Origin of the sequence: Azoarcus indigens (assembly GCF_004361735.1) — a bacterium.
Lineage (GTDB): Bacteria > Pseudomonadota > Gammaproteobacteria > Burkholderiales > Rhodocyclaceae > Azoarcus > Azoarcus indigens.
In genome coordinates this window covers 1-55,501 of the sequence record NZ_SNVV01000023.1, presented here as the reverse complement: position 1 = coordinate 55,501, position 55,501 = coordinate 1, and the positions used below count along the sequence as shown (strand labels likewise).

Below are 55,501 nucleotides of genomic sequence, written 5' to 3'. Positions count from 1 at the left end.
GCTGCTTACGGAGGCTGGTCGTTTTGAAGACCCGGAGGATGCGGAGGAATCGGGTCAATACCTCTTTGAGCAGGACGCGGTTGTTGTTCCGCTGTGGGAGTTGGATTGATTTGCACGGTAATTGGGTCCGCGCCTTGCCAGCGTGGGTAGCCCTTAATTGGCAAAGGAGATGTGAGATGCAAATGACGCGAAACGTGGTGCGTAAGTACGGCGCGAAGCTCGCCGCTGTGCCGGCATTGGTAACCCTGGGTATCGGCAATGCTTTGGCCGAAGTTCCGACCGAAGTGACGGAGGGCATCGCGACTGCGAAGGCGGATGCAATGACGATCGGTGGGGCGGTGATCGGCGTGATCATCGCGATCGTGGCGTTCTTCTGGCTGCGTAGGGTACTCAAGTAATGGGTGCGCTGTATTCGGGCCGGTGCTTTAGCACTAGCGCGGATGCAGCGACTGCTTACTACTCGGGGGTGGGTCCGTCTGTTTTGGCGGGGTCGCCCCCAATTTTGTCGACCGTTGAGTGGGATGGTGTTGGTTGGTATCTCGTCAGTCGGCAGGGTGGGGCGGTCGTATCTTCCGTGGGCGCTCCAGCTATTAGTTTTGCTGAGTGCAACGCAGGTCAATCCTTTGCTGAGGGCGCTGGGCTTGGGATGCTGGTTGTCTCGGTTTGGCTTGTCGCGTGGAAATTCTCAGTGCTTAAACGGGTGATCAGGTAATGGATATCTATTTCGTTACAGGATTGGTTTGTGTGTTGGGTGCTGGCTGGATTTTGATGCGATGAGACATATCAAGCTCTTGATTTGGGCCATGCTAGGTTTTTGCCTGGGCGGTTATTCGGTATGGGCGTCGGCATCGAACGTTATTTGGTCGTCTCGGGACTCTGTCGTTGTGCGTACCGCGACGGGTGAAGTTAAGGCGGTGCCGGGCGTTCGAGTCCTGTTAGATAACATGGCAGATGGGGCCGGCGGGGTCACTGCTCGCGCGTCCCAGCCGGTTGCTGTCAATGGCGTTAAGGCAGAGCTTGCGCTTTCTAAATCTGTGCCGAAGGCATCTGTTGCGACTGCTGGTCGTGTTGCGGCTCGAGCGTTGGGTGTTGTGGGCGTTGCCATGTTGGCTTATGACGCTTATGGCCTGCTGTGGGGTGAGGATGGTTGGTTGGTTCCCGCAGAATCGGATGGCGCTCCTGAGTCAAATCGCTATTGGTGGCGCGGTAGTGGTACGAGTTGCGTGACTGCTGCCGATAAGTGCAGTTATGGGTATGTAGAGGCAATAGTAGAGAGTCAGATTCAGGCCGCCTACGGATCGACGGGATGGAGTTGGACGGGGAATTGGGTCAAGGGGGCCTATGCATCTCAGTATGGTGGGTATCGTTGGACCCGTAATTTCACAACAACTATTGGTGGGTTTAACTACGCCACGATTTATTCGAGTGCTAATCCAGATGCGCCCACTCAAACGCGTGCTGCTACTGACGCTGAGATTGAAGCTGCTTTGGCGGCTGCGCTTGCCGCAAATCCTCAGGCAGCGACAAGCGTGCTTGATAAAGGAATTTCGGTTGGATATGTCCCGGTCACTGATCCGTTGCAGGTAACGGGTCCTTCGAGCTTACAGGGGCCTAAAACAACGTCAACGACGTCTAGTCCTGCGGGTGTTACGACTACTATCAGCAATACAACTTACAACATGCATTACGACGGCGATACGGTGAGTATTACGCCGACGACTGTTACGACGACGACTTCGCCGGATGGGACTCAAGAAACGACGACGACTACAAGTGATCCGGACGGCGAATCATCCAGCGATGGTGATGATCCTCCGACACTGTGTGAAGAGCATCCGGATGCATCTGCTTGTCAAGAGTTGGGCGACCCTGAAGATGAGGATGAGTTGGAAGAGGATGAGCGGGACATTGATTTCGATCAGGAATTGTCCGCTGCGGGGTCATGTCCGTCTGATGTTGCGTTAGCGCTCCATTTTGATAATCCCGGTTTGTCGTGGAAGCCGGTGTGTGATTTCGCGTCGGGGATGCGATATGTCGTGCTTACTGCAGCGTGGCTGAGTGCTGCGGTGTTTGTCTTCTTCGTTGGGGGGAGGGCGGTCGCATGAGCTGGGCGTCATTTATCAGTGCGGGGGTCGGGGCCTGGGCGAAGAAAGCGGCGGGCTCGCTTGGTCTTGGGCTTGTTACCTATGTTGGCTTTACCGCCCTGAAGAATCAGTTTGCTGCAGCTATCCAGGGGAGCATGGGGGCGCTTTCTGGCGACGTTTATAGCGTATTGGCGCTTGGTGGCTTTGTTGATGCCGTAGGTATCTGGCTGGGAGCGCTGACTACGGTTGTTTCCTTGCTGACGATTAAGCGTTTAGGGGTTATCCAGCAATGATTACTTTGATTACGGGCACTCCGGGGGCGGGGAAGACTGCTTACGCTGTGAAGCTGTTGATGGAGTTGCAGGAGCGGGAAGCAAAGGAGGGCAAGCCGCCTCGTCCTGTGATCATCATGGGCATTCCGGAGTTGATGCTGCCTCATGATGTTGCGCCGCCGGTGGAAGAATGGACGGAGCGTGTTCCGACTGCTGAGGATGCGTCGATAGAAGAGGCGGTTTTCACATTTCCGGACGGCGCGCTTGTAATTGTCGATGAGTGCCAGAAGGTATGGCGTAATCGCGCGCGCACGTCGAAAGTGCCGGATACTGTGGCGGCTTTTGAGAAGCATCGGCACAAGGGTTTGGACTTCTGGTTGATTACCCAGTCTTACACGCTCATTGATCCGAATGTGTCGGAGCTGGTTGGCAAGCATATTCATCTGCGCGCGACGTGGGCTGGTCGTAGGCTTTATGAGTGGCCTGAAGTTACGAATCCGGACTCCCCGACGAATCGCGGCATGGCTGCTGCTGTCCGCTACACGCTGCCAAAAAATGTGTTCGGCGTTTATCGGTCGGCGAGTATGCATGTCAAACAGTCTCGTCGGATTCCAATCGCGGTGTGGGTGTTTCTGGCTGCGATTGGGATTGCGCTGTATTTCGGTAGTAAGTTCTACGGGATGATGGGGAAGTGGACAAGCGGACAAACTACGTCTGAGGCTGAGCGTAGGGTTCCTGAGCCGTCGCGTGTTCCTTTCTCTCAGTCGGGGCAGGGCCAAGCAGTGGATCGTCAAGCGCAAGCCCAGGTGCGGTCTGTGGGTGCTGGCGTTGAGGATTACGTGCCTCGCATTTCGACTCGGCCTGAAACTGCGCCGATGTATGACAGTGTGCGCCAGGTTAAAGTTATGCCGATTGTCGCGGGGTGTGTGTCGATGGGTGATCGTTGCTCTTGCTACACGCAGCAGGGTACTGATGCGTTCCTTGAGGAGGCGCAGTGTCGGGAGTTGTTGCGCAAGCCACCGTTTAATCCGTGGCAGGACCAGCAGCAGGTTGTTGCCGCCACTGCAAAGTCCTCCTTGCCGGTGCAAGGTATGTAATCGATATAATCTCCGCGTCATTGTCGGGGGTTATATGGGGCGCTTTGTTAATTTCTTAGTATTTTTCGCGATGGTTGCGGGGGTTGTAGTGATCCTTCGTACTTATACGGAAGGTTGGGTTAGGTTCCTTCTGTTTATCGTCGCGATGTTTTTGACTTTAATTGGTTTTGCTTTTTCTCATAGGTCTCCTAGATCAAGTTCGGGTTTTGCGCGTAAGCCTCCATCTTTGCAGCGCATTCCGGATTCGTTGCTTTTGGCTTGCTTGCATGATGTAGATAAGGCAAATCGTCTTGCTGCGTATGAGATGGAGCGAGCGCCGGGGATTAGTGGTGCGGAAGCTCGTAAGCGGGCTTATGAAAGATTAGTTAGGGATTTGAATGCTTAGTTTTTGTGTCAGTCACAAAAAATTCGCTTTGTATCTTGTCGTCCGAAAAATGGTTCTGCAACTTCGTGCAGGATCTTGCTGGCTGTTCCAGCGCCATCACTGCTCGCGCGGTCAATTAATCGCAGTGCTTGTTTTAACAGGCGACGGGCTTCGCGTATTCGGGCTGCAGCAGGCAGGGTGATTGGCTTTGCTTTCTGGTCGTACATGTCGCGTAGGGGCAGTGCCATCTGCCGTGCTAGGAATTCCGCGCTTTTCATGAAACTGCGTGCAATTTTCATTTCCGCTTCTCCGCTTTGAAAACTGACCGGGGCTCCTGAGCCTGAGCCCGGCGTTATCTTCCTGCCTTTGCTCGGTATGGCTTATCAGCTACCGCCGTACGCCCCATCACCATCGCCCATGCCGTTGTGGATTGCGCCGACAAAGGAAAGTCAATGGCGCGTAGCGGCGTAGCGAACCATTTACTTTCCGACTCGGTGCGATACACATCGGCGCTTATGGGCGTTGGTGATGGGGCTGTGGTAGCGCAGTGCCTGGAGCAAAGGCAGGCTCACGCAAGCGTGCTTGCGTCTGGATAGGTAGTTGGTAAGCGGAGCGCGCAGGTGAAAGGGATGTGTAAGGTGCCGTAGGCAATCCCGCAGGGATCGAAGCGAAGCGTAGCCTGTAGCAGCCCGGTCTGCGAAGCAGATTCACACAAGGCTGAAACCCGCGTGGATGCGTGGTTTCAGGACAATTTGATGGCAAAATTCGTCTATGACGTTTGACGAAGTTGTTTCTGCATATTTATCTGCTAGATCGCATCAGAATAAGAGTTCTGAGCGGGATAACTACAGCCTTAGACATTTGCATCCGCACTTTTCTGGCAAACCTATTAGAGATTTAAAGCGCGCGCATATAAGGAATTACGTCGCCCATAGGCTGAGCTCAGGAGTTAAGAGCGCTACGATTCGCCGTGAATTGCGCTTGTTTTGTGCGGCTATAAATTTTGCGCGTCTTGAATATGACTTGCATGAATTGCCTAACCCTGTTTCTAGAATTGGCGTTGAAGATTCGGAGCCTCGCGTGCGTTGGATAACGCGTGAGGATGCGGCAAGGCTTGTGCGTGAAGCGAGGGTTGGTGCTGTTCGGCCGCATTTATCGTTATTTATTCGGCTAGCGTTGAATACAGGCTGTAGGCGTGGGGAGCTGTTGAAGTTGGAGTGGTCTAGAGTTGATTTGCAGCGTCGTATGTTTTTGCTTGAGGGCAGACATACGAAACAGAGAAAAAGGCGAGTTGTGCCGTTGAATGACGATGCAATTAGAGCGTTGCAGGAAATGGCGGAATGGCAATCGGAGAATGTTCCGGGGTCGCCGTGGGTGTTTGGTTGGGAGCGTGGCTGTATTACAACGTTTAAGACTTCTTGGAGTGCGGCTTTAAAACGAGCGCAAATTACGAATTTTCGAATTCACGATTTGCGTCATACGTTCGCTAGCTGGCTTGTTATGCAAGGTGAGTCAATTTACGTCGTTAAAGAATTGCTCGGGCATTCGAGTATCACGCAAACAGAGATTTATGCACATTTGGCGCCAGATCAGGCAGCCGTTGCAGTGCAGCGACTATTGCCCTTCTGATGCGGCTGCCCTCCGAAGGCAGGGGTCGTGCGTTCGAATCGCGCCGGGCGCGCCAAACATGGAACGGCCTGCCAGCTTTGCTGGCAGGCCGTTTGTCTTTCCTGGCGGTGAAGAAGCCGATCGCCGGCAACGGTGCGACACGCCGATCAAACTCATCTGCGCCGCCCCACCTCCGAAGGAGGCCGGCCTTGTCCTGGCCCGGCTGGCTGGTCTGCTGGTGTGCGACATACGGGCCGGGCCGTATCGAACAGGCCAAGCGCCAGACCCTCGCTGTGTCCGCTTGCCGCCGCGGCTCCCCTTCTCAGGTACGGCTGGGGCGGTGGCGGGTATCCACGCGGTCCGCAATCGCGCTTGCCTTGGTTGCCGGTGGAGAGCGTGGCTGCCCGTCCCCGCCGACGCCGCCTGATGCGGCGGGGCTCGTGGTTCAGCCCGCCGCGTCCATCGGGCGGTTCGCCAGCCAGTCCAGCACCTGCTGTGCGGCGCTGGCGGCGTTCAGCGTGGAGGTGTCCAACCGCAGTTCCGGCGCCAGAGGAGCTTCGTAGGGCGAGTCTATGCCGGTGAAGTCGTGCAGTTCGCCGCTGCGGGCGCGGCGGTACAAGCCTTTGGGGTCGCGTGCTTCGGCCACCGCCAGCGGCGCATCCACATGGATTTCCACGAATTCGCCAGCCGCGAACAGCGCGCGCACCTTGTCCCGCTCGGCGCGGAAGGGCGAGATCAGCGCCACCAGCACGATCAGGCCGGCATCCACCATCAGGCGGGCGACTTCGCCCACACGGCGGATGTTCTCGCTGCGGGCCGCGGCGCTGAAGCCCAGGTCGCGGCTGAGGCCGGCGCGCAGTTGGTCGCCATCGAGCAGATAGGTGTGCCGCCCGGCGTGGTGCAGCCCTTGTTCGACCAGATCGGCGACGGTGGATTTTCCCGCTGCTGAGAGGCCGGTGAACCACAGTACGCAGGGTTGCTGCCCCTTGGCGGCAGCGCGCTGGGCCGGTACCACGGAAGGGCGGTGGGGAAAGAGGGCCTTGTTCACGAAAAATCCCGCGGACATGCTGTGACGACCGCGGGATTCTAGTGCATAGGCCCTGCCGGCGGCGGCCAGGCTGCCGCCGGCAGGGCGTGCCTTACTGGTGGTACTTCACCTTGGCTTCAGCCACGCACTGGTCCTTGGCGCTGCCGGAAAGGGCGTCGCAGCGGGCTTTTGCGATCTTGTACTCCGCCTCGGCACGGTCCTCGACGGTTTTGGCGCGGGCCTTGTCGCCCTTGTAGGTGGCCTTGGCGTCACCCTTGGCGGTGGTGTAGTCGGCCTCCGCCTTCTTCATGCACACGTCGCGGGCGTTGCCTTCCATGCCGCGGCATTGTTCCTTGGCCATCTTGTAATCGGCCTCCGCCTTTTCCATGGCAGCGTCGTGATGGGCCTCGGCCCGCTTTTCCGCCGCGTCCTGCAGATCGGCCGCGTGGGAAACGAAGGGAAGGGCGAACAGGCTGGCGCCCAGCAGGGTGGCTTGGATGAGTTTCATCGTCTTCTCCTTCTTGATGGGGATGGCTCGTCGTCCGGCCGGCGCCTACGGGGTGGCGGGTCCGGCTGACTGCGCGTAGCCATTGTTGCCCGCGGGTCAAGGGTAGGCTGTCGGGCGTCGCCGATGCTGCTGTCGGCGGCGTCCGACATCGGTATTGCGTGGCGGTGAACGCAGAACGGCCCGGGGTGACCGGGCCGTTCTGCGTCATGACGGGTAGGACGGGTGTTCAGCCGCTGCGCGCCATCGCCGCGCCCGGCGTCATCCGGGCCATCTGGCGGCGGGCGCCGGCCACCTTGGCCAGGGCGTCACCGTAGAGGGCGATGCCCTCTCCATATACCGCCAGGATCGCCCCGCGCCGTTCCAGCGTGGCGAGGCGGGTGAGGCGTCCGAGGGTGGCGAGCAGGCGCCCGCCTACGCTGTACAGCCGGCCTGCGAACTGGGTGCGATGCATTGTTCTCTCCTTGCTGCTGGGGGGCGTTGGAAGGGGGGTGGCACCGGCGGGGTGCGTCTGCGTGCGCCGGTCCAATGCCTGATCGCAGACTACGCGCCGGGTTGCTTCAAAATTGTGACAGTCGGTGACCTTGTCCTCGCCGGCCGGCGCTTCTGCAACTCCGGCGCCAGCCAGCCGTGGCTGTCGGATGAAGGGGATGATGACGGCCGTCCTGTCCCGGCGGTTCGCTTGCATGGCGTTCTCCCTGTTACATCGTCTGTGGTCCGCATCCGTCCGCAAGGCGGTGCGCGGCCCCGGGGGCGCACGGCTGGGACGACGGGCATAAAGAGGCCGGCCATCGGTGATGGCCGGCGCTGAAACGAAGTCGGAAACTTCGCGAAGAGGAGATACGGTGCCGTCGCGCGGTCCGTAGTCGCACTCTAGCCTTTGGCCGGCGGCGCGCTCGTCGGCGGCAGGCGCGTCGCTGCGTGGGATTCGTCCGACACGGCGCGTGTACTCGCCGTGTTAGGCGAGGGCGCCTCCGAGGGCTGACAGAATCGGCTTACACGCGTTTCGGACTGGGGGAAGCAACCCTTTTCCGCCTGCCGGTTTCCAACTTGTGTCTGCCACCGATCCGGTTCATCTGCCCAGGGTCGCCGGCAGAGTCGAAACGAGTCGATACGACAAGGAGACCGACATGAGCACGATGAGCCTCTTCGGAGAGAGATCCCTGACCCTCGTTGCCGCGACCTTCCGCGACCCCGATTCCGCCAGCCGCGCAGCTTCCACCTTGCGTGATCGCCGGCCGCTGCGGCCCGCCCAGGTGCAACTGGTCAGCCCCCACGATCCCGACCTCAGCCGCAAGCTCGAGCCCGAGCAGGCCGGTATCTGGCACACCCTGCTGCGTTCCCACCTGAAGCTGGGTATTGCCGGCCTCATCGCCGGTCTGCTGGTCGGGGGCGGTCTGGCCGCCGCCGGCATGCCGGCCTTCCTCTCTTCCCCCGGCATGGCGCTGGTGGCCATAGGCATGTTCGGTATGTTCGGCGGGATGTTGATCGCCGGCTTGCTGAGCGCCCGGCCGGATCACGACCTGGTGATCAATACCGTTCGTGACAGCACCGATGTCGGCTACTGGGCAGTGGTTGCCCACCCGGCCGATTCGGCGCAGGCCAAGCTGGCCGAGGAGACGCTGGAGCGCGCCGGCGGAGAAGTGGTGCGCTCGATCTGAATACGCCGGCAGCCCTTGCCGCTGCTGTGTCGGACGATGCCGACAGCGCTTTAGGACGCGGCCGATGGGCCGGGCGAGGGTGGTTTTCTAGACTGGAATCGTGCATCGGCGGCCGCTGCTACAAGGGCGGATCCAGCGTCCGGCAGCCCCGGCCGTACGGCGTACTTCAACCAACCCCGGGATCGCGTCCCGGCAACGGAAGCAGAAGGAGACCGACCATGAACCGCGACATCATTGAAGGGAACTGGAAGCAGCTGAAGGGCAAGGTTCGCCAGCAATGGGGCAAGCTCACCGACGACGACGTCGATGTGATCGCCGGCAAGCGTACTGAGTTGGCCGGCCGTATCCAGGAACGCTACGGTGTTTCCAAGGATGAAGCGGAGCGGCGGGTGAAGGAGTGGGAAGACACCCTTCCTCACTGAACGCCGCTGAGCGACGGGCCCTGCGGGGCCCGTGCCAGTCCCTCGCTCCCCCAACCCGCAAGGAGAACCGCATGACGCCCTCTCCCAAGGCCACCGATTTCAAGGCCAACCAACAAATGCCGGCCGGCGCCGCCCAGCAGGCCGAAGAGAGCACCTTCCTGACCGATGTTGTTGCACTGCGTGATCGTGCGCGCCAGCACATCGAGGATGGAGTGCTTACCTCAGGCTACGGCCTGGACCCGGAAGTCGCGGTGAACATCCTGAATGCCGCGCTCGCAACCGAACTTGTGTGCGTGTTGCGTTACCGCCAGCATGCCTTCGTCGCCACCGGGATCAACTCCGAGCCTATTGCCGCCGAGTTCCTGGTGCACTCCAACGAGGAACTGGGCCATGCGGACCAGATCGCCAAGCGCATCGTGCAACTGGGCGGCTCGCCGGAAATGGATCCGGCGCGCCTCACCGGACGCAGCCATGCGGAGTACGTCACCTGTGACACGCTGAAGGACATGATCCGCGAGAACCTGATCGCCGAGCGTATTGCCATCGAGAGCTATCGCGAAATGATCCGCTTCTTCGGCGACCGCGACCCGACCACCCGCCACATGCTGGTTGGCATCCTCGCCACCGAGGAAGAGCATGCCGACGAGCTCGCCGACCTGCTGAGCTGACCCGTCGGCGCGCTGCCGGCCTCGGCCGCGCGGCCTTCGCCCTGCAATCCCCTCCGGCTCGCCGAGCGCGCAAGGGGCTGCAGGGCGAAGCGCTTTTCGCGCACCATTTCGTGCTCCAATCAGCAGTTCGACAGCTCAAGGCCACCCGGGAACGAAGCCCCGGGGGCCTGCCTCAAAGGCCGCGTGGATACTCTGACTCATGCCCTCTCGGGCGCCCTCGTTGGCCGCCTGCTTGCCCCCTCCGCCTCGCTCTCCGGCCTGCGTCCGCCGCGGGTGCGGACCTGGCAGATGGTCAGCGCCGGCTTTCTCGCCGCCGCCTTCCCGGACATGGATTTCGTGCTCGGCTATGTGTCCGAACTCACCTACCTGCGCGGCCACCGCGGGCTCACCCACTCCATTTTGCTGCTGCCTGTGTGGGGCTTGCTGCTGGCCTGGCTGTTTTCCCGCCTGCTACGCCCGCCGGGCCAGGTGCCCCGGCCGGACTGGAAGGCCTTCTACGCGGTGAGTTGCGCCGCGCTCGCCATCCACATCGCCGGCGACCTCATCACCCAGTTCGGCACCATGATCCTGGCGCCGCTGTCAGACCGCCGCTTCGGCATCGGTACCACCTTCATCATCGACCTGGTATTCACCGGCCTCATCATCGCCGGCCTCATCGCCAGCGCCTGCTGGCGCGGCAGCAAGCTGCCGGCGGCGCTATCGCTGGTGCTGCTCGCGGGCTGGGTGGGCATCGGCTGGATCGGTCGCGGCGAGGCGGTGGAGGCCGCCCGCGCCTATGCCGCGCGCCAGGGCATCCCGGTGGTGGCGGTGGACGCGGCGCCGCGGCCGGCCTCGCCTTTCAACTGGACCGCCATCGTCTTCGACGGCGAGCGCTACCACTACGCCCACATCAACACCCGCCGCAGCGAGCCCTTGCGGCTTACCGGCGACGACAACTTCATCCGCCGCTTTTCCGCGCCTTACCTGCCGGTGGCGATGGCGCAGTGGGAGAGCGCACCCATGTTCGGCGGCGAACCGGCCACCGCTGCGGTGGCGCGTGCGGTGTGGGAAAGCCCGCAGTTCGCCTTCTACCGCTGGTTTGCCATGTTCCCGGTGCTGGACCAGGCCAGCGCCGGCAGCCGGCCCGGCAGCGGCTGCGCTGGCTTTCGCGACCTGCGCTTCGATACCCCCGGCCGCGTCTTTTTCGGTTTCCGCTACGGCCTGTGCCGCGAAGCGGCGGACGCGCCTTGGCGCTTGTACGCCGAGGCGGAGAACGGCCGGCGCTGGGTCGAGGATGCCACCCTGGCCGCGGGCGATGGACCACCCCCGGCGCAGGCCGGCACCGCGGCTCCCTCCGCCCGCGCGGCGGCGCGCTGAGCAAGGCGCCCGTCGCGCGGCCGCAGGTGCCGCGTCGCCCGGCTGCAAGGCGTTCCGTTGAGCGGACGGGCCCCCGGCCCGGTCAGCCGCTCATCCGTTCGGCTTCCTGGCCCTTCCATAATCACAGAGAGGACAAGCGATGAAACCCCAACTGCTCCGGCTCGGCGACTTTCCCCCCAAGGTACTGGCCCGGATCGAAGCCCGCTTCAGTTGTCACGACCCGGCTGCGCTGGAGGGGAGCCCGGCGCTGCGCGAGTCCATCACCGGCATCATCACCCGCAGCGACCATGTGATCCCGCCGGAGGCGCTGGACGATCTGCCGGCGCTGCGCATCATCGCCACCACCGGCGTCGGCTACGACGGCATTCCATTGGCTGCGGCGCGCGACCGCGGCGTGGTCGTCACCAACACCCCGGGCGTGCTCAATGCTGCGGTGGCGGAATTCGCCGTCGCCATGCTGCTGGGCCTGCTGCGCAAGCTGCCGGAGTCCGACCGCTACGTACGCTCCGGCGCATGGAAGAAGGACGACTTCCCGCTTGCCATCGGCTTGTCCGGCAAGCGCGTGGGCATCGTCGGCATGGGCCGCATCGGCAAGGCCATCGCCGAACGGCTGGCGCCCTTCCAGGTGGAACTGGCCTACTACGGCCGCCACGACCAGGGCCTGGACTACCGCTACGAGGCCGACCTGATCAAGCTCGCCACCGCTTCCGACGTGCTGGTGGTGGTGGTGCCCGGCGGCGCGGCAACCGCCGGCCTGATAGACGACAGGGTGCTGGCCGCGCTCGGCGCCGACGGCTACCTGGTGAACATCGCCCGCGGCACGGTGGTGGACGAGGAGGCGCTGATCAATGCCCTGCAGAACCGCCGCATCGCGGGTGCCGCGCTGGATGTGTTCCGCAACGAGCCTGACGTCGACCCGCGCTTCTTCACTCTGGAGAACGCCCTGCTGGCGCCGCACATGGGCAGCGGCACGGTGGAAACCCGCGGTGCGATGCTGCGGCTGGCGCTGGACAACCTGGAGAGCTTCTTCAGCACCGGCACGGCGCTGACGCCGGTGCCGCTGCCTAAGGACTGAGCCGCGGAATGGCTGGAGCCGGGGGTGACTTGCGGTGCGGCGTGGCGTGAACGGCGGAGAGGGCCGGAGGGCCGGCGGTACTGGCCCAGCCCTTCGCGCCGACTCGTGAAGCAGTGGCAGAGCGGCCGGGCAGGTCAGCCCGGCGGGCGCTGCGTTTCGCATCCTCGGCTTCTCCCGAGGCTTCTCCCGAGGCCATCCACCCAGGCGCGGGTTCGCTCCCTCCCCGTCGCGGGGGAGGGCGGGGGAGAGGGGGCGCCCGCAAGGGCGCCAAGCGGTCGTTCAAGCGCCGCAGCCCCTTCTCCCCGGCCTTCTTCGCCGAGGGGCCCCTGCCTTGCATCACGCTGGACGGGTATCGGACTGCCGCCTCGCACCTCATGCAGGCGGCGCCCCCGTCCATCCAGCCTCATTTGCCGCCCGGCACCGTGCCCTGCACGCCTTCCACGTAGTAGTTCATCGCCAGCTTGTCCTTGTCGGCCAGCGCCTGGCCGGCGGCCACCACTTCCTTGCCGGCCTGGTCGCGCAGCGGGCCCTGGAATACCGGGCGGCTGCCGTCCAGCACGCCCTTGCGGCGCTCGGCCAGCAGCTTCTTCGCGTCCTCCGGCAGACTGGCGGCGAGGTGGCCGAGGTCGATGGCACCTTCCTTCAGGCCGTACCACACCTGCTGCTTGGGTTCGAACTTGCCGGCCAGCACCTCGCCCACCACCTTCTTGTACCAGACGCTCCAGTCGATCTCGCTGGCCGCCAACTGGGCCTTGGGGCCGAAGCTGGTCATGTCCGAATCCCAGCCGAAGGCGAACACGCCCTTCTCCTGCGCCGCCTGCAGCACCGCCGGCGAGTCGGTGTTCTGCATCAGCACGTCGGCGCCCTGGGCGATCAGCGTCAGCGCCGCCTGGCGTTCCTTGCCCGGGTCGAACCAGGAATTCACCCAGATCACCCGGGTGCTGGCCTTGGGATTGACGCTGCGGGCGCCGATGGTGAAAGCGTTGATGTTGCGGATCACCTCCGGGATGGGGTGGGAGCCGACCACGCCCAGGTTGCCGCTCTTGCTCGTCTTGCCCGCCAGCACGCCGGCCAGGTAGGCGCCCTCGTAGGTGCGCACGTCATAGGTGCCCATGTTGGCGGCGGTCTTGAAGCCGGTGGCGTGCTGGAACACCACCTTGGGGTATTGGCGCGCCACCTTCAACGTCGCGTCCATGTAGCCGAAGGAGGTGGTGAAGATCACCCGGTGGCCGTCCTGGGCGAGGTTGCGGATCACCCGCTCGGCGTCGGCGCCCTCGGGCACGCTCTCGATGAAAGTGGTCTTCACCTGGCCGGGGAAGGCGGCCTCCAGCGCGCGGCGGCCGAGGTCGTGGGCGAAGGTCCAGCCGGCCTCGCCCACCGGGCCGACATAGACGAAGCCGACCTTGAGCGGTTCGGCGGCGCGCAGGGCGGCGCCGGGCAGCAGCGAGGCGGCGGCGAGGCCGGCGGTCCATTTGAGGGCGGTGCGGCGAGAAGTCATGGCAAATCTCCGGTGGCAGGCGGGAAAGGGGGGAACGGGCGCGGGCTCAGTCGGGCAGTGCGTCCAGGCGGGCCAGCCAGGGGGCGCGCAGGGATTCCGGCACGAAGCTGGCTTCCAGGCTGTTGCGGGCGATGCGCTTCAGCTCGGCACGGCTCAGCTGCAGCGCCTGCGCCGTCTCCAGGTAGTTCTGGCCGATGTAGCCGCCGAAGTAGGCGGGGTCGTCGGAGTTGATGGTGATCTTCAGGCCGGCGTCCAGCAGCTGCTTGAGGTTGTGCGCCTCCAGCCTGGGGAACACGCACAGCTTGACGTTGGACAGCGGGCAGACGGTGAGCGGCACCTGCTCGCGCGCCAGACGCTCCAGCAGCGCCGCGTCCTCGGCCGCGCGCACGCCGTGGTCGATGCGCTCCACCCGTAGCAGGTCCAGGGCCTCGACGATGTAGGCCGGCGGCCCTTCTTCGCCGGCGTGGGCCACCACATGCAGGCCCAGCTCGCGGCAGCGGGCGAACAGGCGCTCGAACTTGGCCGGCGGATGGCCCTGCTCCGAGGAGTCCAGGCCGACGCCGTGGATGCGGGCGATGTGCGGCAGCGCCTGCTCCAGCGTGGCGAAGCCGTCTTCCTCGCTGAGATGGCGCAGGAAACAGAGGATGAGGCGCGAGCTGATGCCCCAGCGCTCGCGCGCCTCCTCGCAGGCGCGCTCCAGGCCGTCCAGCACGGTTTCGAAGGCGACGCCGCGCGCGGTGTGCGTCTGCGGGTCGAAGAAGAGCTCGGCATGTACCACGCCGTCGTCGTGGGCGCGGGCGAAGTAGGCCATCGCCAGCTCGTGGAAATCCCGTTCGTGGATCAGCGCTGCAGCGCCGGCGTAATACAGGTCGAGGAAGCTCTGCAGATCGCTGAAGTCGTAGGCGGCGCGGGTGGCTTCCACGCTGCCCCAGGGCAGGGCGACGCCATTGCGCTGCGCCAGCGCGAACATCATCTCCGGCTCCAGCGAACCTTCGATGTGCAGATGCAGCTCGGCCTTGGGCAGGGCGCGGACGAATTGGGCGAGATCCATGGGCGAACTCCGTTTGGCGGCGGCCGCCGCGTCAGCCACGCAACGCCGGCCATGGTAGTGGCACGGCCGCGGCCGTCGCGCCGGCGCGGTGAATAAACTTCATAAGGCGGCGAGGATAACCCTCCGGAGGACGGAGGGCATCGAGGCGTTCGACCGCGTGGGGCGCGAGGGTTCGGCGGGGCGCCTGCGTCGGGCTGTTGTGCCGGTTACGGGCTATGAATGGCGCGGGGAGGAAGTCCTTGCCCGTGATCTGGTGGTCAGTGGGGCGAGAGGTGGGCAGTTTGCTTAGGGATGCAGTACCGCATCTTCCAGCCGTGCCCGCACGCCGGCAATGGCGTCCTGCACCCGGCGGGTGAAGCTGGAGTGCTCGCGATAGGTCATCACCAGGCGTTCGGTGGCGCGGGTCATCGCCACGTAAAGCAGACGCGCTTCGTCGGCTTCGTCCTCGCCATTCTTTGGCATTTCGTCCAATTCGGGGATCAGCACTAGGCCGAACTCCAGCCCTTTGCTGGAGTGCATGCTGACGATCTTCACTGTTGCCTCCTCGCCGTAAAGGGCGCTACGGCCGCGGCCAGACGTGCCGGAGGTGTAGGCGATCCCCGCCTTGCTGAGTGCCTGCTCAATGCGCTTGCCTTGCGCGGTGCTGCGATAGATGACGGCGATGTCGTCCAATGTCCGCCCCTCCGCTTGTTCCTCGTGGATGCGCGCGGCGAGGCACTCCCACTGCTGCCACTCGGATTCGCAGCGCAGAAGTTCGGGATAGGGGCCGCGCCGACCCGCGCTCTCCGGTACCACCATCGGCACTCCATCCTCGGCGGCCTCGCGAGCGGTCAACAGTTCGATGGCGAAGGCACGGGCAACCGACAGCACTTCGACGGTGTTGCGGTAGTTGAGCCGCAAGATGGTGGTGCGGCCCTTGGCCTGGATGCCGACACTGGAGAAGCTGAAATCCAGCCCATGCTTGCGGCCCTTGCTGCGGTAGATGGACTGGGCGTCGTCGTAGAGCACCAGCAGCGCATTGGTGTCGGGATCCACCATTTGCACCACCAGCTTGAACCAGTCGGGTTCGAAGTCGTGGCCCTCGTCGATTAGTACCGCGGCGTACTGGGCGCGTGGGATCTGCTTGCGGTCCACCGCTGCGATGGTGTTCTCCACCATCTGCTTCATCTTCTCGTTTACCGACAGGGCGTTATCGGGTAGCGGAGCTTGGTAGCTCACCAGCATGTCGCGGCACCAGGCGTGGAAGTTGCGCACGGTGACCTTGTCTTCCAGGCCGCGCTCGCCCATGAGTTGTTCCAGCCGCCCGGCCAGGGACTTGTTGTAGCACAGCACCAGGATGGGCTTGTTTGCCTGCTGGGCGAGCTGGATGCAGCGGTAGCCCAGGATCATGGTCTTGCCGCTGCCGGCAACGCCGTGGATCACCCGGTGGCCGTCGCCCAGGGAGCGCGCGAGCTGTTCCTGCTGCAGGTCCATCACCTTGATCAGCGAGGGCAGCGCGGCTTCGGCTTCGGCGAACAGCCCGAACTGGCCGGGTTGTGCGGCAACCCGTACTTCGGGGTAAAGGTGATACCGCACCCGGTCCAGTTGCGGCAGCGTCAGGTGGCAGGGGAAGACATGGTGGAACATGTCCCACAGCCGCTGCTGGAAATCGGCCTCATCCACCGTTTCGGTCATCTCGTCCTGGCAGATCACACGCTGGGGATCCAGCACCTCGGAGAGGTCGACGCTGTTGAACTGCTGGCGGGTGATGCGGGTGAGCACCACGCCCGAGCCGTAGGGCATGATGAACTTGCCGGCGTAGCGGCTGCCTTCGGGCTGACGCAGCGCCGGATCACGTTCCAGTGTCACCGCGACTTCCAGCGCGTAAAGCCGGGCTTGTGCGAGTGGGTTGGCGACTTTCTTGAGCTTGCCGCCGTCGTTGATCTGCGCTTGGTTCTTGTCCATGGCCAGGATGGTTTCAAGCTTCCAGTCCTTGACCTCCAGTACCAGCACGCCACGGCGCGGGTGAAGAACTACAAAGTCAGGCTGCAACCCTTTGGTGCCGACCGGGACATTGGCCCAGCACAGGTAATCATCCTCGAGTTTCTTCTCCAACCGTTCCGCCAGGCGACGCTCGCCAGAGGTATCGAAACGGCATGCGCTACGGGAAGGAAAGAAACGGGCCATGGGAAGTCTGCCGGAGACATTGGGAGCTACCGGCGCTTGCGATGGCGTTCATGCGTAAAGGCCGGGGTGGGCCGATTCTACGCAAACGGGCTATGTGATGCGGATGAATGCGTCACGCCGGCGGAGCCGGCGTTGCAGTGAGATACCGATATAGAGAGCGCTGTTCAGCTTCCCAGCTGCCGTTCCGCCACCGCCACCAGCCAGCGCACGCCCAGCGGCAGGGCGTCGTCGTTGAAGTCGTAGGCGGGGTGGTGCAGCGGGCGTTCGTCGGCGCCGCGGCCCTGGCCCAGCCACAGGTAGGCGCCGGGGCGCGCCTGCAGCATGAAGGCGAAGTCTTCGGAGGTGAAGGCGGGTGCGGGGGCGAGGGCGGCGTCCAGGCCGGCGTCGCGGGCGGCGGCGAGCGCGGTTCCGGCTTCGGCGGCGTGGTTGATCGTGGCGGGATAGTAGCGGTCGTAGCGCACTTCGATGTCGGTGCCGCTGCCCAGGGCGATGCCGGCGGCGGTCTGGCGCAGGGCGGCTTCGAGGATGTCCTGCGCGGCGGGGTCGAAGCTGCGCACGGTGCCGGTGAGCCGGACTTCCGCCGGCAGCACGTTGTGCGACTGGCCGCCTTCGATGCGGGTGATGGACAGCACCGCCGATTCCGCCGGGTCGATGCGGCGCGACACCAGGGTGTGCAGCTGGCTCACCAGCTGGCCGGCGGCGAGGATGGCATCCGGCGTGGTGTGCGGTTGGGCGGCGTGGCCGCCGCGGCCGCGGATGGCGATGTCGAAGCGGTCGGCGGCGGCCATGATGGCGCCGGGGCGGGTGCGGGCCTGGCCCAGCGGCAGCGTCGGCCAGTTGTGCAGGGCGTACACCGCGTCGCAGGGGAAGCGCTCGAACAGGCCGTCCTGCACCATGGCGCGGGCGCCGCCCAGGCCTTCCTCGGCGGGCTGGAAGATGAAGTTCACCGTGCCGTCGAAGTCCTGGCCGGCCAGTAGCCGCGCCGCGCCCAGCAGCATCGCGGTGTGGCCGTCGTGGCCGCAGCCGTGGTGGGCGCCGGCATGGGTGCTGGCATGGGGCAGGCCGCTGCAGTCGTCCATCGGCAGCGCGTCCATGTCGGCACGCAGGCCGACGCTGCGCTTGCCCTCGCCCTTGCGCAGCACGCCGACCACGCCGGTGCCGCCCACGCCGGTGTGCACCTCCAGGTCGAGGTCGCGTAGTGCCTGGGCGACGATGCCGGCGGTGCGGTGTTCGGCGAAGCCGAGTTCCGGATGGGAGTGGAGGTCGCGGCGCAGTTGCACCAGCGCCGGCAGGGCCTCGGCCAGGGTGGCGTTCGATTCAGTCGCCATGGTGTCGTCCCCGTCCGGCTTCATTGCCCGGCCAGCGCCTGCGGAACGGAGTAGCGGCCGGCGGCGGCGCGGGCGGCGTACAGCACATGGCCTTCCGGCAGCGGTCCCGCTTCCTGCAGGTACTGCCGCGGCGTCATGCCGCAGACGTTCTTGAAATGGCGCGACAGGTGACTCTGGTCGTAGAAGCCGGCTTCGCTGGCGACGTTGGCCGCCGGCATGCCGCTGCGCAGCAGGGCCTGGGCGTGGCGCACGCGCAGGATGCAGATGTAGCGGTGCGGCGGTATGCCCATGCGCTGGCGGAACACGGTGGCGAAGCGGCAGACGCTGAGGCCGGCGATCTGCGCCAGCGCTTCCAGCGACAGCTGCTCGCCGAAGTGGCGATGGATGTAGGCGAGCGCGTTGTCGATGCCGCGAGCGGGGCGGCGGGCGCCGGGGCAGGGGGGCGGGGGCTTGATTTCCATGGGAAAAAGCTTAGGAGCCTTCCTGCGCACGATGGCGCCGCAATCCCGCCGCGCGGCGACGGAAAATTGCGTATTACGCGGTGGCGCAGCATCTCGTTTCGCCGCGCCGGCCATGCAACATAAACGTGCAAGCCTGCGCCCGGATGCACTGTTATGGTCCGCGCCGTTTTCCTTCAGGAGCGGACCATGGGCATCAGGATCATCAAGCAGAGTGCGGGGGCGGAAGGGCTGGCGGCGCAGGGGCCGGTGGGCCGGCCGCTGGGCGAAGCGGTGGCGCAGATGAGCGGCATCGACGTCGCCCTGGCCGGCGCCGGCGGCAACGACAGCGGCATCTGGGAATGCACCCCCGGCCGCTTCCGCCGCCAGATCGACAACGCCGAGGTGATGCACATCCTCGCCGGCGCCTGCACCTTCACCCCGGAAGGCGGCGAGCCGCTGCGGATCGCCGCCGGCGACACCCTGTTCTTCCCCTCGCACACCGTGGGCGTGTGGGAGATCACCGAAACGTTGCGCAAGGTTTACGTGGTGTTCGCGCTGGACTGAGATGGGCTGCATCGCTGCTCCTGCTGGCGCGCGAGCGATGCGGCAGCAGGAGCAGCGCGGGGCGAGGCCGTCTTCAGGCGGCGGTAGCGGCCTGTTCCTGGCAGGCGGCGAAGCGCCCGATGTGGCTGTCCGGGTAGGGCGTGGCCGTCTGGCCGGTGGCGATCAGCTCGGCCATCGAATCGCCGATGCCGGGGCCGATGGCGAAGCCTTCGCCGCAGAAGCCGAAGGCGTAGTAGAGGCCATCCACTTTGGCGCTGGGGCCGAGCACCGGCTTGCTGTCCTGCACATAGCCTTCGATGCCGCTCCAGGTGCGGATGAGCTGCAGGCCGCCCAGCGCCGGGGCGAGGCGGCGCAGCTGCTGCAGCTGGTTGAGGGTATTGGCCGGTTCGACGTAGGCGCGCAGGCGGTCGGCGTAGGCGGGGCCCTTGGGGCCGCCGCCGAAGACGATGTTGCCGCGCTTCACTTGGCGGAAGTACATGCCCTCGGCGACGTTCTTCGTGGTGACGCCGATGGCCGGGCCGATGGCGTAGGGCAGCGGCTCGGTGACACCCATCTGCGGGCCGTGGGCGACGATGGGCACCGGCTCGCCGAAGGCGCTGGCGATGCGGTTGCCCCAGGCGCCGGTGGCAACCAGCAGCTGCGGCGCGCGGCAGCGCGGGCCTTCGCCGCCTGTGACATGCGCTTTGGTATGGACCAGGAAGTCGCCGCCTTCACGCTCCACCCGCAGCACCTCGGTGTGCTCCAGCACGGTGGCGCCGGCGCGGCGGGCGCCGCGGCCGAAGGCGGGACCGGCCAGGCGCGGGTTGGCGTGGCCATCCACCGCCGCCAGCGAGCCGGCCAGCACTTCCGGGCCGAACAGGCCGTAGCGGCGGCGCAGTTCGGCGGCGCCCATCACCTCCAGCGCCAGGCCGTAGGGTCTGGCGTCGACGGCATAGCGGGCGAAGTCCTCCGCCTGCTCCTCGCTGTAGCACACCCGCAGGTGGCCGCTGTCGAGGAACTCGGCGTCCTCGTCCAGCAGCGCCGGCAGCTGGCCCCAGATGTCGCGGGCGCGGGCGGCCAGCGGCAGCTGCGCCAGCGCGCGGCCCTGGCGGCGCACGTTGCCGAAGTTGGTGCCGCTGGCCTGCTGGCCGACCAGCCCGCGCTCCAGCAGGATCACCGACAGTCCGCGGCGGCGCAGGAAGAAGGCGGCGGAGGCGCCGACCAGGCCGCCGCCGACGACGATGACATCGGCACGCAGGGTTTCCGGCGTGGCGGCGATGGGCATGGGGCCCGGCGGTGCGCTCATTGCACCACCTCCACATCCAGCGGCAGCGGCTTCACCGGCGCCTGGCCGCGCAGGCGGCCGACCTGCTGCACCGGCGCATTGCAGGCGGCGGCGACGATCTCGGCGCCGGCATGGCCGCAGTAGCGACCCTGGCAGCGGCCCATGCCGACGCGGCTGAAGGCCTTGGCGCGGTTGAGTTCGCTGCCGCCCAGCTCGGTGGCGCAGCGGCGCAGCTCGCCGGCGGTGATGGTCTCGCAGCGGCACACCACCGCCTCGTCCGGCAGCGTGGCGGCCTGGGCTTGCGGCCAGGGGAAGGCGAGGGCGAGGCCGCGGCGGAAGCGCTCCATCTTCGCCAGCCGGGCGCGCAGCGCCTTGTGCTCGGCGGCGTACTGGCCGGCGCCGGGTTGCAGGCCGAGGTCGTGCAGGGCGGCGAGGGCGGCCAGGCGGCCAGCGGCTTCGGCGCCGTCGGCGCCGAGGATGCGGGCGCCGTCGCCGGCCAGGTAGACGCCGCTGGCGCTGGCGCGGCCGTCCGCGTCGATGGCGGGCAGCCACTGGCGGCTGGCGTCGTCGAAGCGGAAATCGCAGCGGGCGAGGTCGGCGAGCTGGGTTTCGGCGCGCAGGTGGTAGCCCATGGCGACGGCGTCGCAGCTGAAGCGGCGTTCGCGGCCGCCGGCCTCGCGCACCACCAGGGCGTCGGCGCCGTTGTCGGCGTCGCCTTCCACCCGCAGCGGGGTGGCGCCGCGCAGCAGCGGCACGCCGGCGCGGCGCAGGCGGGCGATGAGGCCCAGCCCGCGCAGCAGCAGCGCCGGGCGGGCGAGCAGGCCGGGCAGGGCGGCGGCGGGCGCGGCCGGCGAGGTGTCGATGACGGCGGCCAGGCTGGCGCCGGCCTTGAGGTACTGGCTGGCGACGAGGTAGAGCAGCGGCCCGGTGCCGACGAAGGCGACGCGGCGGCCGATTGCGCAGGCCTGGGCCTTGAGCGCGATCTGCGCCGCGCCCAGGCTGTAGCAGCCGGCGCGGTGCCAGCCCGGCAGCGGCAGCAGGCGGTCGGTGGCGCCGCTGCAGATCAGCAGCGCGTCATAGGGCAGGGCTTGGGCGCGGCCGTCGCGGATCACATGCAGGGCGCCGCCGGAGATGTTCCAGGCCAGGGTTTCCGGGCGGTAGTCCAGCCGCGGCTTGAGGGTGTCGAAGGCGTGGTGCAGGGCCTGGGCCTTGGCCGCCTCGCTGCCGTACAGCTGGGCGTAGGGGCGCTTGAAGTTGTCCGGCTGGCGGCGGTAGATCTGGCCGCCGTCGCGCCGGCCTTCGTCGATCACGATGGGGCGCAGGCCGGCCTGCACCAGGGCTTCGGCGGCGCGCACGCCGGCCGGGCCGGCGCCGACCACGATCAGTCGCGGCGCGGCCATGTCGCCTCCGGCAGTTGGGTGAGCACCGCCATGCCTTCGGCCACCGGGGTGGAGCAGGCGCGCCAGCGTTCGCCGCCGGCGCCGCGCACCCAGCAATCCTGGCAGGCGCCCATCAGGCAGAAGCCGGAACGTACGCCGTCGCCGAACTCGGAGTGGCGCAAGTGGCCGCCGTTGGCGAGCACCGCGACCAGCAGGGTGTCGCCCTCCAGGGCGGTGACGGGGCGGCCATCCACGGTGAGGTGGACGGCGCGACGGGCGGTTTCGCCGAGACGGACGAAGCGCCCGCCGGGAATGGCGGTGGCGGATGGCATTCGACGGGTTTGGCGGCTGCCCTACTTGCTGGAGTCGACCAGCCGCTCTATCGGGTAGTAGGTCTTGATGAAAGGCGACTTGATGACGATGTAGCTGAAATACTTTTCGATGCCGATGCTGCGTTCCAGCAGGCCCTCGATGATGCTCTGGTAGTGGTTCACGCCGTGGGTCATGAACTTCAGCAGGTAGTCGTAGCCGCCGCTGACGAGATGGCATTCGAGGATCTCGTCGATGTCGCGGATGGCGGTTTCGAAGCGCACGAAGTCTTCGCGGCGGTGGTCGGCCAGCGTCACCTCGGTGAAGACGGTCAGCATCTCGCCCAGCTTGTCCAGCTTCACCTGGGCGCCGTAGCCGCTGATGTAGCCGGCCTGCTCCAGGCGCTTCACCCGGATCAGGCAGGGGCTGGGCGAGAGGCCGACGGCGTCGGCCAGGTCCACATTGGTGATGCGGCCGTTGCGTTGCAGCTGGCAGAGTATGCGCAGGTCCAGGCGGTCGAGTTTGGGCAGCGGAGTCATGGGCGGGGCTCTTGCTCTTGCGGGAGTAGGGCTGGCGGGCCGGCGTGGGGCCGGCCGGCGCGCAGCAGAAAATTGCAAGAGGAAATAGCAAGAGGCATGCCGCTTATCCTCAGGCCAGGGCGCGGCGCACGTCGGCGGCGTCCAGCACCTCGTCCAGCGTGCGTTTGAGGCGGGCGAAGAGCTGCTCGAAGTGGTCCGGGCCGAAGCACAAGGCTGGTGCGAAGCCGAGGATGTGATCGCCGAAGGAGCGGAAGATGAGGCCGTTGCGGTAGCCGGTCCGGAACAGGCGGTCGGCCAGGCCCAGCGCCGGGTCGAAGGCGCGCTTGGCGGCCTTGTCGCTCACCAGTTCGATGGCGCCCAGCAAGCCGCGGTGGCGCACGTCGCCCACCAGCGGGTGGTCCAGCATGGCCTGCAGGCCGGCGGCGAATACCGGCTCCATCGCCTGGCCATTGGCGAGGATGCCTTCTTCCTCGTACAGGCGGATCACCTCCAGCGCCACCGCGGCGGCCACCGGGTGGCCGGAGTAGGTGGCGCCGTGGCCGACGGTGACGCCGGCCGGCGTGCCGTCGGCGATGGCGGCATACACCGCGTCGGACATCATCAGCGCGCCCATGGGCACGTAGCCGGAGGTGAGGCCCTTGGCCAGCGTCATCAGGTCCGGCGCCACGCCTTCGGCCTCGCAGGCGAACATCGGGCCGGTGCGGCCGAAGCCGGTGATGACCTCGTCGGCGACGAACAGGATGTCCAGCTCGCGGCAGGCTTCGCGCATCGCCTTCAGCCAGCCCTTGGGCGGCACCACCACGCCACCGGAACCCTGCACCGGCTCGCAGAAGAAGGCGGCCACCTGGTCGGCGCCGATCTCCGCCACCTTGGCGCGCAGCGCCGCGACCGACTCGGCGATGATGGCGGCATCGTCGCCGCCCAGCGGGTTGCGGTAGGGATAGGTGGAAGGAATGTAGTGCTGGTTGGGCAGCGGCACGTCGAAGCCGCGGTGGAAGGCCGGCAGCGCGGTGAGGCCGGAGCCCACCGAGGAGGAGCCGTGGTAGCCGCGTTCGACGGCGATGAAATGCTTCTTCTGCGGCCGGCCGGTGGCGTTGTAGTACTGGACGATGAGGCGGATGGCGGCATCCACCGCCTCCGAGCCACCCAGCGTGAGGTAGCTGTGGTTGAGCGTGCCGGGGGCGAGCTCGGCCAGCTTGGCGGCGAGGCGGATGGCCGGCTCGCTGCCGAAGCTGAAGTAGCCGGTGGCATAGGGCAGCTTGCGCATCTGCGCCGCCGCCGCCTCCACCACGCTGTCGCGGCCGTAGCCGACGTTCACGCACCACAGGCCGGCGAAGGCATCCAGCAGTTCGTGGCCGGTGTTGTCGCGCAGCCAGACGCCGTCATGGCCGGTTTCCAGCACGGTCACGCCGCGCTGTTCATGGCCGCGCCAGGCGGCCACGGGGTGGATGAGATGGTTGCGGTCCAGGGCGAGCAGGGATTCGGCTGACATGATTTCGGGGCGGCTGGTCTTGTTGTCCGGGGCGGGTGCTGCAATCGATGACGACCAGTCTAGGCGCGAGCCCGCAGCGGGTGCTGCGGCTTTGCCCCTGCCTCGCGCATGGCTGTGCCGTTGTGCGGCGGAGGGCGGCATATCCTGCGGTGGCGGGGCTGGAAGGCCTGTGGGGCTTGGGAGTCAGGCGGGTGGCGGCAAGCGGGCGATGCCCGGCGGGCAGCACGCCGGACTGCGGCGGGGCGGGGAAAAGCGCGTTCCGGACGCAGCTCCTGGCAGCTGGCTCGCTTGCGAATGTCATCGCACGGCACAAGCTGCCCGTGGCCGCGGCGGCTCAATAACCCTTGCTGCGATCCACCAGCCCCACCAGCGCCTCGCCGCGCGCATGCCGCCGCAGGTTCTCCAGCACCGCCTCCACCGCGCTGGCCGGCTGGGTGGCGCTGGCGATGTGGGGGGTGAGCCAGATGCGCGGATGGCGCCAGAAGGCGTGCCCGGCGGGCAGCGGTTCCGGCTCGCAGACGTCCAGGATGGCGGCGGAGAGATGGCCATCGTCCAAGGCCTGCAGCAGATCCTTCTCCACCAGGTGGCCGCCGCGGCCGACGTTCACCAGCGCGGCGCCGGCTGGCAGCGCGGCGAACAGCTGCGCGTCCAGCATGCCGCGGGTGGCGGCGGTGAGCGGCAGCAGGCAGACCAGGATGTCGCAACCGGCGAGGAAGGCCGGCAGTTCGTCCGCGCCGGCATGGCAGCGCACGCCCGGCAGTTCGTGGCGGGAGCGGCTCCAGCCGGCGCAGTCGAAGCCGAAGGTGGCGAGCCGGGTCAGCACGGCGCGACCCAGTTCGCCCAGGCCGAGCACGCCGACGCGGCGCTGCGCCGCCGTCTTCACCGGCAGCGGCCGCCATTCGCGGGCGCTCAGGTAGTGCGGCATGTCGCGGTGCAGGCCCAGCACCGCGAAGCAGACGTACTCCACCATGCCGTCGATGAGGCCCGGCTCCACCATGCGCACCAGCGGCAGCGTGGGCGGCAGTTTGGCGAGGTCGAACTGGTCCACGCCGGCACCGACCGAGAACAGGATTTCCAGCTTGGGAAAGCGGGCGGGAATGTCCGCCGGCGGCTGCCAGATGGCGAGAAAGCGCACCGCGGCGGGATCGAAGTCCGCCGCCTCGCCGGCCGCCGGCCACAGGTGGAAGGGGATTTCGGGCGCCCTGGCGGCGAACTCCTGCGCCCAGGCGGCGGCGTTGTCGCCCTTGTAGAGAAAGGCCATGTCGGTGGCTCCGGGGGAAGCGTTGCGGTGGGGCGCAAGGCGCCAGAAGGCTTAAGCGCCGGTATTGCGATCCGGGGTGGCCTGCCACGATTTTCCGCTGCGGGGGGCGGTCCTGCGGGTGCGCCGGGCCGGATTCCGGCGCTGGCTGCGCTCAGGGCCCGGCATCCCTTCCCCGCACCGGCCTTCGACACCCTCGGGGCGAGGGCCCCTCCGCCGGATCAGTCGCCTGACGCTTGCCGCGCTGTCTGCTTCTTCGGGCGTTGCTCAGCCCAGCGCCTGGTTGAGCAGCGCGTACTGGCCGGCTTCCGGGCCGCGTACCGGCATTTCGCCGCGCGCCATGATGGCCACCATGCCGACGCGGCGCAGGCCCAGCCCTTCCAGCCATTCGATCAGGCCGCTGCCGGCTTCGACGTCGATGCGCAGGAACTTGCGGGTATACAGATTGCACCAGTGGGCGATCAGCGCCTGCGCGCCGCGCAGGCTGGGCGCCACCACCGGGCCGATGGCGCGGCCGCGGCCGAAGCGGCGCAGGATGGAGAAGCCCACCGCTTCGCCATCGCGGTCCAGCACCACCGTCTCGGCGTTGTCCAGCAGCGCCAGGATGGCCTCGCGGCGCGGCATGCCGGCGGAAGCTGCGTCCAGCTCGATCAGGCGTTCGGTGTCGCCGCGGCCGAAGGGGCGCAGGCGTTCGCCGGCGTCCGGCATCACCAGCGGCGCCTGGCGCGCCAGGCCCTGGTGCTGGCGGATCTCGCCGACGGTGGCGAAGCCCAGGCGCTCGTACAGGCCGCGGCCCTCGGCGGTGGCGTGCAGCAGCACCGCGCGCTCGCCGGCGGCGGCGAGCAGGCCCTGCATCAGGCGCTGGCCGATGCGCCTGCCTTGCACCTGCGGGGCGACGATGACCATGCCCAGCGTGGCGTGGCGCTCGCTCCAGTTCCAGCCCAGCGCGGTGCCCACCACTTGGCCGTCGCGCTCGGCCACCAGCCCGGCGCCCAGGCCGGCGACATAGCGCCAGTCTTCCAGCCGGTGCGGCCAGCGCACTTTCACCGACAGGCCGTGGGCGGCTTCCAGGTCGGCCGTCGCCATTGGCCGCAGGCTGACGCCATCGGCGCTCACGCCCAGGCTGCACTCCTCTCCAGTCAAGGTTCTCTCCAGCATATTTCTTCGAGGTCGGCCCCGATCATCGCAACCGTGCCGCGCCGTCGCTAGGACAATCTTGCCGTTGCGGCCCGGGGGCGTGGATTAAGCATCATCGTTCGCCGCGCCGCCCGCGCATGCAGCAAGCTGCCGCCAGCGCCGGGACTACCGCAGCAAATGCCGCAGCACCGCCGCTAGCATCCCCGTCATCAGACAGCGAGGTGGCGCGATGCCGATTTTCGATCCCGAACAGATACAGGTTGCCAACGGCCATTTCATTGGCGGCACGCTGCAATCCCAGGCCGGCGCCGGGATTGCGGTGGCGCGTCCGTCCGACGGCAAGGTCTATGCGGAACTGCCGCTGGCCGGCGAGGCGCTGGTGGATGCCGCAGCAGAAAATGCCTGGCGCACCTGGAAGAACAGCGACTGGGCGCGCTGCGCGCCGCGCGACCGCGCCCGCGTGCTGCGGCGCTGGGCCGACCTGGTGGAAGCGGACGCGCCGCGCCTGGGCGTGCTCGAAGCGCTGGGTTCCACCCGGCCGGTGCGCGACGCCATCGCCTGGGACGTGCCCTTCACCGCCGAGGGCCTGCGCTTCTTCGCCGAATATGCCGACAAGCTGGGCGGCGAGGTGGCCGCCACCCGGCATGACAACTTCGGCATGGTGGTGGCCGAGCCCTACGGCCTCATCGGCGCCATCACGCCGTGGAATTTCCCGCTGGTGATGGTCTCCTGGAAGGTGGGCGCGGCGCTGGCCGCCGGCAACGCGGTGCTGCTCAAGCCCTCGGAGCTGACGCCCTTCAGCTGCCTGCGGCTGGCCGAGCTGGCGGTGCAGGCCGGCGTGCCGGCGGGCATCTTCAACATCGTGCAGGGCGACGGGCGCACGACCGGCGACGCCATCACCCGCCATCCGCTGATCTCCAAGATGACCTTCACCGGCTCCACCCGCACCGGCGCCGCCATCATGTCCGCCTGCGCGCTGCACGGCCCCAAGCCGGTGACGCTGGAGCTGGGCGGCAAGAGCCCGCAGCTGGTGTTCGATGACGCCCGCGACCTGGACAAGGTGGCCGCCACCATCGCCGGCGCCATCACCGGCAACGCCGGCCAGGTCTGCGTCGCCGGCTCGCGCCTCATCGTGCAGCGCCGGGTGGCCGGCGTGCTGGTGGAGCGCATCCAGGCCCTGTTCGCCGCCCACCGCCCCGGCGCCACCTGGGACGAGGATGCCACCCTGCCGCCCATCATCTCCCGCCCGCAGGCGGACCGCATCGACGGCATCGTCGAGCGCGCCGAGGCCGCCGGCGGCAGCGTGCGCTGCGGCGGCCGCATCGTCGATGGCGGCTGCGGCGGCGCCTACTACCTGCCGACGCTGATCGAAGGCGTAGATGGCGCCAACCCGGCGGTGCGCGAGGAAATCTTCGGCCCGGTGCTCACCGTGCAGACCTTCGACGACGAGGAAGAGGGCCTGGCGCTGGCTGCGCACGAGAGCTACGGCCTCGCCGCCGGCGTCCATACCGCCGACATCGGCCGCGCCATGCGCGCGGTGCGCAAGCTGGAGGCCGGCACCGTGTGGGTGAACCGCTACGGCCGCTCCGCCGACTTCGTCATCCCCACCGGCGGCTATCACCAATCGGGTATCGGCAAGGACCTCGGCCGCCAGGCGGTGGAGGCCAATCTGCGCTTCAAAAGCGTGCTCATGGACATCGCCCTGCCCTGATTCGGTGCGCCGGAAAGCGGGCCGCACAGCATTTCGTGCCGCCCCGGCAAAAGAACGGTTTGCGCCTTGCCACCCGCTCCATACGCGACATTCAGCGCTGACCCACATGCTCTAATGGATTTGCCATGACAACCCCTGCCGGCTACCGCACAAGCTGCTGCCGGCCTCTGCAGCCCACAGGAAATCCCGCCATGACCTTCCGCCCCAAGTACATCACTTTCGACTGCTACGGCACCCTGATCCGCTTCCGCATGGGCGACACCGCCCGCGCCATGTACGCCGACCGCCTGCCGCCGGAACAGCTGGAACGCTTCGTGCACGACTTCAACGCCTACCGCCTGGATGAAGTGATGGGCGACTGGAAGCCCTACGTGGACATCCTGAAGAGCGCGCTGGAGCGCACCTGCAAGCGCCACGGCGTGAAGTACCTCGAAGAGGAAGGCCAGAAGTACTACGACCTGGTGCCGACCTGGGGCCCCAACCCGGACGTGCCGGAACCGCTCGCCCGCATCGCCAAGGAAATCCCGCTGGTGATCCTGTCGAACGCCGCCAATGAACAGATCATGACCAACGTCGAAAAGCTGGGCGCGCCCTTCCACGCCGTCTACACCGCCGAACAGGCGCAGGCCTACAAGCCCCGGCTGCAGGCCTTCGAATACATGCTGGACCAGCTCGGCTGCGGCCCGGAAGACATCCTCCACGTCTCCTCCAGTCTGCGCTACGACCTCATGTCCGCCGATGACCTCGGCATCAAGAACAAGGTGTTCGTGAACCGCGGCCACGACCCCGCCTGCGCCGCCTACAACTACACCGAGATCAAGGACATCGGCGGCCTGCCGGCGCTGGTCGGCCTCTGAGCCTCTTCCATCGATCCGATCCACCGCAGCCCGACTTCCCACCGAGGCAGGTCGCAATGAAACTCGAGTCCTACTGGACGGACAGCGCGCCGGTCTTCACCGGCGCAGACACGCCCCTGCCGGGGCGGGCCGACGTCGCCATCGTCGGCGGCGGCTTCACCGGCCTCTCCGCCGCGCTGGCCCTGGCCAGGCGCGGCGCCTCGGTGGTGGTGCTGGAAGCGGGTGCGGTGGCGAGTGAAGCCTCCGGCCGCAATGGCGGCCATGTGAACAACGGCCTGGCGGTGGATTACGCCACCCTGGCCGACAAGGTCGGGCGCGACAAGGCCCAGGCCTGGTACCGCGCCTACGACGCGGCGGTGGACAGCGTCGCCGCCGTGGTCGAGGAAGAAGGGCTGGATTGCGACTTCGCCCGCAACGGCAAGCTCAAGCTGGCGGTGCGGCCGGCCCACTACGACTTCATCGCCCGCGGTTTCGAGCGGCTGCAGAAAGAGGTGGACCCGGACGTCGAACTGCTGGACGCCGCCGGCGTCGCCGCTGAAGTCGCCAGCGGCCGCTACTGTGGCGGCCTGCTGATGAAGAAGAGCGCGCAGATGCACATGGGCCGCTTCGCCCACGGCCTGGCCGAGGCGGCGCAGCGGCAGGGCGCGCGCATCCACACCGGCACCACCGTGCAGCGGCTGGAGCGCAAGCGCAGCGCCGGCCCCCACGCCTACACGGTGCATACCGGCGCCGGCAAGGTGGAGGCGGACAAGGTGCTGGTGTGCACTGGCGCCACCCGCCACGGTGGCTTCGGCAGCTTCGGCTGGTGGCGGCGGCGCATCGTGCCGGTGGGCAGCTTCCTGGTCGTCACCGCGCCGCTGGAGGCGCGCCAGGCGGAGTTGCTGCTGCCGCGCCGGCGCACTTATACGACCACCGAGAACATCCACAACTACTACCGCCTCACCCCGGACAACCGGCTGGTGTTCGGCGGCCGCGCCCGCTTCGCCGTCTCCAGCCCGCAGTCGGACGCCAAGAGCGGCGAGATCCTGCGCGAGGCGCTGGCGCGCACCTTCCCGCAACTGGCGGGCGTGCGTTTGGACTACTGCTGGGGCGGGCTGGTGGACATGAGCCGTGACCGCCTGCCGCACGCCGGCGAGCGCGACGGCCTGTTCTACTCCCTGGGCTACAGCGGCCACGGCACCCAGATGTCGGTGCACATGGGCCGCATCATGGCCCGGGTGATGGAGGGCGACGCCGCCGCCAATCCCTGGCGCGACCTGCCGTGGCCGGCGATACCCGGCCACTTCGGGCCGCCCTGGTTCCTGCCGGCGGTGGGCTTCTACTACCGCATGAAAGACAAGCTGTCCTGACGCCCGAGGCCGCCGCCGTGTCTTTCCCCACCCCTTCGTCGTCGCGCCAAGGCGACGCCGCCGCTCCTGCCACGCCCGGCCTGAGCCGCCGCGCCGCGCTGGGCCGGCTGCTGGCCGGCGGCTGTGCGCTGCCCGGCCTCGGCCTTGCCGCCCCCGCCTTCTCCGGCCTCGCCGCGGTGGCGGCGCCACAGCCGCGGCAGGGCGGCTACCTGCGGGTGGCCGCCGCCGCCGCGGCGATCACCGACACCCTGGACCCGGCCAGGCAGTCGAACCAGACCGATTACATCCGCGGCAAGATGTTCTACAACGGGCTGACCGAGCTGGACGCCCACCTGAACCCGCTGCCGGCGCTGGCCGAATCCTTCGCCAGCGACGACGCGCAGGAATGGACCTTCCGCCTGCGCCGCGGCGTGCACTTCCACGACGGCAAGCCGCTGACGCCGGCCGACGTGGTGTATTCGCTGATGCGCCACAAGGACCCGGCGGTCGGCTCCAAGGCCAACGCCATCGCCGCCCAGATCGACAGCGTCGCCGCCGACGGTCCGCAGGCGGTGAAGGTCCGCCTCAAGGCGCCGAATGCCGACCTGCCGGTGCTGATGGGCACCTTCCACTTCCACATCGTCGCCGACGGCACCACCGACTTCCGCCTCGCCAACGGTACCGGCCCCTACCGCTGCCAGGAGTTCCGCCCCGGCGTGCGCTCCATTGCGGTGCGCAATCCGGGCTACTGGAAGCCGGGCCGGCCGTATGTGGACACCATCGAATGCGTCGGCATCGTCGACGAAGTGGCACGGGTGAATGCGCTGCTGTCCGGCGACATCGACCTCGTCAGCGCGGTGAATCCGCGCTCGGCGCTGCGCATCGCCGCGACACCGGGGTTCACGTTCATGACCACCCAGTCCGGCCAGTACAGCGACCTGGTGATGCGGCAGGACCGCGGCCCCGGCGCCAACCCGGATTTCGTGCTGGCGCTGAAGTACCTGATGGACCGCGAGCTGATGATGAAGGTCATCGCCCAGGGCCACGCCATGGTCGGCAACGACCAGCCGATAGACCCGACCCACACCTTCTACGCCCCCGGCCTGCCGCAGCGCCCCTACGATCCGGAGCGTGCCCGCTTCCACCTGCGCAAGGCCGGGATGGCAGGCGCGCGGCTGCCCATCGTGGCCTCGCCCGCCGCCACCTATTCGGTGGAGATCGCGCTGGTGTTGCAGTATGCCGCCGCCCGCGTCGGCCTCGAACTGGAGGTGAAGCGCATGCCGGTGGACGGCTACTGGTCCAACCACTGGATGAAGCACCCGCTGTCCTTCGGCAACATCAACCCGCGCGCCAGCGCGGACGCGGTATTCACCCAGTTCTACCAGTCCACTTCGGCGTGGAACGCCACCGGCTGGAAGAACCTGCGCTTCGACCAGCTGCTGGTGGCCGCCCGCTCCGAGCTGGACGAAAATCGCCGCCGCGCCCTCTACGCCGACATGCAGGCGCTGGTGCACGACGAATGCGGCAGCGGCATCCCGCTGTTCATCGCCTCCATCGACGGCCTCAGCAGCCGGGTGAAGGGCTTGTCGCAGATCCCGCTGGGCGGGCTGATGGGCTACTCCTTCGCCGAAAACGTGTGGCTGGAGGGCTGAGGCCATGAACGCACTTGTACTCCGCCTGATCGCCGCCCGCATCGGCCTCGCGCTGGTGTCGCTGCTGCTGGTGTCGGCGGTGGTGTTCGCCATCACCGCGCTGCTGCCGGGCGACGCCGCGGAGGAAAAGCTGGGCCTGGAAGCCACTGCCGAAACCCTGGCGGCGCTGCGCCACGAGATGGGCCTGGACCGCCCGGCGCTGCTGCGCTACGGCGACTGGCTGGCCGGCATGGCCGGCGGCGACCCCGGCCGCTCGGTGGTGAGCGGCGCGCTGGTCGGCCAGCTCATCGCCAGCCGCCTGCCCAACTCGCTGCTGCTCGCCGGCCTCACCGCCGCCATCTCGGTGCCGCTGGCGCTGGGCCTGGGCATCGCCGCGGCGATGTGGCGCGGCTCCCGCTTCGACCGTGCCGTCAGCATGGGCGCGGTGGCGGTGGTGTCGGTGCCGGAATTCCTCATCGCCACGCTGGCGGTGCTGCTGTTCGCGGTGCAACTGCGCTGGCTGCCGGCGCTGGCCTACACCGGGCCGGACGCCGAGCTCGCCGAGCTGGCGCGTGCCTACGCGCTGCCGGTGTTCAGCCTGTGCTGCGTGATCATCTCGCAGATGCTGCGCATGACCCGCGCCGCGGTGGTGGACCAGCTGCGCGCGCCCTACATCGAGATGCTGCGGCTGAAGGGCGCCTCGCCGCTGCGCATGGTGCTGCGCCACGCGCTGCCGAACGCGCTCGGGCCCATCGCCAATGCGGTGGCGCTGTCGCTGTCCTACCTGCTGGGCGGCGTCATCATCGTCGAGACCATCTTCAACTACCCCGGCGTCGCCAAGCTGATGGTGGACGGCGTGACCCAGCGCGACATGCCGCTGGTGCAGACCTGCGCCATGCTGTTCTGCGCCGCCTACCTGCTGCTGGTCACCGTGGCCGACGTGCTCGGCATCGTCTCTAACCCCAAGCTGCGCCACCGATGAGCGACCAGCCCATGCCCGCTTCCTCTGCCCCCGCGCCGGCGCTGCCGGCCGAGCCGCCCCGGCGCCGGCTGCCACGGCTGCCGCTGCCGGGCCTGCTCGGCCTGGCGGTGATCCTGTTCTGGCTGGCCACCGCCCTCTTCGGCCCCTGGCTGCTGTCGCCCGAGGCCAACGCGCCCGGCGCCGACGAGGTGTTCGGCCGCCTCGGCGCCGCCCACCCGCTGGGCACCGACTACCTCGGCCGCGACATCCTCGCCCGCCTGGTGCTGGGCGCCGGCTACACCGTGGGCGTGGCCATCGTCGCCACCCTGCTGGCCAGCGCCGGCGGCACCGCGCTGGCGCTGCTGGCGGCGGTGCGCGGCGGCTGGGCGGACGGCACCCTGAGCCGCCTGATGGATACGCTGATCTCCATCCCCAGCAAGCTCTTCGCCCTCATCATGGTGGCTGCCTTCGGCTCCTCGGTGACGCTGCTGGCGCTGACCGCGGCATTGATCTACGTGCCCGGCGTATTCCGCATCGCCCGCTCGCTGGCGGTGAACATCAACGCCATGGACTACGTGGCGGTGGCGCGCAGCCGCGGCGAGGGCGAGCTCTACATCATGCGCCACGAGATCCTGCCCAACATGCTCGGCCCCATGCTGGCCGACCTCGGCCTGCGCTTCGTCTACGTGGTGCTGCTGCTCGCCGGCCTGTCCTTCCTCGGCCTGGGGGTGCAGCCGCCGGAGGCGGACTGGGGCTCGCTGGTGCGGGAGAACCTGGGCGGCCTGCCGGAGGGCGCGCCGGCGGTGATCGTGCCGGCGCTGGCCATCGCCAGCCTCACCATCGCGGTGAACCTGCTCATCGACAACCTGCCGGGAAGGGGTGAGCGATGAGTGCCGCGCCGCCATCTTCCGCTCCCGCGCAGGCCGCGCCGGGCCAGGGCGCCGCGGTGGCGGTGCGCGGCCTGCGCATCGCGGCCAAGGGCGCCAGCGGCGAGCACACCATCGTCCATGGGCTGGATTTCGACATCGCCCCCGGCGAGGTGCTGGCGCTGATCGGCGAATCCGGTTCCGGCAAGACCACCACCGCGCTGGCGCTGATGGGTTACGCCCGCCAGGGCTGCCGCATCGTCGGCGGCAGCGTGCGCATCGGCGACATCGACGTGCTGGGCCTGGACGCCGCCGCCCAGCGCCGCCTGCGCGGCCGCACGGTGGCCTACATCGCCCAGAGCGCGGCGGCCTCCTTCAACCCCTCGCGCACCCTCATGGACCAGGTGGTGGAGCCGGCGCTGATCCACCGCCTGATGTCGCGCGACGAGGCCGAGCGCCGCGCGGTGGCGCTGTTCCGCGAGCTGGCCCTGCCCAGGCCGGACAGCATAGGCCAGCGCTACCCGCACCAGGTTTCCGGCGGCCAGCTGCAGCGGCTGATGGCGGCGATGGCGCTGATCTCGGACCCGGCGCTGGTCATCCTGGACGAACCCACCACCGCGCTGGACGTGACCACCCAGATCGAGGTGCTGCGCGCCTTCCGCCGCGTGGTGCGCGAGCGCGGCACCAGCGCGGTCTACGTCACCCACGACCTCGCGGTGGTGGCGCAGATGGCCGACCGCATCCTGGTGCTGCGCCACGGCGCCGCGCGCGAGCTGGGCGACACCCGCCAGATCATCGAGGCGCCGGCGGACGACTACACCCGCAGCCTGCTCGCCGCCGCCCATCCGGCGCCGCGCGCGGGCGGCCCGGCGGCGGACGCCACCGCCACGCCGCTGCTCAGCGTGCGCGGCCTGGCCGCCGGCTACGGCCCGCGCGGCGCCGACGGCATGCCGGCGGTGCCCATCCTGGCGGACATCGACCTCACCGTGCGCCGCGGCCAGGCCATCGGCGTGATCGGCGAATCTGGCTCCGGCAAGACCACGCTGGCGCGCGTGGTCGCCGGCCTGGTGGCGCCGGCGCGTGGCGAGGTGCTGCTGGATGGCGCGCTGCTGCCGCCCACGCTGGCCCGGCGCAGCAAGGACCAGCTGCGCCGCATCCAGATCGTGTTCCAGATCGCCGACACCGCGCTCAACCCGGCGCACACGGTGGAGCGCATCCTGGCGCGGCCGCTGCAGCTCTACCACGGCCTCTCCGGCGCCGCGCTGCAGGCGCGCATCGCCAGGCTGCTGGACCTGGTGCAGCTGCCCTCGGCGGTCGCCGGCCGGCTGCCGGGCGGCCTCTCCGGCGGGCAGAAGCAGCGCATCAACCTCGCCCGCGCGCTGGCCGCCGAGCCGGATCTCATCCTCGCCGACGAGGTCACCTCGGCGCTGGACACCGTGGTCGGCGCCGCGGTGCTGGACCTGATGGCCGAGCTGCGGCGCGAACTGGGCCTGTCCTACCTCTTCATCAGCCACGACCTCAACACCGTGCGCGCGGTGTGCGACGAGGTGGTAGTGCTGTACGCCGGGCGCAAGGTGGAGAGCGTGCCGCGCGAGCGCGCCGGCGTGGCGGAAGGGATGGCGACCGGCTCCGCCGCCCGCCATCCCTACTTCGACCTGCTCGCCCGCTCGGTGCCGGAGCTGCGCCTGGGCTGGCTGGACGAAACCGCCGCCCGCGAGGCGCAGCAGCCCGCCGGCGCGCGCGCCGCCGGCTGCTGCGTGTTCCTGGACCGCTGCCCGGTGCGCCTGGCCGGCGTCTGCGACAGCCTGCCGCCGCCGCGCCGCAGCCTGCCCGGCGGCGGCGAAATCCTCTGCCACCGCGCCGAAGTACCGGCCGCCCGTGCTTGAGCTGCGCGCCGCCGCCGGCGCTTTCGCCCTTCCTTCAGCCCTGATTTTCGATCGCGCCGGCCCCCGGCGCAGGAGTGCCGCCATGTCCGCCCTCAGCCTCGTCCGCAGCGAACTGCTGCGCCAGCACAACTTCATCGACCAGCAATGGCGCGCCGGCGCCGACGAGCGCTGGCTGGCGGTGCAGGACCCGGCCACCGGCATGCCCTTCGCCCGCGTGCCCGACAGTACCGCCGCCGATGCCGCCGCGGCGGTGGAGGCCGCCCACGCCGCCTTCCCCGCCTGGCGCGCCTTCACCGGCCGCGAGCGCGCCCAGTTCCTCAAGCGCTGGCATGCGCTCATCCTCGACAACCGGGAGGACCTCGCCCGCCTGATCTCGCGCGAGCAGGGCAAGCCGCTGGCCGAAGCGCGTGGCGAGGTGGTGTATTCCGCCAGCTATGTCGAATGGTTCGCCGAGGAAGCGCCGCGGCTGTACGGCGACGTCATCCCGGCGCCGGCGCCCGGCCGCCGGATGATGATGGTGCGCGAGCCGGTGGGCGTGGTCGCGGCGATCACGCCGTGGAATTTCCCGGCGGCCATGATCACCCGCAAGATCGCGCCGGCGCTGGCCGCCGGCTGCACCGTGGTGGCCAAGCCGGCGGAAGACACGCCGCTGACCTCGCTGGCGCTCGTCCGCCTCGCCCAGGAAGCCGGCTTCCCGGCTGGCGTGCTCAACATGGTCACCGCCGCGCGCGAGCGCGCCGCCGAAGTGGTGGACGTCTGGCTGGCCGACGGCCGGGTGCGCAAGCTCACCTTCACCGGCTCCACCCCGGTGGGCAAGCACCTCGCCCGCGAATCGGCGGCGACGCTGAAGCGCGTGTCCATGGAGCTGGGCGGCAACGCGCCCTTCATCGTGTTCGAGGATGCCGACCTGGACGCCGCCGTCGCCGGCCTGATGGCGGCCAAGTTCCGCAACGGCGGCCAGACCTGCGTCTGCCCCAACCGGGTGTTCGTGCACCGCGCGGTGCATGAGGACTTCGTCGCCCGCCTGGCGGAGAAGGTGGCCGCCCTCAAGGTCGGCCCCGCCAGCCGCGCCGACAGCGAGATCGGGCCGATGATCAACGCCCGCGCGGTGGACAAGATCGCCCGCCACGTCGAGGACGCGCTCGCCCACGGCGCCCGCGTGGTGGTTGGCGGCGAACGCCTGCCGGCGCTCGGTCCCAACTACTACGCGCCCACGCTGCTCACCGGCGTCACCGCCGCCATGTGCTGCAGCCGCGAGGAAACCTTCGGCCCGCTGGTGCCCATCAGCCGCTTCGACGACGAAGCCGAAGTTCTCGCCGCCGCCAACGACACCCCCTTCGGCCTCGCCGCCTACTTCTACAGCCGCGACATGGCCCGCGCCTGGCGCGTCGCCGGCCTGCTGGAAACCGGCCTGGTCGGCATCAACGAAGGCGCCCTGGCCGCTGAGGTCGCCCCCTTCGGCGGCATCAAGGAATCCGGCTACGGCCGCGAAGGCTCGCGCCAGGGGCTGGAGGACTACACGCAGATGAAGTATCTGTGCCAGGGCAGCCTGGGGTGAGGGGCGGCGGGCAGTCCGGCTTGCCGGCAGTCTGAGCGCCTCCTACTCTGGCCGGCGAGTCTTGCGGGAGCGCTGCAATGGGACATGCCGAACTGATCCACAAGCTGGAGTCGCTATCCACCGCGCAGCGTGCCGCGGTGCTGCAACTCGTCGATGCCCTGGCGGCCGAGCACAGGCGGCGTGATCACAGCGGCCTTGAGCAGGCCATCGCTACTGCTCGCGGCTCCTGGCCGCAGCGGATGACGGCGGCGGAAGTCGATGCCGAGCTTGCGCGCATGCGTGGCGAATGGGAGGACAGGGACGGCTTCGGCGAGCGCACATGATGCCCTGTGTGCTCGTACCAATCTGCTGATCTACTTCCTGGATCAGAACGTTGCCCCGGCGGTGCTCCAGCGCATCGAGAGCGCCATCGCGCGCCGGCCAGCTACTCGGTCATCACCCGCATGGAAATCCTCGGTTGGCGTGGTCACACGCCGTAAAGCCGGCAGCAGGCAGCGCTGTTGCTCGATCACCTGGACGAAATTGCATTGACCTCTGTCGTGGTCGACCGGGTGATCGCGCTGCGCTTCGAGCTTGGCATCAAGCTGCCTGACGCCATCATCGGCGCCAGCGCGCTGGTCGAAGGCTTGCCGCTGATGACTCGGAACATCGACGATTTCCGCCGCATTCCCGGACTGCAGCTGGTCGATCCGTTTGCCGCCTGAGCGGCTGCCGGCCCTCAGGCGCCCAGCAGCCTGCGCGCCAGCAGCGCCTGCATGTCGCGCCGGCTGTCGGCGATCAGGTAGATGAGCACCTGATCGCCGCTGACGCGGTAGATCACCCGGTAGGGCTTGAAGGCGGTCTGGCGGTATTCCTTGATGCCCAGCGCGGTTAATTCTCCCGGGTAGCTGCCGCGCTCGGGGAAGTGGGCAAGGCCATCCACAACCTCCAGCAACTGATCCAGTACGCGGTCCGCATTGGCCGGGCAGTCGAATTCGGCGATGTAGTCGTGGATCGCTTCCAGGTCCTGCTCCGCGCCGGTGGTGAACAGCACCTCGAAGCGGGGCGGCGAGCCGGGCATCAGGGGTTTGCCCGTCTGGCGCGCAGGCGCGCGATGACCTCCGAGGCCGGCTTGAGCTTGTCGGCGGCCACTTCCTGGTTGCCCAGTGCCAGGATCTTCAGCAAAGCCAGCGTCTCCTGCGTCTGTTCGTAGGAGGCGACATCCTGCAGCACTGCCTTGGCCTCGCCGTTCTGGGTGATGACCAGCGGCTCGCGTCGCTCGGCGAGCTGGCTCAGCACTTCCGCCGCATTGGCCTTGAGATAGCTGATGGGTTTGACCTGGGAGGAATAGCGCATGGTGATGGCCCGACAGTGGAATGGGCTGAATATAGTCTTTTTACGGTCTGCTCAGAAGGGCCACTTCTTTGTGGCTGGAGCTCGCCTCACCATGGATTCACCTCCACCGTCACATGCACCAGTTCCTCGTGCTCTTCCAGCCGCGCCTTCAGCATTTCCGGCAGTAGCGGTGCGGCGGAGGCGACGGCGAGGATGCAGGCGTATTTGCCGCGGCCCACGCGCCAGACGTGCAGGTCGCTGATCTGCGCCGGTTCGGGCAGGGCGGCGACGGCGGCGCGGACTTCGGCCACCACCGGCGCGTCCATCTCGGCATCCAGCAGCGCGCGGCCGCTGTCGCGCAGCAGGCCCCAGGCCCACACGGCGACCAGGATGGCGCCGGCGATGCCCATCGCCGGGTCCAGCCAGGCGGCGCCCCACAACTTGCCGCCCAGCAGGGCGAGGATGGCCAGCACCGAGGTGGCGGCGTCGGCGATCACATGCAAGTAGGCTGCGCGCAGGTTGAGGTCGTGATGGTGCGCATGGCCGCGATCGTGTTCGTGGCCGTGGCCGTGCTCATGGCCGTGATGATGATGCTGATGGTCGTCGCGCAGCAGCCAGGCGCAGGCGAGATTCACCAGCAGGCCGGCCGCCGCGATGGCGATGGCCTGGTCGTAATGGATGGGCACCGGCGCCAGCAGGCGCGCGCCGGACTGCCACAGCATGGCCAGCGCCACGCCGGCCAGCAGGATGGCGCTGGTGTAGCCGCCCAGCACCTCGATCTTCCAGGTGCCGAAGGCGAAGCGCGGGTCGCGGGCGTAGCGGCGGGCGGCGGCGTAGGCCAGCAGCGACAGGCCCAGCGCCAGCGCGTGGGAGCTCATGTGCCAGCCGTCGGCCAGCAGCGCCATCGAGTTGAACAGCCAGCCGCCGATGATCTCCGCCACCATGGCGGCGGCGGTGAGCAGCACCGCGTAGCGGGTGTTGCGCTCGGCCAGCGGATTGCCTGCGTCGAAGACGTGGCTGTGCCGCCAGCGCTCGGCGGCGGGGAGGGTGGGGGTCATCGCGGGGCTCCTGAGGGTTCCGGGTATACTGCCCCCCAGTATATGGAGGGTCAAACCCGGCATGCTCCCGGAGTCCGGCCCCGGCCTGCTGCGGTTTCGTGTCTGCCGCCGATTCCGCGCTGCGCGCCGGCCGTTCCTGCCCCGCCGGCCAGCCCATTCAGACGCCGGATTTGCTACCGTGCCGGGCTTTGCCGGGTACCGCGTTGAGGACGCCGCATGGCACATACGATCAAGGGCAAGAAAGCGCTGCTCACCCGGGTGCGCCGCATCCGCGGGCAGGCGGACGCGCTGGAGCGGGCGCTGGAGCAGGAGCAGGAGTGCGGCGCGGTGCTGCAGCAGATCGCCGCCATCCGCGGCGCGGTGAATGGCCTGATGATGGAAGTGCTGGACGGCCACCTGCGCGAGCACCTGGGCGCCGAAGGGCAGAGCCCCGCAGAGCGCGAGGCCGACCTGGACCGGGTGGTCGGCGTGCTGCGTTCCTACCTCAAGTGAGGCGGCTGCGGTAATACCGGAACGGTGCCGCGGCAGCATGGTCTGCCGCGGCATAAAACGCTGCCGCCGGGGCGTTTCCTGCGGCAGAACGCTGTCATCGACGGTAGTTGACGCTGCTGCGCCCCCCATCTTTGGAACGAAATTGCGGTCGGCGGGCGGCGAACGCAACAGATTCTGCTGCGCCGCTTCCATAATGGTCTTCATGACCCAGCGCCTGCTCCTCCTGCTGATGCTTGCTTCCGTGCTCTGCCACGCTGTCGTGGTGCAGGGCGCGTGGGCCGCCACCGGCGTCGGCGAGCAGGCCCTGCATGCGCTGCTGCACTGGCAGGGCAGCGCCCATCACCACCACACACATCAGCACGCCGGCGATCACGGCCACTTCCACCAGGACGACTCGCCCAGCTCCCTCAAGCATGTGAATGCCGACGGCGCGCTCTACGCCGCCGCGCTGCTGCCGGCCGGGCTGATCGTGCTGCCCGGCCTGCCGCGCGCCTCGCTGCAGGTGGCCGCCGCCGCCGAGCCGCCCATCCCCTTCCTGGAACGCTTCAAGCGACCTCCCCGCCTCGCCGCCTGATCCCCCCATCCCCGCCGGCGCTGGCCGCCGCGGGGCGGATCAACGGTGGCCGGCCGCAGGGCGTTTCGTCCCGCGCCGCGCCCCTACACGGCGAGACTCTCTTGAGAACCAGACTCTGGATGACTTCCTGCGCACTCGCGGGAAGCATGTTGTGCTGCGCCGCCCAGGCGCAGACCCCCACCGCCGCGCCCATGGCTCCCGTGGCCCATGGCGGGCTGGCCCATAGCGGGCTGGCCCATCACGGGCTGGCCCAGGCGCTCGACGCCGCCTGGCAGCGCACCCAAGCAGGCACCGAGGCGGCGGCAGCGCGCGAGCGTGCGGCCGCCGCCCGGCTGGCGGCCGACAGCCTGCTGCCGGCGCCGCCGGCCCTTGAACTGAACCACCGCAGCGACCGCTGGCACAAGGACACCGGTGCGCTCGAAAACGAAGTCGGCCTCGCCCTGCCGCTGTGGCTGCCCGGCCAGCGCGCCGCGCGCCAGGCGGCGGCCGCCTCCGCCGCCACCCTGGCGGAAGCGGACGAAGGCGCCAGCCGGCTGCAGCTGGCCGGCGAAGTGCGCGAAGCCGCCTGGGCGGTGGCCGGCCTGCAGGCCGAGGCGGCGGTGGCGCAAGCCCAGCTCGGCTATCTGCGCGACATCGCCACCGACGTTGGCCGCCGCGTCCAGGCCGGCGAGCTCGCCCACAGCGACGCGCTGGCTGCCGAGGCCGAAGCCCTGGCCGCCGAAGGCGCCCTGGCCGAGGTGCGCGAACGCCTGTTCGCCGCCCAGGCGCGCTGGCTGGCGCTGACCGGGCTGGACGCCCTGCCGGCGCTGGACGAAGCCCCCGCGCCCGCCAGCGCGGACGCCCTGCCCGCCGGCCATCCGGCGCTGCAGCGTGCCGCCCAGGCGGTGGACAAGGCCCGCCGCGAAGTCGAGGTGGTGCGCCGCGATGTCATCGATGCCCCCGAGCTGACGGTGAGCTACCGCCGCGAAGTGGCCGAGCGTGGCGCCGCCGCCGAGCGCAGCCTGGCCTTCGGCCTGCGCCTGCCTTTCGGCGGCGATGCCCGCAACCGGCCGCTGGCCGCCGCCGCGCAGGGCGAGCTCGCCCAGGCCCAGGCGGAGGAAATGCGCCTGCGCCTGCAGCTGGAAGGCGATCTCGCCGCCGCCCGCGCCGGCCTGGACGCCGCCCGGGCCCAGGCCGCCGCCGCCGGCAAGCGCACCGGCCTGCTGCGCGAACGCGCCAGCCTCATCGACAAGGCCTTCCGCGCCGGCGAAGCCTCGCTGCCCGAACTGCTGCTGGCCGCCAACGCCGCCGCCCAGGCCGATGCTGCGATGGCGCGCCAGCAGGCCGCCCTCGGTCTCGCCCGCGCCCGACTCAACCAGATTTCCGGATTCCTGCCATGACTTTCCTACCGCAACTCCCCAGCCGGCGCCTGCTCGCCGGCGCCCTGCTGGCGGCGTCTGCCGCCTTCGCGCCCATGCCGGCCAGCGCCTCGCCCGGTGCCCACGGCCCCAACGGCGAGCACCTGGATGCCGCGCCCGCCGCCGTCGCCCTCTCCGCCAGCCCGCGGCTGGAGGCCCACTCCGAGGCCTTCGAGCTGGTCGGCAAGCTGGAACACGGCCAGTTCGCCTTCTACGTCGCCCGCTACGACAGCAACGAGCCGGTGCTGAACGCTCAGGTCGAGATCGAGCTGGGCGAGCGCAGGACGCAGGCGGTATTCCGCGTCGAACAGGGCGATTACCTGGTCGCCGACGCCGCCTTCACCGCCGCGCTGGCGGCGCCCGGCGAACATCCGCTGCTGTTCACCCTCAGCGTCGGCGACGAGAGCGATCTGGTGGATGGCAGCCTCAAGGTGGCGGCCGACCAGGCCGGCCACGCTCACGATCCGGCGCAGGCGGGCGGCGGCCTGCCGCCGCTGGCCTGGGGTGCGGGCGGCGTCATCGCCGTCGCCGCCCTCGGCACCCTCGCCCTGCGCCGGCGCAAGCCGGCTTTCCCCACCGGAGGCCGCGCATGAACCGCCCGATTCCTCTCGCTCGGGGCGCGTCAGCCCGGGGCGCGTTAGCCCGGGGCGCGCTGGCCCTCTCGCTTTCCCTGGTATTTCCCGCCGCCGCCCTGGCCTCGCCCGGCGCCCACGGTCCCAATGGCGAACACCTGGATGCCCCCGGTGCCACGGTGAATGCTTCCGGCCTCGCCCGCCTGCCCGATGGCAGCGTGAACGTGCCGGTAGCCGCCCAGCGCCGCATGGAAATCCGCACCCGCTTCGCCGAGGAAAGCGAAGCCGCCGTCACCGTGGAACTCTCCGGCCGGGTGGTGATGGACCCCAACGCCGGCGGCCGGGTGCAGCCGATGTACGCCGGCCGCATCGAGCCCGGCCCCAAGGGCCTGCCGTTGGCCGGCCAGGGGGTGCGCGCCGGTGAGGTGCTGGCCTGGCTGCGCTACCAGCCCGAGCCTTTCGCCCTGGCCGAGCAGCAGGCTCTGCTGGTGGAGGTGCGCAATAACCGCGCGCTGGCCGAGCAGCGCCTGTCGCGGCTGCAAGGGCTGGCCGGCACGGTGCCGCGCAAGGAGATAGACGCCGCCCGCGCCGAGCTGGAAAGCCTGCAGGCGCGCGAGCGCCGCATGGGCGGCGCGCTGCAAGGCCGCGAGGCGCTGAAGGCACCGATGGATGGCGTGATCGCCCGCGCCGAGGTGGTCGCCGGCCAGGTGGTGGAAGCGCGCGACATCCTCTACGAAGTGGTGGACCCGGCGCGGGTGCTGATCGAAGCCACGGTGGCCGATCCGGCGCTGGCGGCCAAGGTCGAGAGCGCCCGGGTGGTGGAAGCGCCGGCGGTGGCGCTGCAGCTGGTCGGCTCCGCCCGCAGCCTGCGCGACGGCGTATTGCCGCTGACCTTCCGCGGCGTGGCGAAGGAGGAGGGCGCCAACACCCCTGGCGCTGGCAAGGCCGCGCCGGCGCTGCCGCTGGCTGTCGGCCAGCCGGTGACGGTGGTGGCGGCGCTGGCCGAGCGCACCAGGGGTTTCGTGCTGCCGGCGGAAGCGGTGGTGCGCAACCCGGCCAACGAGCCCATCGTCTGGATCAAGTCCGGCGCCGAGCGCTACATTCCGCAGCCGGTGCAGTACCGGCCGCTGGATGCCAGCCGGGTGGTGATCACCCATGGCCTGGGCGCTGACAACCGCGTGGTGGTGCAGGGTGCGCCGCTGATTGCGCAGATCCGTTGAGCGAGGCCCGGCCATGTTCAACTGGATCGTTCGTTACAGCCTCGCGAACCGCCTGCTGGTGCTCGCCATCGCGGCACTGATGCTGGCCTATGGCGCGGTCACCGCTTGGCGCACGCCGGTGGATGTCTTCCCCGACCTCAACAAGCCGCTGGTGACGGTGCTGACCGAAGCCGGCGGCATGGCGCCGGAGGAAGTGGAGCAGCTCGTCACCTTCCCGCTGGAAACCGCGCTGGGCGGCATGCCGGGGGTGAGCCGGGTGCGCTCGGTGTCCGGCGTCGGCCTGTCCATCGTCTATGCCGAGTTCGACTGGGGCACCGACATCTACCGCAACCGCCAGCTGGTGGCGGAGCGCCTGGCGCTGGTGCGGGAGCAGCTGCCTGTCGGCATCACGCCGATGATGGGGCCGGTGTCGTCCATCATGGGCGAGGTGATGCTGATCGCGCTGCCGCTGGAGCGCCTGCCCGGCGACCCCGCGCAAACGCAGCCGGCGCCGGGCCGCCCCAAGCCGGCTGCGGTCCCCGCGGGGGACCGGACGGCGGCAGCACCGCCGGCCGAGGGGCCGTATGTCTCGCCCATGCAGGCGCGGGAGTATGCCGACTTCGTGTTGCGGCCGCGGCTGCTGTCCATCGCCGGCGTGTCCCAGGTCATCCCCATCGGCGGCGAGGTGCGCACCCTGCGGGTGGAGCCGGATACCGCGCGCATGGCGCAGTTCGGCGTGTCGCTGAACCAGGTGGAGGAGGCGCTGCGCGGCTTCGCCGGCAATGCCGGCGGCGGCTTCATCGACCTCAACCGCCGCGAGTATCTGATCCGCCACCTCGGCCGCAGCAACCGCGTCGAGGATCTGCAGGGCCTGGCGGTGGCCTGGAAGGAAGGCCGGCCGGTGCTGCTGGAGCAGGTGGCGCGGGTGCGCTTCGCCCCCAGCCTGAAGCGCGGCGACGCCGGCTACAACGGCCTGCCGGCGGTCATCGTCAGCGTGCAGAAGCAGCCGGCGGCGGACACGGTGCAGATCACCGGCGAGATCGAGCGCGCGCTGGCCGAGCTGACGCAGGGCCGGCCGGCCGGGCTGGCGGCGCCGCGGGTGCTGTTCCGCCAGGCCAACTTCATCGACGCCTCCATCGGCAATGTCACCGAGGCGCTGCGCGACGGCGCCATCATGGTCGCCATCGTGCTGTTCGCCTTCCTGTTGTCGGCGCGCACCACGCTGATCTCGCTGGTGGCGATTCCGCTGTCGCTGGCGGTGACCGCGCTGGTGTTCCACTGGCTGGGGCAGTCGATCAACGTGATGACGCTGGGCGGGCTGGCCATCGCCATCGGCGAGCTGGTGGACGACGCGGTGGTGGACGTGGAGAACATCCTGCGCCGGCTGAAGCAGAACCGCGCCGCCGCGCAGCCGCTGCCGCTGCTGGAGGTCGTCGCCAAGGCCAGCGTGGAGGTGCGCAGTGGCATCGTCTATGCCACCACCATCGTGGTGCTGGTGTTCGTGCCGCTGTTCGCGCTGCCGGGCATCGAAGGCCGGCTGTTCTCGCCGCTGGGCATCGCCTACATCGTCTCCATCCTGGCTTCCATGCTGGTGTCGATGACGGTGACGCCGGTGCTGGCGAGCTACCTGCTGCCGAAGATGAAGCGCCTGGACCACGGCGACAGCCCGCTGGTGAGCCGGCTGAAGGGCTGGGACGCCAAGCTGCTGAGCTGGTCCTTCCCGCGCGCCAAGGCGCTGATCGCGGTGGCGGTGGTGGCGGTGGCCGCCGCCGCGGCCAGCGTGCCCTTCTTCCCGCGCGCCTTCCTGCCGGCCTTCAACGAGGGCTCGCTGGTGCTGGGCATGGTGCTCAACCCCGGTACCTCGCTGGAAGAGGCCAACCGCCTCGGCATGCTGGCGGAAACGCTGATCCGCGAAGTGCCGGAGGTGACCCAGGTGGGCCGCCGCACCGGCCGCGCCGAGCTGGACGAGCATGCCGAAGGCGTGCATGCGGCCGAGATCGACGTCGATCTGAAGCCCTCCGGCCGCGACCGCGAGGCGGTGATGGCGGACATCCGCCAGAAGCTGGTCGTGCTGCCGGCCCAGGTCGCCATCGGCCAGCCCATCTCGCACCGGCTGGACCACCTGCTGTCCGGCGTGCGCGCCCAGGTGGCGGTGAAGATCTTCGGCGACGACATCGACACCCTGCGCGGCCTGGCGGAGCAGATGCGCCAGGGGCTGGAGAAGGTGCCCGGGCTGGTGGACCTGACGGTGGAGAAGCAGGTGCTGATTCCGCAGATCACGGTGCGCCTGGACCACCGCAAGGCGGCCCAGGCCGGCCTCTCCAGCGGCGAGGCGGTGCGCATGCTGCAGGCGCTGACCGACGGCTCGCACGGTGCCGAGATCGTGGACGGCCAGCGCCGCTACGACCTGGTGCTGCGCCTGCCGGACGAACGCCGCAGCCCGCAGGACCTCGCCCGCACGCTGATCGACACGCCGGCCGGCCGGCTGCCGGTGTCCGCCATCGCCACGGTGGAGGAAACCGACGGCCCCAACCAGGTCGGGCGCGAGAACGGCCGCCGCCGCATCGTGGTGTATGCCAACACCGATGGCTCCGACATGAGCAAGGTGATCGCCGGCGTGCGCGAGGTCATCGCCCGCACGCCCATGCCCACCGGCAACTTCGTCACCCTGGAGGGGCAGTTCCAGGCGCAGGAGCAGGCCACGCGGCTGATCGCCGGCCTGTCGCTGGTGTCGCTGGCGATGATCTTCCTGGTGCTGTACTCGCGTTACAAATCGGCGGTGCTGGCCGGGATCATCATGGCCAACATCCCGCTGGCGCTGATCGGCAGCGTGGTGGCGATGTGGCTGGCCGGGGTGACGCTGTCGGTCGCCTCCATGGTGGGCTTCATCACCCTGGCCGGCATCGCCACCCGCAACGGCATCCTCAAGGTCAGCCACTACATCAACCTGTGCCGCTTCGAGGGCGAGACCTTCGGCGACGCGATGATCGTGCGCGGTTCGCTGGAACGCCTGACGCCGGTGCTGATGACCGCGCTGGTGGCGGCCTTCGCGCTGGTGCCGCTGCTGCTGGCGGCGGACGCCCCGGGCAAGGAGATCCTGCACCCGGTGGCGGTGGTGATCTTCGGCGGCCTCATCAGCTCCACCCTGCTGGACACCCTGCTGACGCCGGTGGTGTTCCGCCTGTTCGGCGAGGCGGCTACCCGCAGGCTGGTCGAGGGCGACGGCGAATCCGCCGTCGGCGGCGCCCCGCAGGAGGCCTACTGAGTGCGGGAAGCGCGCATGGCCCATTTCGATGAAGCGGCCGGTTCTGCTCCCTCCCCCCTCGCGGGGGAGGGTTGGGGGCAAGGACGCGCTGAATCACCTCTCACCCGCCCTTGCAGCCCCCTGAAATCCACACGCCTAGCAACCCACTCACACCTCATCACCCAGGAGCAACACTCATGAAGACCCTGAAATCCCTGTTCGCCGCGCTGCTGCTCGGCTCCGCCGCCTTCGCCGCAGCCCCCGCCCTGGCCCACGGCGATGCCGCGCCCCAGCATGGCGGCATCGTCAAGTCAGCCAACGACCTCTCCTTCGAACTGGTCGCCGAGGGCGATGGCGCCGCCATCTACATCGATGACCACGGCCAGCCCTTCGCCACCGCCAACTCCAGCGGCAAGCTCACCGTGCTCGATGGCGCCAGCAAGAGCGCCGCCACGCTGGCGCCGGCCGGCGGCAACAAGCTGGTCGCCGCCGGTGCCAGGCTGCCGGCGGGGGCCAAGGTGGTGGCGGTGATCACCACCGCCGGCCAGACCGTGTCGGTGCGTTTCACCCTGCCGTAAGCGGGCGGGGCAGGGCGGAAGGAGGGCGCACTTTCCGTCGGGAAAGGCGCATTTCCTGACGAAAGCGGCAGGCAAAAAAGTGCTTCATGCCGTTTTCGCCGCCCTGCCGTGAATGCGGGTTTTCGTACAAGACCGGGTTCGCCGCTTCCCCGATTCTTCATGCTGAAACCGGTTGTTACGAATCGCAGCACCCCTCATATCCCTGCCCCCAGGAGTTGATCGACATGAGCCACCAGCGTCGCCTCCGCCGCGTGATCGCCCCCGCCGCGGCCTGCCTGTACGTCGCCACCGTTCCCGTCTATGCCGCCGATGCGGACGAGACGGTGGATGCCGCCGCCACTTCGCCCGCCTCTTCCGCTTCCTCCGCCGCGCTGGACACGGTGCAGGTCACCGGCAAGAAGCAGCCCTACCGCAACCTCACCGCCACCGGCGCCACCAAGACCGACGCCCTGCTGAAGGATCTGCCGCAAAGCGTGCGGGTGCTCACCGCCGACCTGCTGGAAGATGCCGGCGTCACCAACCTGGCCGGCGCGCTGGACCTCTCCAGCGGCGTTTCGCGCCAGAGCAACCTCGGCGGCCTGTGGGACAGCTACGCCATGCGCGGCTTCACCGGCGACCCCAGCTTCGGCTCCGACTACCTGGTGAACGGCTTCAACTACAGCCGCGGCTACAACGGCGTGCGCGACAGCGCCAACACCGCCACCGTCGAAATCCTGAAAGGCCCCTCCGCCGCGCTCTACGGCCGCGGCGAGCCCGGCGGCACGGTGAACATCACCACCAAGAAGCCGCTGTTCGAACGCGAAGGCCAGGTGGACATCTCCTACGGCAGCTTCGACGCCTTCCGCACCGCCATCGACCTCACCGGTCCGATCACCGACCGCGTCGCCTACCGCCTCAACGGCGCCTACGAGAAGGCCGGCAGCTACCGCGACCACGTCTCCTCCGAGCGCTCGATGATGTCGCCGTCCTTCATCTGGATGCTGTCGGACGACACCACCATCTCCTACGAGATGGAAGTCTCGCGCCAGAAGGCCACCTTCGACCGTGGCGTGGTCGCCATCAACGGCCGCGTCAGCTCGGCGCTGTCGACCTCGCGCTTCTACGGCAACCCGGAAGACAACGATCACGACACCGAGACCGTCGGCCACCAGGTCTTCGTCCAGCACTACCTGAACGACACCTGGCAGCTGCAGGGCGGCTTCAGCTATCGGGAAAGCTCCATCAAGGGCACTTCCACCGAAGTGCGCGATTACCGTACCGGCTCCACCACCGAACTGCGCATGCAGCACCGCAGCCGCGACAACGAAGCCACCGACTTGTCGGCCCGCGCCGAACTGCTGGGCAGCTTCATGACCGGCCCGCTGAAGCACAACGTGCTGTTCGGCGTCGATGCCTACCAGTTCACCGACGAGCGTCTGCAATACCGCATCGGCGACGCCGGCACCTACAACGTGTATGACCCGGCCGCCTCCTACGGCACCATCAACATGGGCTTCACCGCCGCCAACCGCAACACCGACACCAAGGAAGAGCAGGCGTCGCGCAGCATCTACGCCCAGGACCAGATCGACCTCAGCGAGAAGTGGAAGCTGCTGCTGGGCGTGCGCTTCGACGACTACGACCAGAAGCTCACCAACAACATCAACGGCCGGGTGGTGAAGAAGTCCCTCACCGCCACCAGCCCGCGCGCCGGCCTGGTGTTCCAGCCCAACAAGCAGGTGTCGCTGTACGCCCAGGCGGGCAAGACCTTCCGCCCCAACGGCGGGGTGAGCCGCGACTTCACCGCCTTCGACCCGGAAGAAGGCCGTGCCTACGAACTGGGCGCCAAGTGGGATTCCGCCGACCAGCGCGTCACCAGCACGCTGGCGCTGTTCCACATCACCAAGGAGAACGTGCTCAGCCCGGACCCGATCGACCCGAACAACTACTACGTGACCACCGGCGAAGCCGAGAGCAAGGGCCTGGAGTTAGACCTCTCCGGCGAAGTGTGGCCGACGGTGCGCCTGTCGCTGGCCTACGCCTACACCAAGACCGAAGTGACCAAGGACTACAGCTCGGTGCTGCAGGGCCGCGAACTGGCCAACGTGCCGCTGCACAGCGGCAACATCATGCTGGTGAAGAGCCTGACGCTGAACGGCAACCCGGCCTCCGTGGGCATCGGCGTGAACTATGTCGGCGAGCGCGAAGGCGCGGTGGCACCGACGACCGAGTCGGAGAACTTCAAGCTGCCGTCCTACACCACGGTGAAGCTCACCGGCTCCTACAACTTCGACAAGCGGACCAAGCTGATGCTGGAGGTCGATAACCTGTTCGACAAGGAGTACTACACCAGCTCCTACAGCCAGTACTGGGTCTATCCGGGCAGCCCGCGCGCCTTCAAGGCCACGCTGCAGCATCGTTTCTGATCCCTGGGAGAAATCGACCGCATGAAAAAGACCGCGCTCTTCCGTGCCCTCGCCGCCGGCCTGGCGCTCGCCGCCGCAGCGGGCGCCGCCCACGCCCACCAGATCTGGTTCGAGCAGGACGCCGGCAAGATCACCTTCCGCTACGGCGAGCTGGACGAGAACCTGCACGAAGTCTCGCCCGGCGGCCTGGACCGCTTCGGCAGGCTGGAAGCCAGCTGGCTGAAGGCCAGGGGCGCCGAGGCGCTGGCGATGGCCAAGCAGCAGGACGGCTACGCGGTGCCGGTGAAGGCCGCCGCCGGCGAATCCTTCGTCGCCATCGACAAGGCCTACCCGATGTTCGACACCAAGCGCGGCGACACCCTGCTGCGCACCTGGTGGGTGCCGGCGACGCGCTGGGTGGCGGACTTCTCGGCGCAGAAGGCGGTGCTGCCGATGGACATCGTGCCCACCGGCGTGACCCAGGGCGATGCCGCCGAATTCCAGCTCATCTACAAGGGCGAGCCGCTGGCCGGCGAGAAGGTGAAGGTGGCCACGCCCGCCGGCTGGGTGCGCTTCATCACCTCGGATGCGGACGGCAAGGTCATGGTCGCGCTGCCCTGGCGCGGCAACTACACCGTAGGCGTCTATTTCGTCGATGACATCGAAGGCGTGCGCGGCGAGGAGAAGTACCAGCTGGAGGGCTACAACACCTCCCTGTCCTTTCATGTCGCCAAGGGCGTCGCACCCTTCGCGTTGACGACGAAGACGCTGCCGGCCTCGGTGCTGGCCGAGCAGCGCAAGGCGGCTGCCGGCAAGTAAGCCGGCCTGCCCTTATCGCCGCGCCACCCCGGGATGGCGTCGCAACGCCCGTCGAGCCCCAGGCGCGACGGGCGTTTTTCTTTCATGCGGCGGCTGGCGCGCGGCATTTTCTGCTGTACCCGGATAGGGTCGGCACGATGCACCAAGAAGAGGCCTGAATATCACTATTGGTGCATCAAACGGCTGAAAAACCCCGGAAAACCGCCGCCGCGGGACGCCCCGGCGGCGCTCGCCGCCAGCCCGGCGGCGGGGAAGATTCTTTTGCGCGGGCGGCGACGGAATTTTGTGTCGCCGCCTCGTCGCCCCGGACCATATTCCCTTGAATTCACCGAGCGGCCCGCCGGCGGCCGGCGCTTGGCGCGAATGATGCGTTGAGAGGGGCGGAAAAGCGCCCGGCACACCGCCGTGGTGCGGCTACCGCGGACGGGCCCCGGCCCGGCACCGACTCCAACGATTTCAAGCGGGAGACTTCATGTCCTCTTCAGCAAGCCTGTCGCCCGGCGGCGCGGCCTTTGCCTCCAACCCGGCCCCGGCGGCAGCCCTGGCCCAAGCGACCCCGCGGGCGCCGCGCATCCTGTCCATCGACATCCTGCGTGGCCTGGTGATGCTGGTGATGCTGCTCGACCATGTGCGCGAGACGCTCTACCTGCACCTGCAGGTGAGCGACCCGATGAGCGTGGCGACGACGCCGCCCGAAGTGTTCTTCTCCCGCCTCGCCGCCCACTTCTGCGCGCCGGCCTTCGTCTTCCTCACCGGCCTCTCCGCCTGGCTGTACGCCAACCCGCCGTCCGGCACGCCGCGGCCGGTGAAGAGCTTCCTGATCAAGCGCGGCCTGCTGCTGCTGGCGCTGGAATTCACCGTGATCACCTTCGCCTGGAGCGGCGACCTGCCGCCCAGGGTGATCTACCTGCAGGTCATCTGGGCCATCGGCCTGTCCATGATCGTGCTGGCGCTGATGTCCGGCCTGCCGCGCCTGCTGCTGGCGGCCATCGGCTTCGTCATCGTGTTCGGCCACAACGCCCTCGCCGGCCTCAGCTTCGCGCCGGACAGCCCCTTCTACCTGCCCTGGACGCTGCTGCTGCACCGCGGCCCGGTGATCGCCGAGGGCGCGCTGCAGATCAAGCTCACCTACCCGGTGCTGCCGTGGATAGGCGTGATCCTGCTCGGCTGGGTGGCGGCGCCGCTGTACGCCCACACCGTGGCTTCCAGCCGCCGGGTGAAGGCGCTGCTGGCGCTGGGCGCCGGCTGCCTGGCGCTGCTGCTGGTGCTGCGCGGCTTCAACCTCTACGGCGAGAACGCGCCCTGGGAATACGGCGCCACCCGCGTGCACACGGTGATGTCCTTCCTCAACTTCACCAAGTACCCGCCCTCGCTGGATTTCCTGCTGATGACGCTGGGCACCGCCCTGCTGCTGCTGGCCGCTTTCGAGCGCACCGACAACCGCGCCACCCGCTTCCTCTCCACCTTCGGCGGCGCGCCGATGTTCTATTACATCGGCCACCTGCTGCTGTTGCTCGCCCTCTACAAGCTCGGCCTGGCGGTGTTCGGCCCCAACCAGGGCAGCCGCTTCGGCGTCGCGCCGGAGCAGTTCTGGGTGGTGTGGGTGGCCACCGTGGTGCTGATCCCGGTGCTCTATTTCCCCTGCCGCGCCTTCGCCCGCTACAAGCGCAGCAGCAAGCAGGCCTGGGTGCGCTACTTCTGATTTCCCGCCTTTCCCTTCCTTTCCCCTTGTCTTGGCCCCTCCCGTGACGGCCGCCCATCCTCAGGAGTCGTAAATGAAACTTCGGCGCTTCTCTTCCTCCCTCGCCCTGGCGTGCCTGCTCGCCTGCGGCAGCGTCGCCCCCGCCCTGGCCCAGTCCGCCGCGCCGGCCGAAAGCGCGCCCGCCACCCAGGCGGTGCCGCCGCTGAACCCGGTGCCGGCGCCGGCCGCCCACCACGAAGGCCACGGCGAGGCCCATGCCACCGACAACCCCTACGGCCTGCAGGCACTGTGGAGCGGCAGCGACGCGGTGGCCAAGGTGGTGCTGCTGCTGATGGTGATCATGAGCGCCGGCAGCTGGTACATCATCATCGCCAAGCTGTTCGAGCAGGCGAAGATGAACCGCCAGGCCAAGGCGGTGACCGGCGTGTGGAAGTCCGCCACGGTGAAGCACGGCGCCGAGAACCTGGAGCAGGGCAGCCCCTTCCGCTTCATCGCCGAAGCCGGCCTGGAAGCCACCAACAAGCACGACAGCCTGCTGGAGCATGTGGACCTGAACGACTGGGTGACGCTGAGCATCCAGCGCGCCATCGAGCGGGTGCAGAGCCGCATGCAGAACGGCCTCGCCTTCCTCGCCACCGTCGGCTCCACCGCGCCCTTCGTCGGCCTGTTCGGCACGGTGTGGGGCATCTACCACGCGCTCACCGCCATCGGCATCGCCGGCCAGGCCTCCATCGACAAGGTGGCCGGCCCGGTGGGCGAGGCGCTGATCATGACCGCCATCGGCCTCGCGGTCGCGGTGCCGGCGGTGCTCGGCTACAACTGGCTGGTCCGCCGCAACAAGGGCGTGATGGACCAGGTGCGCGGCTTCGGCAACGAGCTGCACACCGTCATCCTGTCGTCGGCCAAGCGCGCCTGAGCGCCGCGCGGCGAAGGACGGACAAAAGGACGCCATCATGGGCATGAACGTAGGTTCGGCGGACGATGACGACGATGCCGTCATGTCCGCCATCAACACCACGCCGCTGGTCGACGTGATGCTGGTGCTGCTGATCATCTTCCTCATCACCATCCCGGCGGTCACCACCTCGGTGCCGGTGCAGCTGCCCAAGGAAACCATAGAGACGCGCGAGACCAAGCCGGAGAACATCATCATCTCGGTCGATCGCGGCGGCTCCATCTACTGGCACGACGTGCGCATGGGCAATGCCGAGGCGCTGGTCGACCGGCTGAAGAAGGTGGCGGTGCAGCAGCCGCAGCCCGAGGTGCAGATCCGCGGCGACCTGGATGCCGCCTATGACGGCGTCGGCAAGGTGCTGTACGCCTGCCAGCGCGCCGGCATCGGCAAGGTCGCCTTCATCACCGAGCCGCCGGCGCGCGGCGGCTGAGCGGGAGAACGCCATGGGAATGAACGTAGGCAACGCCGGCGGCGCCGGCGATCCGGAAGTGATGGTGGACATCAACACCACGCCGCTGATCGACGTGATGCTGGTGCTCCTGATCATGCTGATCATCACCATCCCGATCCAGCTGCACGCGGTGAACCTCAACCTGCCGGTGGGCACGCCGCCCGCCAGCGACGTGCAGCCGGAGATCGTCAAGATCGACATCGACGCCGACAGCGCGGTGTTCTGGCAGGGCCTGCGGGTGGCCGACATGGCCGAGCTGGAACACAAGCTCGCCGGCCTGGCGGAAATGACCACGCCGCCGGACATCCACCTGCGGCCGAACAAGGCCGCGCGCTACGCGGTGGTGGCGGCGGTGCTGGCGGATACCAAGCGCCTGGGCCTGACCAAGATCGGCATCATCGGCAGCGAGCAGTTCGTCGAATGACGGCGCCGCACCACACCGCATGCCGGGCGCGGCCCCGGGCGCCCGCGCCCGCCGCCGCGCGGCAGGCAACCGCGGAGCCGCTGGCTCCGCTCAACTGTGGCGGGGAGGCGCCGGCCGCAAGGCCGGCCTGAGGCCCCGCGAACGGCAAGCTCATGGACTACGACTACCAACCCAAGCAAAGCACCGGGCGCTACGTCGGCATCGGCGCCGTCATCGTCCTGCACATCGTGATCGCCTGGGCGCTGGCCTCCGGCATGGCGCGCAAGGCGGTGGAGGTGATCAAGAAGCCGCTGGAAGCGGTGGTGATCCAGGAGGTGGTGCTGCCGCCTCCGCCGCCACCCCCGCCGCCGCCCAAGATCGAACCGCCCAAGGTGACGCCGCCCAAGGTGCAGGCACCGCCACCGCCGCCCTTCGTGCCGCCGCCGGAAGTCACCCCGCCGCCGGCACTCGAGCCGGCGCCGGTGATCCAGGCGGTGCAGGCGCCGCCGCCCGCCCCGCCGGCCATCGAACCGCCGCCGCCACCGGCACCGCCCGCACCCCAGCCGGCGGCCGCCAAGCCGGATATCGGCGTCGCCTGCCCGGTGCAGGCGCGGCCGGAGATCCCGCTGAAGGCGCTGCAGAGCGGCCAGGGCGGCACCGTGCGCGCCGAGGTCACCATACGCGGCGGCGCGGTGGCGGACGTGCGCATCCTGTCCGGCCCCCGCATGTTCCATGCGCCGGTGCGGGAAGCGCTCAGGCAGTACAAGTGCACCGCTGCCGACGGCACCGTCGCCGTGCAGGACTTCGACTTCAAGATCGAGTGAGGCGCTTCGCTCCGCGCAGCAACGCGGGGCGCGGCAAGCGGCCGGGTTTGCCTGCGAGGGCGGCCCGGCCGTTTTTTTGGTTCATCGCGCCTTTCCGGGGAAGGCGGCCTTGATCTTCAGGAAGAAATAGGCTGAGTCGCGGAATCCGTAGGCCATGCGCTTGATGACCTTGA

55 protein-coding genes (1 of these 55 cut by a window edge) are annotated in these 55,501 nt (G+C 68.6%); 36 read left to right on the top strand and 19 right to left on the bottom strand.

Going from position 1 to position 55,501, the window contains the following annotated elements; all coding sequences use genetic code 11:
* The 5 genes from C7389_RS20310 to C7389_RS20295 form a co-directional block, all read left to right on the top strand.
* On the top strand, positions 1-109 hold the 3' portion of the coding sequence (locus C7389_RS20310; protein WP_133594485.1) for a hypothetical protein. The gene continues 86 nt to the left of window position 1, outside the view; the window shows 109 of its 195 coding nt (coding positions 87-195); its start codon lies beyond the left edge, outside the window; its stop codon occupies positions 107-109.
* A 67-nt stretch (positions 110-176) separates the two neighbouring features.
* Positions 177-398, top strand: a complete 222-nt coding sequence (locus C7389_RS24950) for a major capsid protein (protein WP_162851794.1) — start codon at positions 177-179, stop codon at positions 396-398.
* 375 nt (positions 399-773) lie between these two features.
* Positions 774-2,105, top strand: coding sequence for an IgG-binding virulence factor TspB family protein (locus C7389_RS20305; protein WP_133594484.1), 1,332 nt, complete (start codon positions 774-776; stop codon positions 2,103-2,105).
* Entirely contained in the window at positions 2,102-2,377 is a 276-nt protein-coding gene (locus C7389_RS20300) for a DUF2523 family protein (RefSeq protein ID WP_133594483.1), read from the top strand. The genes C7389_RS20305 and C7389_RS20300 overlap by 4 nt, the downstream gene beginning before the upstream one ends.
* Complete coding sequence (locus C7389_RS20295) at positions 2,374-3,453, top strand: zonular occludens toxin domain-containing protein (protein WP_133594482.1); 1,080 nt, start codon at positions 2,374-2,376, stop codon at positions 3,451-3,453. The genes C7389_RS20300 and C7389_RS20295 overlap by 4 nt, the downstream gene beginning before the upstream one ends.
* A 393-nt stretch (positions 3,454-3,846) precedes the next feature.
* Here the strand turns inward: C7389_RS20295 and C7389_RS20290 are convergent, their stop codons facing one another.
* Positions 3,847-4,116, bottom strand: a complete 270-nt coding sequence (locus C7389_RS20290) for a hypothetical protein (protein WP_133594481.1) — start codon at positions 4,114-4,116, stop codon at positions 3,847-3,849.
* A 472-nt stretch (positions 4,117-4,588) separates the two neighbouring features.
* Here C7389_RS20290 and C7389_RS20285 point away from each other — a divergent pair, with 472 nt between their 5' ends.
* Positions 4,589-5,446 (top strand): tyrosine-type recombinase/integrase, encoded by an 858-nt coding sequence (locus C7389_RS20285; RefSeq protein WP_133594480.1) that lies wholly within the window; start codon positions 4,589-4,591, stop codon positions 5,444-5,446.
* A 424-nt stretch (positions 5,447-5,870) separates the two neighbouring features.
* Here C7389_RS20285 and cysC read toward each other — a convergent pair whose 3' ends face one another.
* The 3 genes from cysC to C7389_RS20270 all read right to left on the bottom strand — a co-directional run bounded on the left by cysC (position 5,871) and on the right by C7389_RS20270 (position 7,411).
* Entirely contained in the window at positions 5,871-6,473 is a 603-nt protein-coding gene (gene cysC / locus C7389_RS20280) for an adenylyl-sulfate kinase (RefSeq protein WP_246034912.1), read from the bottom strand.
* A 91-nt stretch (positions 6,474-6,564) separates the two neighbouring features.
* Positions 6,565-6,960, bottom strand: a complete 396-nt coding sequence (locus tag C7389_RS20275; RefSeq protein WP_133594478.1) for a hypothetical protein — start codon at positions 6,958-6,960, stop codon at positions 6,565-6,567.
* A gap of 226 nt (positions 6,961-7,186) precedes the next feature.
* The gene (locus C7389_RS20270) at positions 7,187-7,411 is read right to left on the bottom strand and encodes a hypothetical protein (protein WP_133594477.1); all 225 of its coding nucleotides are present in this window, start codon (positions 7,409-7,411) and stop codon (positions 7,187-7,189) included.
* A gap of 676 nt (positions 7,412-8,087) precedes the next feature.
* Here C7389_RS20270 and C7389_RS20265 point away from each other — a divergent pair.
* The 5 genes from C7389_RS20265 (at position 8,088) to C7389_RS20245 (ending at position 12,139) form a co-directional block, all read left to right on the top strand.
* Entirely contained in the window at positions 8,088-8,618 is a 531-nt protein-coding gene (locus C7389_RS20265; RefSeq protein ID WP_133594476.1) for a hypothetical protein, read from the top strand.
* Positions 8,619-8,836: 218 nt separating this feature from the next.
* On the top strand, positions 8,837-9,040 hold the full coding sequence (locus C7389_RS20260) for a CsbD family protein (RefSeq protein WP_133594475.1): 204 nt from the start codon (positions 8,837-8,839) through the stop codon (positions 9,038-9,040).
* A 71-nt stretch (positions 9,041-9,111) separates the two neighbouring features.
* Positions 9,112-9,708, top strand: a complete 597-nt coding sequence (locus tag C7389_RS20255; RefSeq protein WP_246034911.1) for a ferritin-like domain-containing protein — start codon at positions 9,112-9,114, stop codon at positions 9,706-9,708.
* 183 nt (positions 9,709-9,891) lie between these two features.
* Positions 9,892-11,064: a metal-dependent hydrolase gene (locus tag C7389_RS20250; RefSeq protein ID WP_133594474.1), complete on the top strand. Its 1,173-nt coding sequence runs from the start codon at positions 9,892-9,894 to the stop codon at positions 11,062-11,064.
* Positions 11,065-11,203: 139 nt separating this feature from the next.
* On the top strand, positions 11,204-12,139 hold the full coding sequence (locus C7389_RS20245; RefSeq protein WP_133594473.1) for a 2-hydroxyacid dehydrogenase: 936 nt from the start codon (positions 11,204-11,206) through the stop codon (positions 12,137-12,139).
* A 403-nt stretch (positions 12,140-12,542) separates the two neighbouring features.
* Here C7389_RS20245 and C7389_RS20240 read toward each other — a convergent pair whose 3' ends face one another.
* The 5 genes from C7389_RS20240 to C7389_RS20220 all read right to left on the bottom strand — a co-directional run bounded on the left by C7389_RS20240 (position 12,543) and on the right by C7389_RS20220 (position 18,643).
* A complete protein-coding gene (locus tag C7389_RS20240) occupies positions 12,543-13,637 on the bottom strand; it encodes a BMP family ABC transporter substrate-binding protein (protein ID WP_133594472.1) in 1,095 nt (364 codons plus the stop codon).
* 46 nt (positions 13,638-13,683) lie between these two features.
* Positions 13,684-14,688, bottom strand: a complete 1,005-nt coding sequence (locus C7389_RS20235) for an adenosine deaminase (RefSeq protein ID WP_133594471.1) — start codon at positions 14,686-14,688, stop codon at positions 13,684-13,686.
* A 285-nt stretch (positions 14,689-14,973) separates the two neighbouring features.
* Complete coding sequence (locus C7389_RS20230; protein WP_133594470.1) at positions 14,974-16,854, bottom strand: 3'-5' exonuclease; 1,881 nt, start codon at positions 16,852-16,854, stop codon at positions 14,974-14,976.
* Positions 16,855-17,018: 164 nt separating this feature from the next.
* The gene (locus C7389_RS20225) at positions 17,019-18,182 is read right to left on the bottom strand and encodes an amidohydrolase (protein ID WP_133594522.1); all 1,164 of its coding nucleotides are present in this window, start codon (positions 18,180-18,182) and stop codon (positions 17,019-17,021) included.
* Positions 18,183-18,202: 20 nt separating this feature from the next.
* The gene (locus tag C7389_RS20220) at positions 18,203-18,643 is read right to left on the bottom strand and encodes a helix-turn-helix domain-containing protein (RefSeq protein WP_133594469.1); all 441 of its coding nucleotides are present in this window, start codon (positions 18,641-18,643) and stop codon (positions 18,203-18,205) included.
* 186 nt (positions 18,644-18,829) lie between these two features.
* Between C7389_RS20220 and C7389_RS20215 the strand changes: the two genes are divergently transcribed.
* Entirely contained in the window at positions 18,830-19,186 is a 357-nt protein-coding gene (locus C7389_RS20215) for a cupin domain-containing protein (RefSeq protein WP_133594468.1), read from the top strand.
* A gap of 73 nt (positions 19,187-19,259) precedes the next feature.
* Here C7389_RS20215 and C7389_RS20210 read toward each other — a convergent pair whose 3' ends face one another.
* The 7 genes from C7389_RS20210 to C7389_RS20180 form a co-directional block, all read right to left on the bottom strand.
* The gene (locus C7389_RS20210) at positions 19,260-20,471 is read right to left on the bottom strand and encodes an NAD(P)/FAD-dependent oxidoreductase (protein WP_246034910.1); all 1,212 of its coding nucleotides are present in this window, start codon (positions 20,469-20,471) and stop codon (positions 19,260-19,262) included.
* Positions 20,468-21,850, bottom strand: coding sequence for an FAD/NAD(P)-dependent oxidoreductase (locus C7389_RS20205; protein ID WP_133594467.1), 1,383 nt, complete (start codon positions 21,848-21,850; stop codon positions 20,468-20,470). Before C7389_RS20205 ends, C7389_RS20210 begins: the two co-directional genes overlap by 4 nt.
* A complete protein-coding gene (locus C7389_RS20200) occupies positions 21,832-22,161 on the bottom strand; it encodes a (2Fe-2S)-binding protein (RefSeq protein WP_133594466.1) in 330 nt (109 codons plus the stop codon). Before C7389_RS20200 ends, C7389_RS20205 begins: the two co-directional genes overlap by 19 nt.
* Positions 22,162-22,182: 21 nt before the next feature.
* The gene (locus C7389_RS20195; RefSeq protein WP_133594465.1) at positions 22,183-22,677 is read right to left on the bottom strand and encodes an Lrp/AsnC family transcriptional regulator; all 495 of its coding nucleotides are present in this window, start codon (positions 22,675-22,677) and stop codon (positions 22,183-22,185) included.
* Between the two features lie 109 nt (positions 22,678-22,786).
* Positions 22,787-24,169 (bottom strand): aspartate aminotransferase family protein, encoded by a 1,383-nt coding sequence (locus C7389_RS20190; protein ID WP_133594464.1) that lies wholly within the window; start codon positions 24,167-24,169, stop codon positions 22,787-22,789.
* Between the two features lie 334 nt (positions 24,170-24,503).
* Entirely contained in the window at positions 24,504-25,430 is a 927-nt protein-coding gene (locus C7389_RS20185) for a 2-hydroxyacid dehydrogenase (protein ID WP_133594463.1), read from the bottom strand.
* A gap of 264 nt (positions 25,431-25,694) precedes the next feature.
* Positions 25,695-26,585, bottom strand: a complete 891-nt coding sequence (locus C7389_RS20180; RefSeq protein WP_133594462.1) for a GNAT family N-acetyltransferase — start codon at positions 26,583-26,585, stop codon at positions 25,695-25,697.
* Between the two features lie 208 nt (positions 26,586-26,793).
* Between C7389_RS20180 and C7389_RS20175 the strand changes: the two genes are divergently transcribed.
* The 10 genes from C7389_RS20175 to C7389_RS20130 all read left to right on the top strand — a co-directional run bounded on the left by C7389_RS20175 (position 26,794) and on the right by C7389_RS20130 (position 38,066).
* Entirely contained in the window at positions 26,794-28,275 is a 1,482-nt protein-coding gene (locus tag C7389_RS20175) for an aldehyde dehydrogenase family protein (protein WP_133594461.1), read from the top strand.
* Positions 28,276-28,466: 191 nt separating this feature from the next.
* Entirely contained in the window at positions 28,467-29,132 is a 666-nt protein-coding gene (locus C7389_RS20170) for a haloacid dehalogenase type II (protein ID WP_133594460.1), read from the top strand.
* 56 nt (positions 29,133-29,188) lie between these two features.
* Entirely contained in the window at positions 29,189-30,481 is a 1,293-nt protein-coding gene (locus C7389_RS20165) for an NAD(P)/FAD-dependent oxidoreductase (protein ID WP_133594459.1), read from the top strand.
* Positions 30,482-30,498: 17 nt separating this feature from the next.
* On the top strand, positions 30,499-32,112 hold the full coding sequence (locus C7389_RS20160) for an ABC transporter substrate-binding protein (RefSeq protein ID WP_133594458.1): 1,614 nt from the start codon (positions 30,499-30,501) through the stop codon (positions 32,110-32,112).
* Between the two features lie 4 nt (positions 32,113-32,116).
* Positions 32,117-33,073: an ABC transporter permease gene (locus C7389_RS20155; protein ID WP_133594457.1), complete on the top strand. Its 957-nt coding sequence runs from the start codon at positions 32,117-32,119 to the stop codon at positions 33,071-33,073.
* A complete protein-coding gene (locus C7389_RS20150) occupies positions 33,070-33,942 on the top strand; it encodes an ABC transporter permease (RefSeq protein WP_133594456.1) in 873 nt (290 codons plus the stop codon). The genes C7389_RS20155 and C7389_RS20150 overlap by 4 nt, the downstream gene beginning before the upstream one ends.
* Positions 33,939-35,804 carry an ABC transporter ATP-binding protein gene (locus C7389_RS20145; RefSeq protein ID WP_133594455.1) on the top strand — a complete coding sequence of 622 codons (1,866 nt, stop codon included), beginning with the start codon at positions 33,939-33,941 and terminating at the stop codon, positions 35,802-35,804. The genes C7389_RS20150 and C7389_RS20145 overlap by 4 nt, the downstream gene beginning before the upstream one ends.
* A gap of 82 nt (positions 35,805-35,886) precedes the next feature.
* Positions 35,887-37,362: an NAD-dependent succinate-semialdehyde dehydrogenase gene (locus tag C7389_RS20140; RefSeq protein ID WP_133594454.1), complete on the top strand. Its 1,476-nt coding sequence runs from the start codon at positions 35,887-35,889 to the stop codon at positions 37,360-37,362.
* A 77-nt stretch (positions 37,363-37,439) separates the two neighbouring features.
* Positions 37,440-37,685: a hypothetical protein gene (locus tag C7389_RS20135; RefSeq protein WP_133594453.1), complete on the top strand. Its 246-nt coding sequence runs from the start codon at positions 37,440-37,442 to the stop codon at positions 37,683-37,685.
* A 177-nt stretch (positions 37,686-37,862) separates the two neighbouring features.
* On the top strand, positions 37,863-38,066 hold the full coding sequence (locus C7389_RS20130) for a PIN domain-containing protein (protein WP_133594452.1): 204 nt from the start codon (positions 37,863-37,865) through the stop codon (positions 38,064-38,066).
* Between the two features lie 14 nt (positions 38,067-38,080).
* Here C7389_RS20130 and C7389_RS20125 read toward each other — a convergent pair whose 3' ends face one another.
* From C7389_RS20125 to dmeF, 3 genes are all read right to left on the bottom strand, one after another.
* The gene (locus tag C7389_RS20125) at positions 38,081-38,422 is read right to left on the bottom strand and encodes a type II toxin-antitoxin system RelE/ParE family toxin (RefSeq protein ID WP_133594451.1); all 342 of its coding nucleotides are present in this window, start codon (positions 38,420-38,422) and stop codon (positions 38,081-38,083) included.
* Positions 38,422-38,697: a type II toxin-antitoxin system Phd/YefM family antitoxin gene (locus C7389_RS20120; protein WP_133594450.1), complete on the bottom strand. Its 276-nt coding sequence runs from the start codon at positions 38,695-38,697 to the stop codon at positions 38,422-38,424. Before C7389_RS20120 ends, C7389_RS20125 begins: the two co-directional genes overlap by 1 nt.
* An 86-nt stretch (positions 38,698-38,783) precedes the next feature.
* Positions 38,784-39,734: a CDF family Co(II)/Ni(II) efflux transporter DmeF gene (gene dmeF / locus C7389_RS20115; protein WP_133594449.1), complete on the bottom strand. Its 951-nt coding sequence runs from the start codon at positions 39,732-39,734 to the stop codon at positions 38,784-38,786.
* A gap of 216 nt (positions 39,735-39,950) precedes the next feature.
* Between dmeF and C7389_RS20110 the strand changes: the two genes are divergently transcribed.
* The 14 genes from C7389_RS20110 to C7389_RS20045 all read left to right on the top strand — a co-directional run bounded on the left by C7389_RS20110 (position 39,951) and on the right by C7389_RS20045 (position 55,328).
* The gene (locus C7389_RS20110) at positions 39,951-40,226 is read left to right on the top strand and encodes a metal/formaldehyde-sensitive transcriptional repressor (protein WP_133594448.1); all 276 of its coding nucleotides are present in this window, start codon (positions 39,951-39,953) and stop codon (positions 40,224-40,226) included.
* A 202-nt stretch (positions 40,227-40,428) separates the two neighbouring features.
* Positions 40,429-40,800, top strand: a complete 372-nt coding sequence (locus tag C7389_RS20105) for a hypothetical protein (protein ID WP_133594447.1) — start codon at positions 40,429-40,431, stop codon at positions 40,798-40,800.
* A gap of 119 nt (positions 40,801-40,919) precedes the next feature.
* A complete protein-coding gene (locus C7389_RS20100; RefSeq protein WP_211168528.1) occupies positions 40,920-42,179 on the top strand; it encodes a TolC family protein in 1,260 nt (419 codons plus the stop codon).
* Positions 42,176-42,790 carry a hypothetical protein gene (locus C7389_RS20095; protein ID WP_211168527.1) on the top strand — a complete coding sequence of 205 codons (615 nt, stop codon included), beginning with the start codon at positions 42,176-42,178 and terminating at the stop codon, positions 42,788-42,790. Before C7389_RS20100 ends, C7389_RS20095 begins: the two co-directional genes overlap by 4 nt.
* A complete protein-coding gene (locus C7389_RS20090) occupies positions 42,787-43,989 on the top strand; it encodes an efflux RND transporter periplasmic adaptor subunit (protein WP_133594446.1) in 1,203 nt (400 codons plus the stop codon). The genes C7389_RS20095 and C7389_RS20090 overlap by 4 nt, the downstream gene beginning before the upstream one ends.
* Positions 43,990-44,002: 13 nt before the next feature.
* Positions 44,003-47,233: an efflux RND transporter permease subunit gene (locus C7389_RS20085; RefSeq protein WP_133594445.1), complete on the top strand. Its 3,231-nt coding sequence runs from the start codon at positions 44,003-44,005 to the stop codon at positions 47,231-47,233.
* A 176-nt stretch (positions 47,234-47,409) separates the two neighbouring features.
* Positions 47,410-47,790, top strand: a complete 381-nt coding sequence (locus C7389_RS20080) for a hypothetical protein (protein WP_211168526.1) — start codon at positions 47,410-47,412, stop codon at positions 47,788-47,790.
* A gap of 224 nt (positions 47,791-48,014) precedes the next feature.
* On the top strand, positions 48,015-50,195 hold the full coding sequence (locus C7389_RS20075; RefSeq protein ID WP_133594444.1) for a TonB-dependent siderophore receptor: 2,181 nt from the start codon (positions 48,015-48,017) through the stop codon (positions 50,193-50,195).
* Between the two features lie 21 nt (positions 50,196-50,216).
* Complete coding sequence (locus C7389_RS20070) at positions 50,217-50,993, top strand: DUF4198 domain-containing protein (protein WP_133594443.1); 777 nt, start codon at positions 50,217-50,219, stop codon at positions 50,991-50,993.
* A gap of 472 nt (positions 50,994-51,465) precedes the next feature.
* The gene (locus C7389_RS20065) at positions 51,466-52,695 is read left to right on the top strand and encodes an acetyltransferase domain-containing protein (RefSeq protein ID WP_133594442.1); all 1,230 of its coding nucleotides are present in this window, start codon (positions 51,466-51,468) and stop codon (positions 52,693-52,695) included.
* A 73-nt stretch (positions 52,696-52,768) separates the two neighbouring features.
* Complete coding sequence (locus C7389_RS20060) at positions 52,769-53,611, top strand: MotA/TolQ/ExbB proton channel family protein (protein WP_133594441.1); 843 nt, start codon at positions 52,769-52,771, stop codon at positions 53,609-53,611.
* 37 nt (positions 53,612-53,648) lie between these two features.
* Complete coding sequence (locus C7389_RS20055) at positions 53,649-54,080, top strand: ExbD/TolR family protein (RefSeq protein ID WP_133594440.1); 432 nt, start codon at positions 53,649-53,651, stop codon at positions 54,078-54,080.
* Between the two features lie 13 nt (positions 54,081-54,093).
* Positions 54,094-54,525 carry an ExbD/TolR family protein gene (locus C7389_RS20050; protein ID WP_133594439.1) on the top strand — a complete coding sequence of 144 codons (432 nt, stop codon included), beginning with the start codon at positions 54,094-54,096 and terminating at the stop codon, positions 54,523-54,525.
* Between the two features lie 152 nt (positions 54,526-54,677).
* Positions 54,678-55,328 (top strand): energy transducer TonB, encoded by a 651-nt coding sequence (locus C7389_RS20045; protein ID WP_133594438.1) that lies wholly within the window; start codon positions 54,678-54,680, stop codon positions 55,326-55,328.
* Positions 55,329-55,501: the final 173 nt, after the last annotated feature.

Coding starts and splice junctions, on each gene's coding strand:
- C7389_RS24950 (WP_162851794.1), top strand. CDS start 177: ATGCAAATGACGCGAAACGTGGTGCGTAAGTACGGCGCGAAGCTCGCC.
- C7389_RS20305 (WP_133594484.1), top strand. CDS start 774: ATGAGACATATCAAGCTCTTGATTTGGGCCATGCTAGGTTTTTGCCTG.
- C7389_RS20300 (WP_133594483.1), top strand. CDS start 2,102: ATGAGCTGGGCGTCATTTATCAGTGCGGGGGTCGGGGCCTGGGCGAAG.
- C7389_RS20295 (WP_133594482.1), top strand. CDS start 2,374: ATGATTACTTTGATTACGGGCACTCCGGGGGCGGGGAAGACTGCTTAC.
- C7389_RS20290 (WP_133594481.1), bottom strand. CDS start 4,116: ATGAAAATTGCACGCAGTTTCATGAAAAGCGCGGAATTCCTAGCACGG.
- C7389_RS20285 (WP_133594480.1), top strand. CDS start 4,589: ATGACGTTTGACGAAGTTGTTTCTGCATATTTATCTGCTAGATCGCAT.
- C7389_RS20275 (WP_133594478.1), bottom strand. CDS start 6,960: ATGAAACTCATCCAAGCCACCCTGCTGGGCGCCAGCCTGTTCGCCCTT.
- C7389_RS20270 (WP_133594477.1), bottom strand. CDS start 7,411: ATGCATCGCACCCAGTTCGCAGGCCGGCTGTACAGCGTAGGCGGGCGC.
- C7389_RS20265 (WP_133594476.1), top strand. CDS start 8,088: ATGAGCACGATGAGCCTCTTCGGAGAGAGATCCCTGACCCTCGTTGCC.
- C7389_RS20260 (WP_133594475.1), top strand. CDS start 8,837: ATGAACCGCGACATCATTGAAGGGAACTGGAAGCAGCTGAAGGGCAAG.
- C7389_RS20255 (WP_246034911.1), top strand. CDS start 9,112: ATGACGCCCTCTCCCAAGGCCACCGATTTCAAGGCCAACCAACAAATG.
- C7389_RS20245 (WP_133594473.1), top strand. CDS start 11,204: ATGAAACCCCAACTGCTCCGGCTCGGCGACTTTCCCCCCAAGGTACTG.
- C7389_RS20240 (WP_133594472.1), bottom strand. CDS start 13,637: ATGACTTCTCGCCGCACCGCCCTCAAATGGACCGCCGGCCTCGCCGCC.
- C7389_RS20235 (WP_133594471.1), bottom strand. CDS start 14,688: ATGGATCTCGCCCAATTCGTCCGCGCCCTGCCCAAGGCCGAGCTGCAT.
- C7389_RS20230 (WP_133594470.1), bottom strand. CDS start 16,854: ATGGCCCGTTTCTTTCCTTCCCGTAGCGCATGCCGTTTCGATACCTCT.
- C7389_RS20225 (WP_133594522.1), bottom strand. CDS start 18,182: ATGGCGACTGAATCGAACGCCACCCTGGCCGAGGCCCTGCCGGCGCTG.
- C7389_RS20220 (WP_133594469.1), bottom strand. CDS start 18,643: ATGGAAATCAAGCCCCCGCCCCCCTGCCCCGGCGCCCGCCGCCCCGCT.
- C7389_RS20215 (WP_133594468.1), top strand. CDS start 18,830: ATGGGCATCAGGATCATCAAGCAGAGTGCGGGGGCGGAAGGGCTGGCG.
- C7389_RS20210 (WP_246034910.1), bottom strand. CDS start 20,471: ATGAGCGCACCGCCGGGCCCCATGCCCATCGCCGCCACGCCGGAAACC.
- C7389_RS20205 (WP_133594467.1), bottom strand. CDS start 21,850: ATGGCCGCGCCGCGACTGATCGTGGTCGGCGCCGGCCCGGCCGGCGTG.
- C7389_RS20200 (WP_133594466.1), bottom strand. CDS start 22,161: ATGCCATCCGCCACCGCCATTCCCGGCGGGCGCTTCGTCCGTCTCGGC.
- C7389_RS20195 (WP_133594465.1), bottom strand. CDS start 22,677: ATGACTCCGCTGCCCAAACTCGACCGCCTGGACCTGCGCATACTCTGC.
- C7389_RS20190 (WP_133594464.1), bottom strand. CDS start 24,169: ATGTCAGCCGAATCCCTGCTCGCCCTGGACCGCAACCATCTCATCCAC.
- C7389_RS20185 (WP_133594463.1), bottom strand. CDS start 25,430: ATGGCCTTTCTCTACAAGGGCGACAACGCCGCCGCCTGGGCGCAGGAG.
- C7389_RS20180 (WP_133594462.1), bottom strand. CDS start 26,585: ATGCTGGAGAGAACCTTGACTGGAGAGGAGTGCAGCCTGGGCGTGAGC.
- C7389_RS20175 (WP_133594461.1), top strand. CDS start 26,794: ATGCCGATTTTCGATCCCGAACAGATACAGGTTGCCAACGGCCATTTC.
- C7389_RS20170 (WP_133594460.1), top strand. CDS start 28,467: ATGACCTTCCGCCCCAAGTACATCACTTTCGACTGCTACGGCACCCTG.
- C7389_RS20165 (WP_133594459.1), top strand. CDS start 29,189: ATGAAACTCGAGTCCTACTGGACGGACAGCGCGCCGGTCTTCACCGGC.
- C7389_RS20155 (WP_133594457.1), top strand. CDS start 32,117: ATGAACGCACTTGTACTCCGCCTGATCGCCGCCCGCATCGGCCTCGCG.
- C7389_RS20150 (WP_133594456.1), top strand. CDS start 33,070: ATGAGCGACCAGCCCATGCCCGCTTCCTCTGCCCCCGCGCCGGCGCTG.
- C7389_RS20145 (WP_133594455.1), top strand. CDS start 33,939: ATGAGTGCCGCGCCGCCATCTTCCGCTCCCGCGCAGGCCGCGCCGGGC.
- C7389_RS20140 (WP_133594454.1), top strand. CDS start 35,887: ATGTCCGCCCTCAGCCTCGTCCGCAGCGAACTGCTGCGCCAGCACAAC.
- C7389_RS20135 (WP_133594453.1), top strand. CDS start 37,440: ATGGGACATGCCGAACTGATCCACAAGCTGGAGTCGCTATCCACCGCG.
- C7389_RS20125 (WP_133594451.1), bottom strand. CDS start 38,422: ATGCCCGGCTCGCCGCCCCGCTTCGAGGTGCTGTTCACCACCGGCGCG.
- C7389_RS20120 (WP_133594450.1), bottom strand. CDS start 38,697: ATGCGCTATTCCTCCCAGGTCAAACCCATCAGCTATCTCAAGGCCAAT.
- dmeF (WP_133594449.1), bottom strand. CDS start 39,734: ATGACCCCCACCCTCCCCGCCGCCGAGCGCTGGCGGCACAGCCACGTC.
- C7389_RS20110 (WP_133594448.1), top strand. CDS start 39,951: ATGGCACATACGATCAAGGGCAAGAAAGCGCTGCTCACCCGGGTGCGC.
- C7389_RS20105 (WP_133594447.1), top strand. CDS start 40,429: ATGACCCAGCGCCTGCTCCTCCTGCTGATGCTTGCTTCCGTGCTCTGC.
- C7389_RS20100 (WP_211168528.1), top strand. CDS start 40,920: ATGACTTCCTGCGCACTCGCGGGAAGCATGTTGTGCTGCGCCGCCCAG.
- C7389_RS20095 (WP_211168527.1), top strand. CDS start 42,176: ATGACTTTCCTACCGCAACTCCCCAGCCGGCGCCTGCTCGCCGGCGCC.
- C7389_RS20090 (WP_133594446.1), top strand. CDS start 42,787: ATGAACCGCCCGATTCCTCTCGCTCGGGGCGCGTCAGCCCGGGGCGCG.
- C7389_RS20085 (WP_133594445.1), top strand. CDS start 44,003: ATGTTCAACTGGATCGTTCGTTACAGCCTCGCGAACCGCCTGCTGGTG.
- C7389_RS20080 (WP_211168526.1), top strand. CDS start 47,410: ATGAAGACCCTGAAATCCCTGTTCGCCGCGCTGCTGCTCGGCTCCGCC.
- C7389_RS20075 (WP_133594444.1), top strand. CDS start 48,015: ATGAGCCACCAGCGTCGCCTCCGCCGCGTGATCGCCCCCGCCGCGGCC.
- C7389_RS20070 (WP_133594443.1), top strand. CDS start 50,217: ATGAAAAAGACCGCGCTCTTCCGTGCCCTCGCCGCCGGCCTGGCGCTC.
- C7389_RS20065 (WP_133594442.1), top strand. CDS start 51,466: ATGTCCTCTTCAGCAAGCCTGTCGCCCGGCGGCGCGGCCTTTGCCTCC.
- C7389_RS20060 (WP_133594441.1), top strand. CDS start 52,769: ATGAAACTTCGGCGCTTCTCTTCCTCCCTCGCCCTGGCGTGCCTGCTC.
- C7389_RS20055 (WP_133594440.1), top strand. CDS start 53,649: ATGGGCATGAACGTAGGTTCGGCGGACGATGACGACGATGCCGTCATG.
- C7389_RS20050 (WP_133594439.1), top strand. CDS start 54,094: ATGGGAATGAACGTAGGCAACGCCGGCGGCGCCGGCGATCCGGAAGTG.
- C7389_RS20045 (WP_133594438.1), top strand. CDS start 54,678: ATGGACTACGACTACCAACCCAAGCAAAGCACCGGGCGCTACGTCGGC.